Raw genomic sequence first — 57671 nt, forward strand, 5'->3', positions numbered from 1 at the left:
CAGACGCGGGCGTCGTGGGTGTTCTGCCGGGCGGCCTTCTTCGCCACCCGGGCGGCCTGCCGCTTCGCGGTCAGGTAGCCCTTCGATGCGGCCTGCCCCTTGGGCCGTCGGCGGCGGGCCATCGTGCGCTGGGCCTTGGCCGACTCGGCGGCGCACCGCTTGCGGTGGCCGAGGTGCGGCAGATCGAACGCCGGGTCGGTGGTGGTGGCGGTGGTCTTCACGCCCCAGTCGACACCGATGCCGGGCAGATCGGCGCCCGGCGTCTCGACTTGCTCGCGGCGGACCACGAACGAGGCGTACCAGTGGCCGAGGCTGTCGCGGTAGAGCCGGACGCTGGCCGGGTCGGACGGAGGCTTCTCGATGAAGGAGCCGTCCGGCTCGCCGCTCGCGTGGATCATCGAGTGGCTCGGCCGGATGCCCCGGGAACGGCTGATCGCCGTCGCCGCCGTGCTGGGCGCGATGACCGCCGTCCTGGACTGGGCGACCGGCCCGGACGTCGCGGTCTCGATCGGCTACCTCATCCCGGTCTTCCTCGCCGCGTCGACCGGCAGCCGGATCAGCGCCGTGTTCGCGGCGCTGTCGGCGGGTTCGTGGACCGGCATCGAGGTGGTGACGCACCCCCAGCGGTACGGCCTGACGTTCATCCCGTACTGGAACCTCCTCGCGCGTTTCCTCGTGCTCTGGGTGGTCGCCGCCCTGGTCAGCCACCTCGCCGACCGGCTCGCCGAGGAGTGGGGGCTGTCCCGCACCGACGCGCTGACCGGCCTGCCGAACGCCCGCGCCTTCCGGGAGGCCGCCGCCCTTGAGATCGAGAACATGCGGCTGACCCGGGAGCCGCTGGTCGCCGCATACCTGGACGTGGACGGTTTCAAGGCCGTCAACGACGCCCACGGGCACACCGCCGGCGATGACGTGCTCGCCACGGTCGGCCGCGAGCTGGCGTCCTGGCGCCGCCCGGGCGACCGGGTCGCACGGCTGGGCGGCGACGAGTTCGCCGTGCTGCTCCCGGCCACCGGACTCGACGAGGCGATGGAGCGCCTAAACCGGTTGCACGCGTCACTGCTGGCGACCACCGTGACCGGCGAGCCCCGGGTCGGCTTCAGCATCGGCGCGGTCGGCTTCACCGAGCCGCCGGCGTCATGCGAGCACCTGGTCGAACAGGCGGACCGCGTGATGTACGCCGCCAAGCGCAACGGCCGCAACACGGTCCAGGCGGAAAACGGGTCGCTGGTTGCTACCCCGGGGCGGGTGTGACCAGGCCGGACTCGTAGGCGAAGACCACCAGCTGGGCGCGGTCGCGGGCGCCCAGCTTGACCATCGCCCGGCTCACGTGGGTCTTCGCCGTGGCGGTGCTGATGACCATGCGGGCGGCGATCTCGTCATTGGACAATCCCTTCCCGGCGAGGGCGACCACCTCGCGTTCTCTGTTGGTGAGCAGGCGCAGCATCTCCGGCTCGGCGCCGCGCGGCCGGGACACGTAGTCGGCGATCAACCGCCGGGTGATCGCGGGCGAGAGCAGCGCGTCGCCGCGGGCCGCCACCCGGATCCCGTGCAGCAGGTCGGACGGCTCGGTGTCCTTGACCAAGAACCCGGCGGCACCGGCGCGCAGGGCGGCGTAGACGTGCTCGTCGAGTCCGTAATTGGTCAGGATCACCACATGCACGGCGGTCAGCGCGGGGTCGGCGACGATCCGGCGGGTGGCCTCGATGCCGTCCATCCGGGGCATCTGGATGTCGACCAGCGCGACGTCGGGTTTGTGCCGGGCGGCGACGGCGATCGTCTGCTCACCGTCCGCGGCCTCGGCGACCACCTCGAGGTCGTCCTCGGCGGAGATCAGCGCCCGGAAGCCGGCCCGGATCAGCGCCTGGTCGTCGGCGAGCAGCACGCGGATCATGACTCGGCCTCCAGTGGCAGCGTGGCGACGACGGCGAAGCCGTTCCCGGGGCGGGGGCCGGCCACGATGGTGCCGCCCAGGGCGGTGACGCGCTCGCGCATGCCGATCAGGCCGTTGCCCTCGATCAGGAACGCGCCGTTCCCGGGACCGCTGCCGTTGCCGGAGCCGTTGCCGTTGCCGCTGCCGCTGCCGGTGCTGGTGCTGGTGCTGGTGTTGGTGTTGGTGTTGGTGTTGGTGTTGGTGTTGGTGCCACTGTCGCCGGGAGCGTCCCTGCCGTCGTCGTGGCCGCAGCCATGGCCGTCGTCGGTGATGCGGGCGGTCAGGCCGTCGGGGCGGTAGTCGAGGTGGACCTCGGCGGTCGCGGGGCCGGCGTGCTTCGTGACGTTGGTCAGCGCCTCCTGGACGATGCGGTAGGCAGCCCGGTCGACGGAGACCGGGAGCGGCTGTGGCTGACCGGAAATGATCAGCTCGACCGGCAGTCCGGCCTCGCGGACACCGGCGACCAGGTCGTCGAGGCGATCCAGGCCCGGCGTGGCCGGCTCGCCCGGATCGCGGAGCACCTTCAGCGTGGCGCGGAGCTCGCGCATCGCCTCCTGGCTGGCCCGCTGGATGGCGACCAGCTCACCGGCCGGCTCGCGCTCCTGTTTGCGGGCGAGATGGACGGCGACACCCGCCTGCACATTGATGATCGAGATGCTGTGGGTCAGCGCGTCGTGCAGCTCGCGCGCGATCCGCAGCCGCTCCTGATCGGCCCGGCACCGGGCGGCCTCCTCCCGGGTGCGCTCGGCCTCCTCGGCGCGGCGCTCGGCCTCGGCCACGTCACCACGGCGACGGCGGGACAGGTCACCGGCCACGCAGGCGGCGATCATCCAGCCGATCAGGAGGAACCACTGCTGGAAGGCCTCGGAGGGGATCCGCGCTCCGGTCAGCGCCTCGCTAGCGACGCCGCCGGCCAGGATCGCCGTGACGCCGAGCGCCGCGGGCCGGGGGCGCCCGGACCGGACCACGGTGAAGAGCGCGACGAGGACCGGGAGCGCGGACGCCAGCCCGGGATAACCGCGTACGGCATAAGCGAGCAGGCAGAGAACCGCCAGAGTGAGCACCGTCGTGGGAAGCCGCCGCAGGGCGGCGACCGCGAACGCGGGAACGACGAGCAACAGCACGCCGAGCGCGTCGAGCGGAACCCGTCCCGGCGGCGACCCCACCGCATTGACCAGAGCCAACACCGCGAGGCCACCGGCCAGTGCGAGTGGGCGGAGGTCGTTCATAGGAGAACCATAGATGCTGGTCACGGCGGTGACATCAGCCCACGGTAGGTGTTTCTCCTGCTACCACGGGCGTACAGCGTCTCCTACCGTGGTATTTCAACAAGCATTTACTTGAGGGAAATATTCAAATACATAAGGTTCCATAAGAATTCTCTAAGGTTCTCTTGAGGTTCCACATTGAATCTCTCGCCCCATGGATTGCTCACCGAAGCACGCGCGCGTGCAGACCAAGCTGAAACGCAGGCACCTCCTGGCCGGCATCGTCGGCCTCGCCGGCAGCGCGGCGCTCGTCAAGATCGCCGGCAGCGGCACCTCCTTCGCCGAGGAGACCACCGCGGCCGAGGCGGCAACGCCCGCGACCGGCACCCTGCCCATCCCCGACCTGCTGACCGCGACCGACGAGGACGGTGTCTCCGTCTTCACGCTCGGCACCCAGAGCGGCACCAACACCTCGCTGATCAGCGGCAAGTCGATCACGACGGCGGGATACAACGGCACCTTCCTCGGCCCGACCATCAAGGTCACCGACGGCGAGACGGTCCGCTTCGACGTGACCAACAACCTCGACGACGAGACCACCGTCCACTGGCACGGGCTGCACATCGCACCCTCCAACGACGGCGGGCCGCAGAACACCATCGCGGCGGGCGCCACCTGGTCCCCGTCGACGACGATCAACCAGGGCGAGGCGTGCACGCTCTGGTACCACCCGCACGGGCTCGGGACCACGGCCGACCAGGTCGCGCTCGGCCTGGCCGGGATGATGATCGTGGATGACGGCTCCACCGCGAACGCGTCGCTGCCGAACTCCTACGGCGCCGACGACATCCCGATCATCATGCAGTCCACCGCGATCACCAGCGCCGCGGCGTTCGGTATCACGAACGCCAGCTTCACGGCGTCCGGCGTGACGTTGAAGTTCCTGGTCAACGGGGTGAGCGCGACCGACGAGACGCCCACGCTCTCGGTCGCCTACGGTCGCGTACGCCTGCGCCTGCTGAACGCCTCCCTCACCGACAGCATCACGCTGGCGCTGTCGGACGGGGCGACGTTCACGCAGGTGGCGTCGGACGCGGCGCTGCTGCCGTCGCCGATCTCGATCTCGAGCCTGCGGATCAGCCCCGGGGAGAGGGCCGAGATCGTCCTCGACCTGACCTCGTCGGATGCCGCCGCGACGCTGCAGGCGACGGTTCGCAACACGACCAACGGCACCCGTTACACCGTTTCCATGCTTTCCGTCTCCAGTACGGCCACCACCGCCGCGGACACGCTGCCGACGACGTTGAACACGGTGACGGCGCTGGACACCACGGGCGCCACGTCGCGCACGTTCACCCTCAGCAACAGCGGCGGGACGTTCCTGATCAACGGAGTGGCCGGCACCTCGATGGCCACGATGGAGTCGAACGCCGTGATGACCACGCTCAACGCCATCGAGCAGTGGACCATCACCAATTCGTCCACGACGATTTATCACAATTTCCACCTGCATGACGTGCCGTTTCAGGTGGTATCGGTCGGTGGGGTCGCGGCCAGCGGCGCCAACACCGGCTGGCGGGACACGATCGAGGTGCCACCCAGCACCAGCGTCGTGATCCGGATGCAGTTCACGGATTACGCGGACAACGAGTACATGTACATGCTCCACTGCCACAACGTGATCCACGAAGACGACGGCATGATGCTCGCCCTCATGGTGATGTCGTCCTAGATTCCGCTGGATCCGCCCGGGTGGGGACCCTGTCTCCCGGGGTGGTTCTCGCCTGAGGTTCTGGCGGAGATCCCGCCGTCGCGGTCCGGCTCCCGGTGATCGCGCTGGTGGGAGGTGAACGGTTTCCACTGAGGCTCTCGCAGCGGAAACTCGTTCGCCGCAAGGTAGGTCGAGGTGTGGCGCTCTGCCACACCGGCCGGGCGAGACAGGCGTACGCCGTCTCGCCCGGATCCTCGCCCAGGTCAGGCGTCGGGGTCGAAACTGATGCCGGCCGGCATCGCCTCGGTGATCAGGTTGACGAAGTTCGCGTCCTTGAGCCCGAAGTTGGCGTCGCCGAAGTCGTAGTTGCTCAGGGTGTCGCGGATGCTCGTGGACGGGTAGCCGTTCCAGCCGACCAGCGTCGGGTACTGCCAGGTGGCGTACGCGTTCTCCGGCGGCTCGTCGTTGCTGTTGCCGAGCCGGAAGCAGTGCGTGCTGGCGCCGTCCTTGTGATACACGATCTTCGGGTGGTTGCCGGTCCAGATCACGCTGCTGGACGCGTAGATGTTGAAGTCGCCGTGCGCCGAGGTCGACACGTACTTGGCGACGTCGTCCTGCACCCAGACCACGACGTGCTCCCAGTCGTGGCGGTGGCCGCCGATCGAGCTGTTCGCGAGCGCCTGGTCCTTCTCGAAGTAGAGGCCGTACGCGATCGCGCACCACCCGTTGTTGCACTTGTAGCGCGAGTACCCGTTGGTGTTGTCCAGGTCGGACGTGTCGTGACACTCGCCGCTGAGCGAGCCGGTCGGCTTGAGGCCGCCGTTGACCGTCCCGGTCGGCCCGATCGCCGGGGTCGGGTAGCAGCCGTCGGTGTCGTAGTCGTACGCCGGCTGCCACTTGGTCTCGATCGCCTCGGCGTTACCGGGCAGCTTGGTCGGGGGCGCCGCGAGGGCCGGGGCGGCGGTGGCGACGAGCATCGCGAGCGCGCTGCCCGCGACGACGGCGGTGCGCCGGGCGTTCCGGCGGAGGCCGCCGGTGGGCTCGGGGGGACTGGCCGGGGAAACCATCTGAGCCTGACTCCTTCATGGATCGATCGGGGGGTGATCGTTCCGTGGGATTCCCGCACGCCCGCCCGCCCTTTCACGGGTCCGGCGGACGGCAACCGGATCAACGCTCGGCAAACTCTCACCGGTGACGGCCGGCTGGATACCCACGGGTAACAACCGGCATCAGGATCGCCCGCGCCCACCCGGAATTCAATAGCTTGATCTCAATGCGTTCCTGTGAAGACAGAGCCGTGTGCGCGATGCCCCGTTTGTCCTGGTACGTCGCCCAGGCGGCACTCCCGGAGCCCCGCCGCCGTACTCGCGCCGGGCCATCCTCGCGACAGGCCCTGTCCACCGCAGGCCCTGCCCACCGCAGGCCCGGTCCACCGCAGGCCCGGTCCGCGTTCGCTGGACGGCCCACGTGCGCTCGGGATACGACCCACACCTGTGCTCGGGGTGCCGCTCAGCCGCGGAGGTAGGCGAGGACCGCGCGGACGCGGCGGTGGTCGTCGATGTCGGGTGGCAGGTCGAGCTTGGCCAGGAGGTTGTTGATGTGCTTGGCGACCGCGGCCTCGGTCACCGTGAGCGTCCGGGCGATCGCCGTGTTGGAGCGTCCCTCGGCCATCAGCGCGAGCACCTCGCGTTCCCGTGCGGTCAGCCGGTGCAAGGGATCGCGACGACGCGCCAGCAGCTGATTGACCACCTGCGGGTCCACGACGGTACGCCCGGATGCCACCGCGACGAGCGCGTCGACGAACTCGGTGACCTCCCCGATCCGGTCCTTGAGCAGATAGCCCACCCCGGCCGCCCGCCCGGAGTCGAGCAGCTCCGCCGCGTAGGTCTGCTCGACGTACTGACTGAGCACCAGCACCGGCAGGTCCGGGTCCTCGGCCCGCAGCGTGATCGCCGCTTGCAACCCCTCGTCACCGAATCCGGGAGGCATCCGCACATCGGTGACCACGACATCGGGACGATGGTCGCGCACGGCAGCGCACAGTTCGTCGGCGTCACCGACCGCTGCCACCACCTCGTGCCCGAACCGCCGCAGCATCCCGACGACGCCCTCACGCACGATCAGGCCGTCCTCGGCGATCACGACCCGGAGCCCGTTGCTCATGACCACTCCTCCGGCCCGGCGGACCTCGCTGCCCCCGGAGAAGACACCATGCTGGCGGAGCCCGGTTGCCCGGACACCGCTGGATCCCGGGTGTCCCCGCCGGCGTCGTGACCGCGACGGTGGGAGTGATCGTCGAGGCCGACGAGTGGATCGCCGCGCGAAAGCGGGATCTCGGCACGCACGACGGTGGGCCCACCGGCAGGGCTGGAAAGGACGACGGTGCCGTCGACCACCGCAACGCGGTCCGCCAATCCGACCAGGCCGGATCCGGCCGCCGGATCGGCGCCGCCGCGACCGTCGTCGCGAACCACCACACTCAGCGAATCCTGCTCCACCTCGCCGGTGATCCAGACCCGAGAGGCGCCGCTGTGCTTGGCGACGTTGGTCAGTGCCTCGACGATCACGAAGTAGGCCGTGACCTCCACCGCCGGCGGCAGCCGTCCGGGCAGCGAGAAGTCGAGATCCACCGGAAGCGGCGAGGCCGAGGCGGCCTCCCCTGCTGCGGCGGCGAGGCCCCGGTCGGTCAGCACCTTAGGGTGCACACCGCGAATGAGCTCGCGGAGATCGGTCAGCGCCTGTTTGGCAAGATCGTGCGCTGCCACCAGCGGGCTCTCCGCCGGGCTACCGGGCGGCAACTCCAACCGGGCGAGCCCCAGCTTCATGGTGAGCGCCACCAAGCGCTGCTGGGCACCGTCGTGCAGGTCCCGCTCGATCCGGCGGCGCTCCACCTCGAAGGCGTCGACCAGCCGTGCCCGCGAACGCGTCACCTCGATCAGCTTCGCATCGGAATCCTGGGTGCGGGGCGCCAGGATCGCCCGGGCCATCGCCGCCCTGGCACCGGCCCAGGCGGTCACCGGCCAGGCCAGCACGACAGTGAGCGGAATCCCGGCCGCGGCCATCAGGATCCGGTAGCCCAGCTGCTCGTCGTACATGTAGAACGGTGCGCCCAGGGTCGCCGCCGGGACCCAGACGACCGCTCCGACGACCAGCGAGTCCATCCAGCAGAGCAGACCGGCGGACATCATCGCGTACCCCAGCTCACGCCAGGTGGCCTGCTCGCGCAGGCGAAGACCCAGCCAGGCGCGGATCCCGGACCGGGGCACCGGCCGGTGGGGATCGGTCAGCGCGTCGAGGTCGACGAGGCGCATCCGGCGCCGCTCGATCCGGGCGACCGCGATCCCCGAGAGCGCCGTGGCCACGTAGGCCGTCAGGCCGATCACCAGAACGGACAGCACCGCGCCGACCAGGACCAGGCTGATCACCGCGATCACGGTGGCGAACCCGAGCAGCGCTCCACCGCTCAAATAGGCCAGCGAGCGCCACGGCCAGGCCGAACGCAGGAACACGGTCGGCCGGAGCGTGAGCGCATCGAGCGCGTTACGGATCGGCATGCCCGCACGCTACCGCCGTGCCGAGGTGCTGTCGGTAGTGCTGGCGTTACCTTCGATACTCACCCTCGCGTTACTGTGCCGAGCCTTCCGAACCGGTTGCCTAGTGGCCATGACGACGCGAGACGACAGAGCAGCGGTGGAGCTCAGGGCGGTCACGAGACGGTACGGTCACGGCGAGAACGCGATCACCGCCCTCGACACGGTGGACGCACGGTTCGATCCGGGCACGTTCACCGCGGTGATGGGACCTTCCGGCTCCGGGAAGTCCACCCTGCTGCACAGCGCCGCCGGGCTGGACCGTGTGACGAGCGGTGAGGTGCTGATCGACGGCACCGCGGTGGCGGGGCTGAGCGAGCGTGCGCTGACCCGGTTACGCCGCAGCCGGGTGGGCTTCGTGTTCCAGGCGTTCAACCTGATCCCCGCCCTGACCGCGGCACAGAACGTGGTGCTGCCGCTGCGGCTGGCCGGCCGCCGTCCCGCACCGGGCGAGGTCGCCGCGATGCTGGCCGAGGTCGGGCTCGCGGACCGCGCCGGGCACCGCCCCGCCGAGCTCTCCGGCGGCCAGCAACAGCGGGTGGCTATCGCCCGGGCACTGGTCACCCGGCCCGCGGTGGTCTTCGCCGACGAGCCGACGGGCGCGCTGGACGCCCGGTCCGGGGCCGAGGTGCTCCGGCTGCTGCGATCCACCGTGGACCGGCACGGGCAGACCGTCGTGATGGTCACCCACGATCCGGTGGCGGCGGCTCACGCGGACAGGGTGCTGTTCCTCGCCGACGGCCGAGTGGTCGACGACCTGACCGGCGCGGTCGGCGCCGAGAGGATCGCGGTGCACACCGCCCGCCTCGAGGAGTCGGCCCGGTGATGGCATGGGCGATGGTGCGGCACCGGTTCGCGAGCTTCGCCGGCACGTTCGTGGCGATCGCGCTGGGCGTGGCCGTGGTGGCCGGCTCCGCGACGCTGTATCTCTCCTCGCGGCCACAGCCGCCGGCCCGCTACGCGGCCTCGCCGGTGCTCGTGCAGGCGCCGTCGGTGGGCACCGACGACTACGGCAACCCCGAGCTGCGTTCCTGGAGTTCCGTGGAGGCCGCCGAGCTCGCCGACGAGTTGGCAGAGGTGCCCGGGGTCGCGGCGGCCGTACCCGACCCGGTCTTCTACGTGCAGGAACGAGACGCGAAGGACGACGGGACGGCCCGGCTCGCCGGGCACGCCTGGTCCTCGGCGATGCTCGGCGGGTATCGGCTGACCGCCGGTCGTGCTCCGCAAGGGCCGGGCGAGGTGGTCGCCGACCGGCCCGTCGGCGGGTCACTCGACGTCCTCACCGCGGTCGGGCCGGAGACCTGGACGGTCACCGGGACGACCGACGGGCCCGGCTTCTACCTGGCGGACGACGACGCTGCGACGCGGGCCTCCGGCATCCGGGCCATCGGCCTGATCACGACCGGAGAAGCGGACGCCGGCCTCACGCCGGGCCGGAACGCCGCCAACGAAGCCGGGCAGACAGCCGGCGACGAGCCGGGGCGGGTCGCCGACGCCGCTCAGGCGAGGATCGGCGCGGGCGGCACGGTCCTCGCCGGACGGGAACGCTCGGCGCTGGAGCCGGAGAGCACGACGCGAATCCGCTGGCTCGGCGCGCAGTTGCTGATCGCGCTGGTCACCCTGGGTTCCTTCGCCACCGTCTTCGTGGTGGCCTCGACCTGCGCGCTGGCCGCCGCCCAACGGCAACGGGAACTGGGCCTGCTGCGGGCCGCGGGAGCGACACCCGGTCAGGTGCGCCGGCTGATGTACGCCGAGACCGCACTGATCGCTCTCCTCGGCGGCATCGCCGGAGCGCCGTTGGGCGTCGTCACGGCGCCGTTGCCGGCCGGCCCGATGATCGATTTCGGCCTTGAGCCGCCCGGCTTCGCGGTGACCTGGCAACCCGCCGCGGCGGGCGGGGCGATCCTGCTCGGGTTGGTCGTCGCGATGGCCGGAGTCACCGTTCCCGCCCGCCGGGCCAGCCGGGTCGCACCGCTGGCCGCTTTGCAGGCCGCGACCGTCGAGTCCCGGACCATGACACCGGCACGCTGGGCGTTCGGGCTTCTCAGTGCGACCGGCGGCGCCGTGTTGCTGCTCATCGTGCCGGGGATGCCGCGCCAGAGCATGACGACCGCCGGGATGGGCGCCGCGATGATGCTGCTGACGGCGGCCACGCTGCTGGCCCCGGTGATGATCGGGCCACTGGTACGCCTCGTGACCCTGCCGTGGCGGGGCTCGGCAACCGGGATGATGGTTCGCGAAAGCACACTGATCGGAGTCCGGCGAGTGGCCTCGACGGCCGCACCGGTGCTGCTCACCGTGGGGATCACCGTACTGCTGACCGGCACGATCGCGACGGCCGAGCAGGCGGCCGGCGTCGACGGGACCGCGGAGATTCCGGCGGTCACCGTGCTGGCGCCCGACGGCACGCCCGGGCTGAGCGAGGCCGCGGTCCACGGCCAGCCCGGTGACGCACGGCTGGGAACCCGGGTGCTGATCACGTACGGCTCGGCCACCACCGGCTACGACGCGACCGGGGTCGCCGGAGCGCTCGTCACGTTGTCCCGGCAGGCGGCCCGCGACCTCGGCGCCTCCACCGGCTCGGTCCTGACGGTGGGCTGGCCCGACGGCGCGGACACACCATTCGTCGTGGACGGGGTCGACCCGGACGCGACGTTTCCCCTGGTCCTCCCCCGCGACCTGGTCCGCAGCCACGATCCGGACGCCCTGACCGAGTTGGTCACCCTGACCGGCGACGCGATGCCCGCCGACGGCGCGCGGGTGCTGACCGCCCGTGAGTACGTACAGGAGGACCTCGACGAGGAGGGCCGGTTGGTCGACCTGTTCCTCGGGGTGCTGATCGGGCTGACCGCCGGATACACCGCGATCGCCGTGTCCAACACGCTGCTGATGGCGACAGCGGCGCGACTGCCGGAGTTCCGCGCGCTGCGGCTGGCCGGGGCGGGGCGCGGTCAGGTGCTACGGGTCACGACGGCGGAGGCGTTGCTCGTGACCGCGACCGGGGCGCTGCTGGGCGGCACGGTGGGCGTCTACTCGCTGACCGGCGTGCGGGCCTCGGTCGAGGGCGAGGTCGGTCACGACGTCACGCTCATCGTGCCCTGGCAGGCCGGGCTGGCGGTCGCCGCTCTGTGTGCTGTGCTCGCGGTAACCGCCGCAGCGGCGCCGATCCTGCGGCGGAGGATCTCATGATGCCCGCCATCACGTCGTGGTCACGGCGTTCCAGGAGCGAGCGTGGCGGTGGCCTCCCACGCCTCGGTGACCACGGTGACCCGGTTCCGGCCGGACTCCTTGCTGCGGTAGAGCAGCACGTCCGCGAGGTTGACCAGGTCGTCGGGCGTGCCGGCGTACTGGGGAGCGGTGGCCACCCCGGAGGAGACGGTCACCGTGATCACCTCGGTGGCGCTCAGCACCACGCCGCTGCGCATGATCTCGGCACGCAGCCGCTCGGCGACGGTGGCGGCGTCGGCCGTACTGGTCCGGGGCAGCAGGACGGCGAACTCCTCGCCGCCGTACCGGGCGACGACGTCGCCGCTGCGGATCGAGGCGCGCAGCCGGGTGGCGACCTCGACGAGGACCCGGTCGCCGGCCGAGTGGCCGTAGGTGTCGTTGACCTTCTTGAAGTGGTCGACGTCGAGCAGGATCAGCGACAGCGGCTCGTGGGCCCGGGCGGCGCGGGCGCACTCGCTGCCGAGCGACTCGGCGAAATACCTGCGGGTGTGCAGCCCGGTCAGGCTGTCGGTGATGGCCGCGTGCCGCTGCGCCTGGACCAGCCCGGCCAGCCGGCCCACCACCAGCAGGAACAGGGCGGCACAGCAGCCGGCCACCAGCAGCACGTGCAGGTCGGCGCCGCGCAGGTACTGCACCACCAGGGTGAGCGGGGCGAGCAGCGAGGCAGCGGCGAGCAGCACCAGCCGGCCGGTGGTGGCGACCGGGCCGGCGGTGGCGGCCCGGTCGCCGAGCGGGCGCATCGACGGGTGCACGCCGGCCAGGCCGAGCAGCACCGAGGCGCCGGCCCAGGCGACCTCCATCGGCCACCAGAACGCGTAGTCGCCGTGCAGCAGGCGGACGGCGTACCAGGTGTCGCCGCCGCAGAAGCCGATCAGGTACAGCCCGATCATCCGCAGTGCGGGCAGGTCGGCGCCGCCGCCGAGCATCATCCGGGCGCCGATCACGAGCAACAGCAGGTCGCCGACCGGGAACGCCAGCGCCTCGACGACCAGGTGCAGCGGGGCGCCCCGCAGCTGCTGCCAGGTCGGGTCGATGACGAAGACCCAGCTGGCCAGCGAGACCGAGACGGCCACGATGGCGGCGTCGATCATGGCGGGCCGGTCCCATCCCGGGGTGCGCCGGCGGACCAGCATCACCATCCCGGTCGCGATCAGCGGGAACCGCAGCAGGTACGGGATGTTGATCAGCTGGAGGTCCGGGAAGCGGCCGAAGAGCTCCGGGTACAGCGCGTAGAGGAAGTCGCCGAACGCGGAGAGCAGGGCGCCGGCCGCGATCAGCGTCCACGGCAGCCACGCCTCGGGCCGGTTGATCCGGATGCCGATCGCGATCGCCACCGGCGCCGAGGCGGTGCCCAGCACGTACAACGCCTGGGTCACCACCGGCGGCGCGCCGAGCAGGACGGCGGCACCGTAGGCGAGGACGATCGCCGCGCCGGCCGCCGCGACGATCACGAAGCGGGCCGGGGTCCGGTGATCCAGGCTGATGAGCTGCACGGCACCAGCATCCGTCCACCGGGTTGCAGATCGGGTCGAAGCGGGGATCAACGACGACGGGGAGAAAAGGCAGGGAGAAAGGTCAACGCCGGCGGGGCGAGAAGCGGTGGGCCGCGGTGAGCGTCCGGGTGGACCAGCGCATCGCGTCCAGGGCCGGCTTGGCCAGGTCGGCGGAGTCCGCCTCGCCGTCCTCGTAGGCCTGGACGGACTGCAGGACCTTGCCGAGGCGGCCGGTGCCGTAGGTGACCGCGTCGTTGACGTCGGCGGAGAGCGGCAACTGCTCGGCCACCGCCGCCGGGGTCGTCGCCATCAGGCCGGCCATGCCGGTGACCAGGCCCGCCACGAAGGCGGCGCCCGGGTCGGCGTTGTAGCGCGGTGCCAGGTTCTCGCAGAGGCGGGCCTTGGTCAGCGCGGTGAGCAGCTGCTCCTCGGGGGCCTCGCCGACGTCGTCGACCACCATCAGGGTGGCCCAGCGGCGGATCTTGATCAGGCCGACCAGCATCACGGCCTGGCGGACCGAGGAGATCCGGCTGACCACGCCGGCGGCGACCGAGTTGCTGACCCGCAGGACGCGCAGGGCGAGGGCCGGGTCGCTGGCGATGATCGAGGTGATCTTCTCGAGCGGGACGTCGGGGGACATCAGGGCCGCGACCAGTTCGAGGCGGCGCAGACGGGACGGTGAGAGGCTGGGCGTGCTGAGCACCTGGGGGCGGCTCAGCGCGTAGCCCTGGCGCAACTCCATGCCGTACCGGTCGGCGATCGCCACCTGGTCGGCGGTCTCCAGGCGCTCGGCGACCAGCTTGATGTCCGGGAACCTACGGCACTCGGCGACGATCTCGTCGAGTCGGCTCAGGTCGCCGTCGAGCAGGTCGAGCTTGACGTAGGAGGCGAGGCCGAGCAGGCGTTCGTGGCCGGAGCCCCAGACGAAGTCGTCGAGCGCGATCTGGTAGCCGGCCTCGGCGAGGGCCGTGATGCCGGCGATCACCTCGTCGTCCACGTCGACGGTCTCCAGTACCTCCAGCACCACCTGCTCCGGGCCGAACGGCAGGGGCAGGCGCCCGGTGACGAACTCGCGGGTCAGGTTGATGAAGCAGGGACGGTTGCCGGCGACCTCGGCGATGCCGAACTCGGTGAACGCGTTGACCATGACGGTGCTGGTCGCGTACGTGTCCTGGCGGCCGGACGCGATGTCGTCCATCCGGCCGCGGAACAGCAGTTCGTACGCGACGACCGCGCCCTGCGCGTCGAAGATCGGCTGACGGCCGACGTGCACCGCGTCCAACACCGGGATGTCCACGCCGACGCCATCGGCAGCACTGTGTCCCACTTGATGAATTAGACGCGACTCCGCAGAGGAAGGTCGCCGAGCCGGGGAAACATTGCCGAAACGGATGCTTCCCCATCGCCCGCTCGCCATGTTGGGATGAGACCGCCGTCACAGATCAGCCTGAAGGGGATCCACCGGATGCTCAACCTCTCCGTTCTCCTGGAGGACAGCGCCCGCCACCACCCGGAGCGCGCCGCCGTGGTGCTCGGCCCGCAGCGGCTCACCTACGCGCAGGTCGACGCCGCGGCGAACCAGGTGGCGAACCTCCTGGTGGCACGGGGGATCCAGCCCGGCGACAAGGTCGCGCTCTCCTGCCCGAACCTGCCGTACTTCCCGGTCGTCTACTACGGCATCCTCAAGGCCGGCGCGGTCGTCGTACCCCTGAACGTGCTGCTCAAGGGGCGCGAGGTGGCGTACCACCTGAAGGACTCCGAGGCGAAGGCGTACTTCTGCTTCCAGGGGACGCCCGAGTTGCCGATGGGCGCCGAGGGGTTCGCGGGGTTCAACGACGCGCCGGGCTGCGAGCACTTCCTCCTGATCACCGCGGACCCGGCCGCCGCCTCGCCGATCGAGGGCGCCGAGACGATGGGGGCGGCCCTGAACGGGGCGAGCCCGGTCTTCGAGAGCATGCTGCGGGCCGAGACCGACCCGGCGGTGATCCTCTACACCAGCGGGACCACCGGCCAGGCCAAGGGCGCCGAGCTCTCCCACTCGAACCTGCTGCTCAACGCGCTCACCTGCAACCGCCTCTTCGGTACGCAGCCGGCCACCGACACCCACCTGCTGGTACTGCCGCTGTTCCACTCGTTCGGCTCGACGGTGAACATGAACGCGGGCTTCGCGACGGCGTCGACGCTGGTCCTGCTGCCCCGGTTCGACGCCGACGCGGCGGTGCGGCTGCTGCAGAGCGAGGAGGTGACCTTCTTCGCCGGGGTGCCGACGATGTACTGGGGCCTGCTCAACGCGCTCGCCAAGCAGACCGAGGGCGTCGACGTGGAACGGATCGCCCGGAACATGCGGGTCGCGGTCTCCGGCGGGTCGAGTCTTCCCGTCGAGATCATCAAGGCGGTCCAGGAGCGCCTCGGCGTCACCATCCTGGAGGGGTACGGGCTCTCCGAGACCTCGCCGGTGGCGACCTTCAGCGACCCGCACGGCGAGCCCCGGCCCGGCTCGATCGGCATCCCGATCTGGGGCGTCGAGGTGAAGCTGATCGACCCGGAGTGGCGGACCGTCACCGGGACGGACGAGATCGGCGAGATCGCGGTCCGCGGGCACAACATCATGCGCGGCTACTACAACCGGCCCGAGGCGACCGCCGAGGTGATGCGGAACGGCTGGTTCCGGACCGGGGACCTGGCGCGCCGGGACAAGGACGGCTTCTACTACATCGTCGACCGGGCCAAGGACATGATCATCCGCGGTGGCTTCAACGTGTACCCGCGGGAGATCGAGGAGGTCCTGATCACCCACCCGGCGGTGTCGCTGGCCGCGGTGATCGGGGTGCCGCACCCCAGCCACGGCGAGGAGGTCAAGGCGTTCGTCATCCTCAACCCCGGCGCCACCGCGACCGAGGAGGAGCTCGTGGCGTGGGGCCGGGAGCAGATGGCCGCCTACAAGTACCCGCGGGTCGTCAGCATCGTCGAGTCGCTCCCGATGACCGCCACCGGCAAGCTGCTCAAGCGCGAACTGAGCTGACGAATCCCTGCGGAGATTTGGACGCCCGGCGGAGACCCCGCCGGGCGTCGCCGTTCGTAGACTCGGGCCGACCGATCCGCCACCATGATCGTTTGCATCCTTGATCGTTTGCATCCATGACGCACAGTGGACGGGCAGGAAGAAACACCGGCCGAGCAGGAGGTTGGCTTGACCACGACCCTCACACCACCGGGTGGACTGGTGCACCGGGTCGGGCGGCTGCGGCGGCACTCCCCGGGACGGCTCCAGCTGATCCTCGCCGCCCTGGTCACGCTCGGCCTGCTGACCGGGCTCGTGGCGGGGCTGACCGCGAACGCCGCCTCGACCGGGACGGCCGACCTCGGTGACCGGGAACAGCCGCTGCTCGTCGAGGCCGAGACCATCTACACCTCGCTCGCGGACGCGGACACCACCGCCGCCCAGGCCTTCCTGGCCGGCGGGCTCGAGCCCGCGGACCTCACCCGGCGGTACGACGCCGACCTGGCCCGTCTCGCCACGGCACTGACCTCGGCCTCCCGCCGTACCCCGCAGGAGAGCCCCGCCGCGCAGGCGGTGGAGGCCATCGCCGCCGGTGTCGCCAAGTACTCCGCGCTGGTCGCCACCGCCCGCGCCGACAACCGCCAGGGCCTGCCGGTCGGCGCGTCCTACCTCTCCGCGGCCTCCACGCTGAACCGGGAGACGCTGCAGGTCCAGGCGCAGGCGCTGTTCCAGATCGCCCAGGACGAGGTGGACGCCGGGTACGCCGACGCCCGCAGCTCCTGGTGGCTGACCCTGCTGGTGGCGCTCTTCGCCGTGCTCGCCGCCGCGCTGATCTGGTCGCAGATCTACCTGAGCCGCACCACGCACCGGACGTTCAACGTGCCGCTGCTCGCCGCGACCGCCGCGTTCGCGCTGCTCTTCGTGGGTGCGGCCGGGGTGTTCGGCGCCCAGCGCGGCCACCTGAGCAGCGCCGACCGGAACGGCTCCACCCCGGTCTCCACCCTCGCCGAGCTGCGCATCGTGGCGCTCTCCCAGCGGGCCGACGAGGCGCTCACGCTCGCCGCCCGCGGCGGTGGCGGCGACTCGGAGGCGCACTTCGACGCGGTCACCCCGCAGGCCGACTTCGACGATCCGGCGCTCGACGACGTCCGCACCGAGATGAACAGCGCCCGGGACGGCTACGCGGCGTACCTCGCACTCCACGATCAGGTCCGTGAGCTGGACGACGGCGGTGACTACGAGGGAGCCGTGGACCTGGCCGTCGGCGCGAAGAGCGGCACAGCCTTCGCGAGCGTCACCGACGCGCTGGACCGGGCGATCACCGACCGGAAGGCCGCCTTCACCAGCCAGATCACCAGCGCCGGCACCGGGCTGGACCTGCTCACGGTGCTCGGCCCGCTGCTCGCCCTGATCGGATGCGTGCTCGCCGCCCTCGGCATCCGCGCACGCCTGGAGGAGTACCGATGAGATCCAGCCTGGGACGGGCCGCCGTCGTCCTCCTGCTCCTGACCACCGCCGCCTGCACCGCCGACGACACCACCGCCCGGCCGTCGGGCAGCACGCCGGCACAGCCCGAGACCAGCACCTCGGCCGCGCCCGCCGACACCTCGTGCAACCCGCGCGCCAGCCTCCGCCCGTCCGGTTCCCTGCCCGAACCGGGGAGGATGCCGGCCGGCAGCTACATGGCGGAGATCTACCAGCGGGGGCGCCTGGTCCTCGGCACCAGCCAGGACACCCTGCTCTTCAGCTCCCGCAACCCGTTCACCGGCGAGATCGAGGGCTTCGACGTGGACATGGGACGCCAGATCGCCGAGGCGATCTTCGGTGACCCCGACAAACTGCAGATCAAGGTCGTGGCGTACGACAAGCGGGTGGACTCGGCGAAGGACGGCACCGTGGACGTCGTCGCCGACACGATGACCGCCAACTGCACGCGCTGGAACTCCGTCGACTTCTCCTCGATCTACTACGAGTCCGGGCAGAAGATCCTGGTCAGCAAGGACTCCACGATCAAGGGCGTGGACGACCTGAGCGGGAAGAAGGTCTGCGCGGCGAAGGGGTCGACGTCGTACGACAACCTCGGCAAGCTGACCAGCAGGCCGGAGCGGGTCGCGCTGGCCAGCTTCGGCGACTGCCTGGTGGCGTTCCAGCAGAACGAGGTGGACGCCATCTCGACCGACGACACCATCCTGATCGGGATGGCGGCCCAGGACCCGTACGCGAAGGTGGTCGGCGACCGCTACACCGAGGAGCCGTACGGTATGGCGATCTCCAAGGACCATCCGGAGTTCACCCGCTTCGTGAACGCGGTGCTGCAGAAGAACCGCGAGAACGGCACGTGGAAGGCGACGTACAAGAAATGGCTGGGTCAGTTCGGCCCGGTCCCGAACCCCCCGGTGGCTCAGTACCGATGATGGTGGGCATCCTGGACAACGCCGACCGGACGCTGGCGCATCTGGAGACCGCGGCGGCGGCGATCGCGGCCAACCTGGTCGACCTGGACGACAACCCGGTACGCCGGGACCTGGACAAGGGACAGCTGGCCGGGCGCACCGCCACGGCCTGGGCGGACGCGACCGACGAGCTGGCCCGCCTCTGGGAGGGCTACCGGATGCTGACCGAGCTGATCACGAAGGCTCGCGGGGTCCGCAGCGCCAAGCGGCTCAGCGACGGCGATCGGGCCGCCTACGTACGCCTCGTCCTGGGCGACTCGATCACGCTCTCCACCCAGACGGTGCCACTCGCCCAGCGCGGCCTTCTCGGGCCGGGCCAGGTGACCACCGCGTGCACGCCGATGGAGCTGCTCGGCGCGATGGAGCAGTCGTTCCGTACCGCGGTCGACGTGGTCACCCGGGTCGCCGACATCCGGCAACGGCTGATCCCGGCCGCCGCCGACGTCGCGGCGAGCCTGGACCGGGTCCGCCGGCTCGCCGAACAGGCCCGGACCGGCCTGCCGCTGCTGGCCGAGGCCGACCTGCTGCTCGGCGAGCTGACCGGCGCGCTGGCCGACGACCCGCTCAGCGCCGAGACCCCGGAGCAGGGGCTGGACCGGGTCCGGCGGCTGATCGAGCGGGCCGACGCGGAGCGCACCTCGGTCACCGAGTTCCGCGCCTCTCTGACCCGGCGGCTGGCCCGCGCCGCCGAGCGGGCGACCGAGATCGATCAGGCCGACCGGGATCTGCGGGCGTCCGTTCGGGACGTCGCCGACCGGTTCGCGCCCGAGGTGGTCGCCCGGGGACCACGCGGCGATCTCCGGCACGAGCTGACCGCGCTCAACGCGCTGGCCGCCGCCGGACAGTGGACCTCGATCAGCCCCCGTCTCTCCGCGTGGACCCAGCAGTCGGAGGGACACCTGGCCGGGATCCGGGAGGCGACCGCCCGCAACCGCGCCCTGCTCGCCGAGCGGATGGAGTTGCGCGGGCGGCTCAGCGCGTACCAGGCGAAGGCGCTGAGCCGGGGTCTCGGCGAGAACGAGGCCCTGGCGGTCCTCGCGAACGACGCCCACGAGAGGCTGTACACCGCGCCGTGCGATCTGGACGCCGCACGCCGGGCCGTCGACGCATACCAGGAAGCGCTGAGAGGTGATCAGCAATGAGATGCCAGCGGAACTGTCCCGGCACGATCGAGGACGGCTACTGCGACACCTGCGGCCTGGCCCCGGCGGCGCGAGCCACGACGGCGCCCGCCAAATCCGATAAATCCGAAATTTCGGCGGGCCCAGCAGCGAGCACGGGTACAGCCGCGAGCACGGGTACAGCGGCGGGTACGGCGGCGGCGACCGGTGCCTGCCGGCGCGACGGCTGCACCGGCAAGCTCGAGGACGGCTACTGCGACACGTGCGGCATGGCACCGGCGGCCGGCGCGGTACCCAGGCCCCGGGCGGCGACGTCTCCCAGCTCACGCACGGGTGCGCTCTCCACCCGTACCGGAAGCTCGAAAGGAAGCCGCAGCGGCCGCACCGGATCGCGGCGCCGCTTCGGCAGCGGCCTGGTCGACATCGCGCCGATCCCCCGGGTCGACCCCGCCGCCACGGTGATGACGGTCGCCGAGGTGCCGGAGTCCAAGCGCTTCTGCGCCACGTGCAACGAACCGGTCGGCCGGGCCCGCGGTGACCGCCCCGGCCGCAGCTCCGGCTTCTGCCCACACTGCGGCGAGGCGTTCGACTTCACCCCGAAGCTGACCAAGGGCACGCTGGTCGGCGGCCAGTACGAGGTGGCCGGCCCGCTCGCGCACGGCGGTCTCGGCTGGATCTACCTGGCCACCGACCGGAACGTCTCGGACCGCTGGGTGGTGCTCAAGGGCCTGCTCAACTCCGCCGACGAGGACGCGCTGGCCGCCGCGCTCGCCGAACAGCGGTTCCTGGCCGAGGTCGAGCACCCGAACATCGTCAAGATCTACAACTTCGTCAAGCACGACGGCGCCGGCTACATCGTGATGGAGTACGTCGGCGGGAAGTCGCTCAAGGACATCCTCAAGGAGCGGCAGTCCGGCCCGGGCCCGCTCCCGGTCGCGGACGCGCTCGAGTACCTGATCGAGATCATGCCCGCCTTCGGGTACCTGCACGACCGCGGGCTGATCTTCTGCGACTTCAAGCCGGACAACGTGATCCAGTCCGGTGACCAGATGAAGCTGATCGACCTGGGCGGCGTGGTGCACGTCGACGACCAGGAGGCCGCGATCTACGGCACGATCGGGTACCAGGCGCCGGAGATGGCGACCGAGGGCCCGTCGATCGCCGCCGACCTGTACACGATCGGGCGCACGCTGGCCGTGCTCACCACCGACTTCCGCGGCTACCAGACCACCTTCAAGCACGGCCTGCCGGACCGCGAGGCGTTCGGCGTCTACCGCGAGCACGAGGCGTTCTACCGGCTGATCGCCCGGGCCACCAGCCTGCGCTCGGACGAGCGGTTCGTGGACGCGGCCGAGATGGCCGAGCAGATGACCGGCGTACTGCGCCAGGTCATCGCGGCCGGCGGCGAGGCCCGGCCGGCGCCGTCCCGGCTCTTCACCGGCGAACTGCGCACCGACCTGAAGACCGACGCGCCGCGCTGGCCGGATCTGCCCACCCCGCTGATCGACCTCGGCGACCCGGCCGCCGCCTTCCTCGCCTCGGTCACCGTGACCGATCCGGCCGAGGTGCTGGCGCTGATCAGGAGCTCCGGGACGCAGACCACCGAGACGAAGCTGCGCGAGCTGCGCGCGGAGATCGACCTCGGCGCCCGGCACGGCGTCTTCGACGACGCGGCGAAGGCCCGCGACGAGCTCGCCGCCACCGACGGCGCGGACTGGCGGGTGGCCTGGTACGACGGCCTGCTCGCGCTGGCCCGGGAGGACTGGACCACCGCCCGGCAGCGCTTCGACGCGGTCTGGGCGGTGCTCCCCGGCGAGCTCGCCCCGCAGCTCGCGCTCGGCTTCACCGAGGAGCTGGCCGGCCGCCCCGAGAAGGCGGTCCGCTACTACGACGTGGTCAGCCGGACCGATCCCGCCTACACGACGGCCGCCGCCGGTCTCGCCCGCTGCCGTCTGGCGGGTGGCGACCGGGTCGGTGCGGTGGAGGCGTACCAGCGGGTGCCGGGCACCTCGGCGGCGTACCGGATCTCGCAGGTCGGCGCGGTGCGTGCGCTGGTCCGGGCGCATCCGGCGGCGGGCGTGGACGTCACCTCGCTGGCGTCGGCGGCCGAGCTGATCGAGCGGCTCGAGGCGGAGGCGGCCCAGCTCGCCGAGCTCCGCGCCGAACTCCTGGAGCAGGCGCTCGCCTCGATGGGCGGCGGTGCGAGGATACCGGCCGTGGTGCTGGGCGGTCCGCGTACCGGCGACGCCGCGGAACGGGATGTCCGTTTCGCTCTGGAGGCGGCGTACCGGGAAATGGCTCGCGCGGCCCACGGCGCCGAGAAGATCCGCCTCGTTGATCTGGCCAACGCGTCCCGGCCCCGGACGCGGACCTAGGAAGCACCTCCCCGAGAGAAGGCACGTTGATTTTGACCGAGTGCGACGCCTGCGCCGAGGGACGCGCCGCCGGTGCGGCGTTCTGCGAGGAGTGCGGGCGCGCCCTGAGCGATCCACCCCCCGCCTCTGCCGCGGCCTCCGACGATTCCGCACCCTCTTCCGCATCACGTACGCCCGGCGAGGCCGGCGAGACGGCTGAAGAGGCGGCGAGGTCCACCAAGGGCAGCGGGCGGGACTGCCCGCACTGTGAGACGTCCGGGTCCGTGGGGGTGGACGAGTACTGCGAGCATTGCGGCATGCGCGCCGGGCGTCCCCGCGACCACATCGAGGCCGATGGTGGCCCGGTGGCCGCCGCGGTGAGCAACCGCGGGCGCCGCCACCACCGCAACGAGGACGCGATGTGGCTGGCCGTCGGCCCGGGCGCCGCCGACGTGGTGGTCTGCGACGGCGTCTCGTCGTCGTCCGACCCGGACGTCGCCTCGGACGTGGCCACCCGCGCGGCCGGCGAGATGCTGGCGCACGCGGCGCTGCCCGCCGAGCCGTCCACCGACGGGCTAGCGGACGTGGTCGGCACGGCGATCATCGCGGCCGGGGCCGCCGTGGCCGCGCTGGCCGGCAGCGGCGATCCGCGCCGGACCGCCTCCAACCCGGCGTGCACGATCATCGCGGCGGCGGTGCGCGGGCCGCACGTCGGCTACGGCTGGGTCGGGGACAGCCGGATCTACTGGATCGGCCCGGACGGGCCCGCCGAGCAGCTCACCGAGGACGACTCCTGGGCCCGCCACGTGATCGCCCTCGGGGTGGACCCCCAGGTGGCGATGAACGACCCGAAGGCCCACGCGATCACCGCCTGGCTGGGCGCGGACGCCGGCCGGATCAAGCCCCGGGTCGGCGGGCTGACCGCCACGGCCCCCGGTCACCTGGTGCTCTGCAGCGACGGGCTGTGGAACTACCTGACCGATCCGGCCGACTTCGCCGCCGCGATCCGGGCGTCGCTGCAGAGCACGGCCGACGCCCCGTCGCCGCTGCTGGAGGCGGCCCGCGAGCTGATCGCGTACGCCAACGCCGCCGGAGGCGCCGACAACATCACGGTCGCCCTCGTACCGATCCACCCGCCCACCGCCGCGGAAGCCACCGCCGCTCCGGAAGCCACCACCGCTCCGGAAGTCACCACCACTGCGGAGGCCACCACTGCGGAGGCCACCGCTCCGGCGGCCGCCGCTGCGGGGGACGAGGACGCCGGGTCCGACGTGGCCGACAGCGCGGCCACCGCGAGCGCACCAGACTCACCAGACAAGGCCGAGGCCGAGCAAGCCGCTGACGAAGCGTAAGGAGTATCCCGTGTCCTACACCGCCGAGGCTTTCCAGAACGAGTACCTGGCCCTGCGAGCGACCGAAGTCAACGCGATCGTCACCGTCACGTCGTCGGGGTCCGAGGGCGGCCGCCGGACGAGCGGCGCCACCGAGATCATCATTGTGGACGCGTCCGGATCGATGCAGGCGGAGGGCCGGATGGCCGCCGCCCGCCAGGCCGCCAAGGCCGCGGTGAACTGCATCGACGACGGCGTCAACTTCGCCATCATCGCCGGGGTGAGCACCGCGCAGCAGCTCTTCCCGGAGCCGGGGCACCTCGCGGTCGCCTCCCCGGAGACCCGTGCCGCCGCGATCACCTCGATCGACCGGCTGCAGGCCAGCGGCGGCACCGCGATGGGCGCCTGGCTGCTGCTCGCCGCGCAGCTGTTCGAGCAGCGGCCCGGCGACATCGCGCACGCCATCCTGCTCACCGACGGTGACAACGGCGAGCGGCAGGGCTACCTGGAGAGCGTCCTGCAGAACATCGGCGGCCACTTCACCGTCGACTCCCGGGGCGTCGGCACCAACTGGAAGGTCTCCGAGCTGCGGAAGATCGCCACGGCCATGCTCGGCACCGTCGACATCGTGGCCCGGCCGGAGGGGCTGACCGCGGCCTTCGAGCAGATCATCACCGCCGCGATGGGCAAGACCAGCGCGGACGTCCAGCTCAAGGTCTGGACCCCGGTGAACGCGAAGATCCGCTTCGTGAAGCAGGTGGAGCCGCAGGTCGCTGACCTGACCGGCAAGCGGGCCGAGGACGGGCCGCGCGCCGGGCGTTACCCGCTCGGCGCGTGGGGTCAGGAGAGCCGCGACTACCACGTCTGCGTGGACGTGCCACCGGGCGAGGCCGGCGACGACATGCTCGCGGCCCGGGTCTCCGTGGTCGAGGGCGACGAGGTGCACGCGCAGTGCCTGGTCCGGGCGGTCTGGACCGAGGACAGCGCGCTCTCCACCCGGATCAACCGGCAGGTGGCGCACTACACCGGGCAGGCCGAGCTGGCCTCGGCGATCCAGGAGGGCCTGGCCGCCAAGGAGGCCGGCGACGACATGACCGCGACGCTGAAGTTCGGGCGCGCGGCACAGCTGGCCCACGAGAGCGGTAACGAGGCGACGCAGGAGCTGCTCGCCAAGGTGGTCGAGATCGAGGACGCGGCGACCGGCACGGTCCGGATGCGCCGCAGGGTAGCCGCGGAGGACGAGATGGCGCTGGACACCCGTTCCACCAAGACCGTGCGGGTGGGCCGGGTTCAGTGAGCGCGTACACCTGCCCGAACGGGCACCGGTCCGCCGAGGCCGACTACTGCGACGAGTGCGGTGCGAAGATCGCCGGCGTCGCTTCTCCGGACGCCACACCCGCTGCCACCGCCGCTCCGGACGCCGCGCCCGCTGCCGCTCCCCCGGGCGCCACACCCGGTGGCGTCGCTTCTCCGGAGGCCGCGGGCCCGCCGGCCGTGTCCGTCACCGATCCGACCGCGCAGCTGACGCCTGCCGGGCAGTGCCCGCACTGCGGCGTCCCCCGCTCCGGGGAGACCCGGTTCTGCGAGGACTGCGGGTTCGACTACACCACCGGGAAGATCCCCTCGCTCCCCGTCGAGGAGGCCGCGCCCGCCGGGCAGTGGACCGCGACGATCTTCGCGAACCGGGAGTACTTCGACACCAACGACATCGAGGGCGTCGACTTCCCGGCGGACCCGCCGTCGCGGATCATCACGCTGCCCAGCCCGCAGGCCCGGATCGGCCGGAAGAGCCGGACGAAGGGGACCGCCCCGGAGATCGACCTCACCGCCGAGACCGCGGACCCGGGTGTCTCGCACAGCCACGCGCTGCTCACGCTGAACATCGACGGCGTGTGGCTCGTCTCCGACCTGGGATCCACCAACGGCACGTACCTCAACGACGAGGAGCAGCCGCTCGGGGCCGGCCAGTCGCGCGCGCTCAAGGATGGTGACCAGGTCCACGTCGGCGCCTGGACCACCATCACCATGCACGCGCCCTGACATCATTGCCGGGTGGCCGACCCCTCCCCGAACACGCCGGGCCCGGATTCGTTCGGTGCCCGGCTCCGCTCGCTGCGCCGGGCCGCCGGGCTGACGATGGAGCAGCTCGCCGAGGCGTCCGGGGTCAGCGCCCGGGCGATCAGCGACATGGAACGGGGACACAGCCGGGCCCCGCAGGCGCGGACGCTGACCGCTCTCGCCCAGGGGCTCGGCCTGGACCCGGCCCAGCTCGGCGTCCTCGAGGAGACCGCCCGGCAACAGCGCTCCCACTCCGCGGGGCGGCCCCGCCTCTGTGAGCCGCCCCGGGCCATCCACGACTTCGTGGGGCGGGCCGACGAGCTGGACCAGATGCGGCGGCACGCCCTCGCGGGGCTGGGGCCCGCTCCGGTCACCGTGGTCCACGGTCAGCCCGGCCTCGGCAAGACGGCTCTCGCCGTACGGCTGGCGGACCAGCTGAAGGACCGCTACCCGGACGGCTGCTACTACCTGGACCTGCGTGGCACCGACGCGGAGCCGGTGGCGCCGGGCGAGGCGCTGCTGCGGCTGCTGCGGGCGATGGAGGTCGGCAGCCGCCGGATCGCCGAGTCCGACGACGAGCGCTCCAGTCAGCTGCGGGCGGTCCTGAGCGAACGCCGCTGCCTGCTGGTCCTCGACAACGCGGGCAGCGAGGCCCAGGTCCGCCCGCTGCTGCCCGGCGACGGCGAGAGCCTGGCCGTGGTGACCAGCCGCCGGGTGCTGGGCGGGCTCGACGGCGTACTGCGGATCGCGCTGCAGCCCCTGGCCCCGGCCGAGTCGGCGGCGATGCTGCGGGCGATCGCCGTCCAGGCCGCCGATCCGCGGGCCGCCGCGCAGGTCGAGGCGGTCGCCCGGCTCTGCGGTCACCTGCCGCTCGCGCTGCGCATCGCCGGTAACCGGCTGGCCACCCGTCCGGCGTGGACGGTGGAGAGCCTGGTCGCCCGGCTCACCGACGCGGACCGGCGGCTCGCGAACCTCTCCACCGGCGATCTCGGGGTGGCCGCCGCGTTCGCGCTCTCGCACGCGCAGCTCTCCGTCCCGGCACGCGGGCTGTTCCGGCGGCTCGCGCACGTGCCGGGCGTGGACTTCGCCGCGCCGGTCGCCGCCGTACTGACCGAGAACGGGCCCGACGACGCCGCCGACGGCCTGGACGAACTGGTCGACCTGGGCCTGCTCCAGCAGTCCGGCCCGGAACGGTACCGCTTCCACGACCTGATCCGGCTCTTCGCGCAGGAGCGGCTGCGCATCGAGGAGCCGGCCGGCACCCGGGCCGCGACCGCCAAGCGGATGGCCGACTGGTTCCTGCACACCGCGATCGTGGCCGGCCGCTGGTTCGAACCCGGGTACGGCGCGCTGCCCGCGGGGTACGCCGGCCTGGTCGGGCTGCGGACCGCCGAGGAGGCCGACGCATGGCTGCAGGCCGAGCGGACCAGCTGGCTGGGCGCGCTCCGCTCGGCGGCCCGCGGCGGGCAGTATCAGCTGGTCGTGGACGTGGCCGAGGCGATGCACTGGTACTCCGACAAGCACATCCGGGGCGCCTACTGGTACGAGGTCTACGGGCTCTCCCGGGCCGCCGCCGCCCGGCTCCCCGACCGGCGCCAGGAGGTCACCCACATCAACTACCACGCGTGGGCCGCCACCCACTGCGCCCGGCGGCCGGGCGAGGGCGCGGAGATCGCGATGGACGCCTACCGGCTCGCCGTCGAACTGGACGACGTCAAGGAGCAGGGCTGGGCGCTGCGCTACGCGGCCGACGCCTGGCGGCACGGCGGGCAGGCGGAACGGGCGCTGGAGCCGTACCGGAAAGCGCGGGAACTCGCCGACCGGGCCGGGGACCACGACGCATTCGTGCAGATCGGCCCGGGTCTGGCGATGGTGCTCAACGAGATGGGACGGCACGAGGAGGCGCTCGCCGCGTGCCGGGACACGCTGCGCGAGCTCGACGCCCGGCCGGTCTCGCCCCGGCCGGCGGTCAGCGCCCGTGCCTGCGCGCACACCACCGCCGCGGGCATCCTCGCCGACCAGGGACGCTGGACCGAGGCGCTCACCGAAGCCGACCGTGCGCTCCCCGCGGCCAGCGAGTTCGGGTACGCCGGGTACCTCGGCGAGGTGCACCTCACGATGGGGCGCGCGCGGATGGCCCTCGGCTCGCCGGAGCAGGCACGGCCGTACCTGAAGAAGGCTGTGGAACTGCTTGACGGGACCCCCTTCCGGCGCAGCGCCGAACGGGCCCGGGCCGGACTCGCCGCGCTGCAGTCCCTCCGCTGAAGTTCTGCATATTGTTCTGCGTGGTTCCGGAGCCCGGGAATTGATGTCATGAGAGCACGGCCGCGCTGCCCGGCGCGGACACCGCGAAAGGACTCTCATGAGCTTCGTCACGACCTCGGACGGCACGAACATCTACTTCAAGGACTGGGGTACCGGTCGCCCGGTCGTGCTGAGCCACGGCTGGCCGCTGAACTCGGACAGCTGGGAGGCGCAGCAGCTCTTCCTCGCGCAGAACGGCTACCGGGTGATCGCCCACGACCGTCGCGGTCACGGCAGGTCGGACCAGACCTGGCACGGCAACGAGATGGACACGTACGCCGCCGACCTGGCCGCGGTCATCGACTACCTGGACCTCGCCGAGGTCACCCTGGTCGGCTTCTCCACCGGTGGCGGCGAGATCTCCCGCTACATCGGCAACTACGGCACCTCGCGCGTCGCGCAGGCCGTGCTCGTCTCCGCGGTGCCCCCGCTGATGCTGAAGACCGACGACAACCCGGGCGGCCTGCCGATCGAGGTCTTCGACGGCATCCGGGCCGGCTCCCTCGCCGACCGCGGCCAGCTCTACCAGGACTTCGCGAACGGCCCGTTCTTCGGCGCGAACCGTCCCGGCGCACAGGTCTCGCAGGGCATGAAGGACTCCTTCTGGCTGCAGGGCATGGCCGGCGGCCACCACAACACGTACGAGTCGATCGCCGCCTTCTCGGCCACCGACTTCCGCGGTGACCTGGCCAAGTTCGACGTCCCCACGCTGGTCATCCACGGCGACGACGACCAGGTCGTCCCCTTCGAGGTCGGCGGCCAGGCCTCCGCGGCCCTGATCAAGGGCGCCGAGCTGAAGGTCTACGCGGGCGGCCCGCACGGCATCACCGACACCCACAAGCAGCAGCTGAACGAGGACCTGCTCGCCTTCCTGAACAGCTACAACGCCTGATCTTCACTCACCCGGGGAAAGGGAGGGGGCCCGGCTACCCCGGGCCCCCTCTCCCCTGCCCGCTCACCCTTCCGGCCGGTGGTGAGGGGTGTCCCGCTCCGCGTGAGACAGCCCTCAGCACCAGCCGGAACCGTGCGGAGGCGCCGCCGTTGTACAGGGAGTGGCATACGGTGACTACCCTGTACACAGGTAGCGAAGTCCACAGGGGACGAGGAACCCGCCGCATGCAGGAGATCGCGCTCACCGTCGTCTCACTGGTTCTCGGCGCGGTGGCCGGTCTCTACCTGACGGTCCGCTACGAGGACGCCTGGAAGGCCCGACGCAACCGCCGCCGGCGGCTGCGGGCGTCCCGGTCGATCCGGCGCGATCGGCTGCACGACGAGGAAGCGGTCAGTGTGGGTGGCCGCCTGACCGGTTTTCATCTCGTCGAGGGGGATGGGCAGGCGGTGCTGGAGCCGGAGAACGTGGTGATCGATCTGCGGGCCGGCACCCGGGAGCCACCGCCCGCCGTGGTCGCGTTGCGGCAGCGGATCCGGCGCCAGCTGAACGCCGCACGGCGCTCCCCGGACGACCAGGTGACCGGCTGGAACAGCACGACACTGGTCTCGCTGGACGGCTACCGGGTCTCCCGCTCGCCGGACCGGGAGGACATCGTCCTGCACCTGGAGACGCACACCACCGACTACGCGACCTTCGCGGCCACCGCGCTCAGCCTGGACGAACCGATCCCGGTCACCGACATCCACGGGGTGGAGGGCGTCTCCACGCTCCGCCACCAGTTCTTCCCGACACGGCAGGCGATCCGGACGGCGATCCGGCACCCGGACCCGGATCTGAGCAACGGCATCGGGATCGCCCTGCTGGTCTTCACCGACGACGACCGGGTGGTCCTCTCCCGCCGTCGGCAGAGTTCGCGGGCCCGGCCCGGTGAGCGCGACGTGACCGTGGTCGAGGGCCTGCACGCACACCGGGACCTGCGGGGATCGGGACGGCTGGACGTCTACCAGGCGGCGATCCGCGGGTGCATGGAGGAGCTGGGCGTGTCGGTCCGGGCCGATGACGTACGGGTGCTGGGCTTCGGTGTCGACATGCAGTTCTACCAGTGGAACTTCCTCGGGCTGGTACGGCTGCGGGGCACCGCGGCGGAGCTCTTCGAGGCGCACGCCATCAGCGCCCGGGACCGCTGGGAGGGCCGGCTGGAGTCCTTCCCGGCCGATCCGGAGCTGGTCTTCAGCCGGCTCGGGCAGGACGGCGCGTGGGATACCGCGCTGGTCACGGCGTTTCTCGCCTTCAGTCACGTACACGGGGCGGCGGCGACGCGGCGGGCCGCGGAACGGGCCCTGGGCCGGCCGGCGTGATCAGTCGCCGAGCTCGGGGAACGCCCGCTCCAGGCCCGCGATGTCGTAGACGTGCCGGATCCCGCTGACCCGGTCATCGTCGAGCGTGAGGTACTCGACGACACGGGTTCGTGCCCCACCGTCCCCTGTGGAACATTCGTAGATCAGCATTGAGCGGCCCGGCGCGTCGACCCGGCTGACGACGGTGACCGTGGCGACCGCGGCCAGCCGCCGCTGGAGCGGCAGGAACCGGCCGGGGAGGCCGACATTGCTCTCGGCCCGGACGTCCGGCGCCAGGACCGCGCCGAGGGCCGCGTGGTCGTTCGTGGTCCAGGCGGCCACGTAGCGATCGACAAGTGAACCGGGGGACGGCTGACTCATCCCGCCATCCTGCCAGCGGACCGGGCGGGAATGAACCTGGCTGGTGGTCAGGGGTGTCTCCGGCAGGCCGAGACACCCCTGGTCACCAGCCAAAACCGGGCGGCGCCTCCCCTGGGGGAAGCGCCGCCGTGGTCGCGTACGGGCGTACGGTCAGGAGAAGGTGAACTCGCCGCCGTAGTCGCGGGTGTGGTCGCGGTAGACGGTGTGGTAGTGGATCTGGTTCTGGATGACGACGCCGTTCTGGCAGACGAACTCGACCCAGACCGACGGGCCGTCGACGCGGACGTAGTCGGCGTGGTTGGTCATCGTGACGTGGCCGGACCAGCCGATGTAGGTCTTGTCGAGCTCGTCCTCGTAGGTGGTCATCAGCGACGCGGACGTGGTGTCGTCGGCGTTCACCACCCAGGGCTTGATCGCGGCGAGGACCAGGTCCTTCTGGTCGTCGGTGAGGCTGCTGACCGCGATGCCCTCCTTCTTGGACGGGAACTCGCCGTCGGAGCCCGGGCCGAGCAGGATGTCGCTGTACGTCTCGGAGATCTTCGCCTTGGTCTGCTCGGCGCTGCTCAGCCCGGCCAGCATCGCCACCATCGCGGTCTTCATGTCCTCGAGAGGGGCGTGCGACGTGCCCTCGGAATCGGTCCAGCTGGTGGGCTCGACGCCGACGTGGAACGGGGTGGTGCCCTCGACCTCGCCGTCCTTGTACGTGATGTTCACCGCGAGGTGGTGCCCGCCGAAGTGCAGCTGCCACGTGCCCGTGGTCGACGGGGTGCCGAGGAAGGCCAGGTAGTAGTTGCCCTCGGCATAGCCGCCGAGCCCGCCGCCCGCGTCGGTGCCGCCGGAGCCGCTGGGCATCGCGCCGCCGCCCGGGCCGCCGGACATCCCGGCGGGCGGTCCGCCGGAGCCGCCGGGACCACCCGACATCCCGCCGCCCGGACCACCGGACATCCCGCCACCGGGGCCACCGCTCGAACCCGAGCTGGACTGGACGGTGCCGAGGTACTTGTCGGCCGCGAAGATCTGCAGGACCCGCTCGTAGCCCGTACCGGAGCCGGTGCCGAGAGCGGTCATCAGCACGCTCTTGCCCGCGGCGACCTGGGTGTCGGTCAGGTCGCCGAACATCACGCCGGGACGGCAGGTCGAGCCGCACGGCAGGTTCGACCAGGCGACCGCCTCGGCCTGGGTGAAGTCGAGCTGGGCCAGGGTCTTCTCGTCGGTGTCCAGGGTCGCGAGGAACGCGGTGGCGGCCTCGACCACGCCGGCCACGCTCTTGTCGTACGACTTCACCGTCGCCGCACTGGTCGACGTCGTCGTGGTACTGCTGTCGTCGTCCGAGCCACAGGCCGCGATGGTGCCGGAGAGCAGGACAGCGGTGGTCGCGATGCCCAGCAGGACGGCCGTACGGCGGCGTCTGATGATGTCCTTCACGAACATCACGGTATAACCGAAGTTTCCGATAAAGTGCCTATTTCGCCAGAAGAGCGACGGCCTCCGACGCGAGGCCGGCGCTCGCGGCGTAGACGGATCCGCCGGGCGCGGGCCTGGTGTTCCCCGCGAAGCCGCGATAACACCCGCCGGCCTCGTTGACGATCAGCGACGTCGCCGCGAAGTCCCAGATCGCCCCGCCGGTCTGCACCGCCAGGTCCAGGTCGCCGCGCGCCACGTGCAGCGCCGGCTGCACCTCCCACGGCCGCTCGTCCGCGATCTCGATGACCGGCACCGCCCGCTCCCGCCCCCAGTCCAGCGGCACCACCCCGAGCAGGCTGCCCGCGACACCGGCGGCGGGGGCGGAGGAGACCCGGATCCGCCGCGGAGTGACGATCCGCCCCTCTTCCAGTACGCCCTCCCAGGCCCCTTCGCCGCGCGACGCCCACCAGACCCGCCCGACCGCCGGGACGGCCGCCACCGCGGTGGTGACCTCGCCCTCCACCTCCAGCGCGACCAGCACCAGCCACCGGCCGTCGCCCCGGACGAAGAGCGCGGTGCCGTCGATCGGGTCGAGGATCCAGCGACGGCCCCCTCTGCCCGCCGTCTCGCCGTGCTCCTCGCCGAGGATCGCGTCGTCCGGGCGAGCGGCTTCCAGCACCCCCCGGATCACCGATTCGACGGCCCGGTCGGCGGCGGTCACCACCGAGCCGTCCGCCTTGAGCTCGTGGGACAGGTCGGCGAGGGCGGCGAAGTGCCGCATCGCCTCGGCGGCGCCGGTCAGTGCGGCCCGCCGGGCGATCTGTAGGTCGGTCTCCACGGGATCCATCCTGCCGGGTCCTTGTCGGGTGACGCGGCAACCTCGTGCGAAGATTGGAGTAACAATGCGTACTTCGATAAACGGCATCACCGACGGCGTCGTCTTCACCACGCCGCCGTCGCTGCCGCGCGGACGTCATGTGCTGACCCGCGAACAGGTGGTCGCCGCCCAGCGGGAGAAGATGCTGATCGCCGCGACCGAGCTGCTGGCCGGCGAGGGCCACCGCGGCTTCGGGGTGCGCGAGATCTGCAGCCGGGCGGCGGTGTCCCGGGCCGCGTTCTACGAGTGCTTCGCCGACAAGGACGCCTGCGTCAACGCGGCGTACGACCGGTTCATCGCGGTCTTCCTGGAGCGCCTCGCGGAGAACCAGGACGCGACGACGTGGGCCGACTGCGTCGGTGGGTTCGTCACGGCGTACATGAGAACGCTCGGCAGTGATCTCGTCGCGGCGCGCGCCTTTCAAGTGGAGATGGACGCTCTCGGACAGCCCGCGCGGCAACGGCGCCGCGAAGCGATCGGGCGACTGGCCGGCTTCGTGCGCGATCTGCGCGAACGGCGCTTCCCCGGCAGCGCGCCCAGCGTGCCGATGAGCGCGTATATCGGGGCGATCTACGCGCTGCGGCAGATCGCCTCCGACGCTCTGGACGCCGCGGAGAGGCCGGATCTCCTGGCCCTCGTGCCGGAGATATCCGCCTGGCTCACCCGGATGGTGGAGGAACCGCGATGAACCCTGAGGAAGAGAACGCCCTGCTCGCACGGTTGCGGGAGGACGAACCGGCGTCGTTCGGCGCGATGTTCCTGCACCGGGCGGCGCGCCGGCCGCAGGACGAGGCGTACCGCAGGCCGCTGCCGGACGGGACCTGGCAGGGGCAGACGTGGGCCGCGACCGCCGACGCCGTCACCGAGATCGCGGCCGGGCTGATCGCTCTCGGACTCCAGCCGGAGGACCGGGTGGCGATCGCGGCGGCCACCCGGGTCGAGTGGATCGAGGCGGACTTCGGCGTGATGTGCGCGGGCGGGGCGACCACCACCGTCTACCCGAGCTCGTCGCCGGCCGAGGTGGCCCACATCCTGACCGATTCCGGCAGCCGGATCGCGATCGTCGAGAACGCCGCCCAGCTGGCCAAGGTGCTGCCCACGCCGGTCGAGCACATCGTTCTGATCGACGGTGCGCCGGACGATCCGCGGGCTCTCACCCTCGCGTCGCTGCGCTCGCTCGGCCGGGAGCGTCTCACCGCGAGTCCGGATCTGGTCACTGAGACCGTTTCCCGGGTACGCCCGGAACACCTGGCCACCCTCGTCTACACCTCCGGAACGACCGGACTGCCCAAGGGCGTGCGTATCCCCCACTCCGCCTGGGTCTACCAGGGACTGGCGATCCAGGCGATGGGCATCGTGCACCCGGGCGACCTCGGCTACCTGTGGCTGCCGCTCTCCCACGCGTTCGGGAAGGCGCTGCTCAGCTGCCAGTTGTCGGTCGGCTTTCCGTTCGCGGTGGACGGCGACGTGAGCCGGATCGTGGAGCGCCTCGGCGTGGTACGCCCGACCATCATGCCGGCCGTGCCACGGATCTTCGAGAAGGTGTACGCCGCGGTCGGAGCGACCTCGGGCCTCCAGGGCCGCCTGCTGCGCTGGGCCGTCGGGGTGGCCTCGACGACCCGCCGCGATCTCCGTTTCCGGCTGGCGGACCGGCTCGTCCTCAGTAGGGTGCGGGCCCGCTTCGGCGGCCGGATGCGGTACTTCATCTCGGGCGCCGCCCGGCTCGACCCGGAGATCGCCCGGTGGTTCGACGCGATCGGGCTGCCGATCGCGGAGGGGTACGGCCTGACCGAGTCCTGCGCTACGACCGTTTTCAATCGCCCGGACCGCCCGGAGTACGGGACCGTCGGGATGCCGCTGCCCGGCACCCTGATGCGGATCGCCGAGGACGGGGAGATCCTGCTGAAGGGTCCCGGCCTGATGGCCGGCTACCACGGGCTGCCCTCGGACGAGGTGCTGACCGACGGCTGGCTGCGCACCGGGGACATCGGGGAGATCACCGCGCGCGGTTCGCTGCGGGTCACCGACCGCAAGAAGGACCTGATCAAGACGTCGAACGGGAAGTACGTCGCGCCGCAGTCGATCGAGGCCCGGCTGAAGGCGCTGTGCCCCTTGATCGGCCAGGTGGTCGTGCACGGCGAGAACCGCAAGTACGTGACCGCCCTGATCGACCTGGACCCGGACGCGGTGCTCGCCGCCACCTCCGCCGCCGCGGCCGATTTCTCCGACACTTCGCGTTCTGCGGCGATCGAGTCTGAAATATCGGCGGCGATCGACCGGCTCAACCGCGAGGTCAACTCCTGGGAGACGATCAAGAAGTTCCTGATCCTCGACCACCACCTGACCGTGGAGAACGGCGACCTCACCCCGTCGATGAAGCTCCGCCGCCGCGCCGTGGAAGCCCGCTACCGGACACAACTGGACTCCCTCTACGCGTAGCCTCAACGCTGTGCATCGCAGCCGGCTGTACGGTCTCTTCCTGGACACCCCGGCGCCCGCCGCCACCGGCTTCTGGATCGGCGCCCTCGGCACCCGGCCGGAGACCCCGGCCGGCGACCCGCTGCTGATCCGGCTCGCCGGCGCCCGCCCCGGCCTGGATATCGAGATCAACACCGTCGACGACGCTCCGAACTGGCACATCGGCATCGAGACCGACGACGTCGAGGCCGAGTCCGCCCGCCTGATCCGCCTGGGCGCGGTGGCGGAGGCCGACCACGACGCGTACCGCCTGCTGCGCGCCCCGGGCGGCCACCTGATCACGGTCCTCCCGGTGCAGAGCACCCAGCGCTTCTTCGCCACGTCGTCGAAGGTCTGGCCCTAGCACTACGTCACGGCGTCGCCGAGGGTCCGGCCTCGGACGCCGTCGCCGCTGGTCCGGCCTCGGACGCCGCAGAGGCGCAGCGCGCTCGCGAGGAAGGCCGCGTGCGCCTCGTCGGCGCCGAGGCGTCCCGCGGCGACCTCGGTGGCCGCGGTGCCGACGAGCCCGACGACGGCGGCGGTCAGCCAGCCGGCCGGCAGTGCCACGTCGAAGTCGCCGGTCTGCCGGCCCCGCCGGACGATCCGCTCGAACAGCGCGGCACCCTCCGTGTGGGTGGCCTCGTTCCCGGGCGGCGTCCGGGCGAGCGCGGTCGCGAGCAGGTACGGGTACCGCCGGATCAGCTCCCAGCCGATGTCGAGGTACCGGCAGAGCGCGTCGGCCGGCGGCAGCGCGTCGAGGTTCGCGGCCTCCAGCGCGGCCACCGCCTCGGCCCCGGCGGCCTCGATCAGCGCGGAGATCAGCGCGTCCCGCGAGGCGAAGTGGGCGTAGACGGTCTGCCGGGTGACACCGGCCGCGGCGGCGAGCTGCTCCATGCTCGCGTCGGGCCGTTCCGCGAGCAGCGTGCGAGCCGCGCCGAGGATCGCGTCGATGCTGCGCCGGGCGTCGGAACGACGGCGGCGGGGCGGTGTGCCGGTCTCGAGGGCATCGCTCATCACGGGGCATGGTAGCCGCCCGACACATCCTTGACAGCCTGTAAGAGTTGAGGAACTCTGACAACCTGTCAACGTTGGACCAGCGGAAGGACTCCCCTCATGAGCGACCGCCCCCACTACGGCATCGACGCCCCGCCCCTCCCGTTCGTGCTCGGCGCGGCGGGCGCCGCCTGCGCCCTGGCCGCCCTCCGGCTGCCCGCCGCCCGCACACCCCTCGCGCTCGCCGGCGCGGTGCTGCTCGCCGGCGCCGGCGTCTACTTCCACACCACGCTGCGCGGCAAGTTCCGCGTCTGGGACGAGATCCTCGACGGGACCGGCCTCCGCGGCGACGAGCGGCTGCTGGACATGGGCTGCGGGCGCGGCGCGGTCCTGATCGCGGCCGCCCGCCGGCTCCCGCGGGGACGGGCGGTCGGCGTGGACCTCTGGTCGTTCGACCAGAGCGGGAACCGGCCGGACGCCACCCTGGCCAACGCGGCCGCGGCCGGCGTCGCCGACCGGGTCGAGGTGCAGACCGGCGACATGACCGCGCTGCCCTTCCCTGACGCCTCGTTCGACGTGGTGACCAGCGCGATGGCCATCCACAACATCCCGTCGGCCGAGGGACGGCGCCACGCGCTCGACGAGGCGGTCCGGGTGCTCCGCCCCGGCGGGCGGCTGGTCATCGCCGACCCGGCGCCGTTCACCCGCCGGTACGCCGCGCACCTCGGGCAGGGCACGCCGCGCGGCCTCGGCCCCCGCTACTGGTACAGCGGCCCGTGGGTCGCGGCCAGCCTGCTGCGCGCCGTCAAGAGCTGACGAAGACCAGCAGGCCGTTCGCCGGGATCGTCACCACGAGGTCGGCGAGCGCCCGGCCGCCGTTGCCGGCCACCAGCGGGTTGGGGAAGTGGTCGTAGAAGTCGGTGTTGAAGACCTCGCGCCACTCCCCCGCCACCGGGATCCGGTAGTCGTGGAGCGTCGTCTCGCTGAAGGTGAGCACGATCAGCACGTCGTCGCGGCGGTAGGCCACCACCCGGTTCGCCTCGTCGACGTGCAGGATGTCCAGCGCGCCACCACGCAGTCCGGGCAGCGAGCGCCGCAGGGCGATCATCTCGCGGGTGAAGCGCAGGAAGTCCGCCATGTGCCGGTCCGCGCCGAACGCGCCGTCCCACCAGATCAGCCGGTCCGTGCGGCCGGGGCTGTCCGACCAGAGCTTGTCCTCGAGGAACTCCTGGCCCATGAAGATCATCGGGACGCCCGGCGCGGTCAGCAGGAGGCCCATCGCCACCCGGGAACGGCTTCGGGCGTACCAGGAGCGGGGGTGGGAACTGTCGGCGAGTGTCGCGATCCGCGGATGACGATGGTCGTCCATGTCCAGCACGAGGTCGTGGTTCTCCAGGCAGTGGTACTCGCGCGCCGACGACCGCAGTCCCGCGACCAGGCGGCCGACTCCGGCGCCGCGATCGCCCACCACCGACCGCACCGCGTCGCGCAGCCGGTCCGAGTAGAAGAGGTCGAAACCCATCCCCCGCGGCGGCTCCTGGACGGCGAGCCAGGGCAGTTCACCCCAGTACTCCGCGATCTGCACCGCTTCCGGCTTCGCGCTCCGGAGCGTACGCGTCAACTCCTGGCAGAACGTCCAGCCGCCCTTGGCATCGATGACGCTCACCTCGTCGAACCGCAGCCCGTCCGCGTGGTACTCGTTCAGGAACATCAGCGCGTTGGCGGTGAGGAAGTCGCGCACCGGCCGGCGGCCGAAGGCGAACACCCGCCCACCGGCCCATCCGTCCGCGGTGAAGTACGCGTTGTTCAGCGGCCCCGGGTCCGCCGGCAGATCGATGTAGTCGAGGCTCTGCGGATCCAGCCCGCCGCCCGCGTGGTTGTAGACCACGTCGATCACCACGGCGATGCCGTACAGGTGACAGACGTCGATGAAGGCCTTCAGCTGATTCGCCTGCCCGGCCAGCTCCTCGTGTTTGAGCGGGCTCGCGCCCCTCGCCTCCAGAAGATCATTGACCGCTTTCCGGTACGACGTCAGCCCATGCGGATCGACGCAGTAATCCATCTCCGGTGAGAAGAGGTCCGTCCCGTTGTACCCGAGGCTCCACTCCCCCTGGAACTCGACCACCGGCAGCGGCTGGACGGCGGTCACCCCGAGCTCGGCCAGGTACGGCACCCGCTGCACCGCGTCCAGCAGCTTCGCCGTCCGGTGCGGCCGACGGTCCACACCGCCCTGACCGGTCGCCGAGAAGACGCCCACATGGAACTGGTAGACGATCAGGTCCTCGAACGCCGGCGCCCGCCACCCCTGGTCGTGCCACGGGTAGACGTCGTCGTCCACCACGATCGCGTCGCACTCCGGGTACCCGTAGAGCTCCAGCTCCCGGGCCTCCGGGTCACGCTTGTAGCCCTCACCGCCGGCCCCGGTCACATAGAACCGGTACTTCGTGCCGGCCGTGACACCCGGGAAGAACCCGGTCCAGTACCCGTCGCTCTCCGGGTCACGCGTCATCGCCGCGGAGGGCTCCGCCTCGTCGAACGAGACCAGCACCCGACGGGCGGCCGGCGCCCAGAACCGGAGAGCGACCCCGCCGTCCACCAGAGTCGCGCTCATGCGGGGAAGCCTAGCCGTGTTTCGGAGCCCGGCCGAGTGCCGCAGCCCCCGGCCGGGTTCCGAAACACGGGCTACGCACCGTCCAGGTGGAACAGGTCGGCGGCCCGGGTGGCGCGGAGCAACCAGCGCAAATGGGGCTGCGCGTTGCGGAGATGGCACGTCGCGTCCCGGGCGTCCGCCACCCGGCGCGCCGCCACCAGCATCCGGAGGCCCGCCGCGTCGCAGAAGTCCACCTGGGCCAGGTCGATGTGGATCTGCCGGACCGGCACGCCGAGCCCGAGCAGGTCGTACACCCGGGTCAGGTCGTAGAGCTGGGTCTGCAGCGCGGTCACCGACATGGCGTCCAGGCTGCCGTGCAACGTGATCAGCAACTGATCGCCCTCGCGTGCCCCGGCGATCCGGGTCCCCGTGAACGCCGGCGGATCGGGACTCATGTCAGCACCTCCGGCGGAGTCCGCATGATCGCCCACACCAGTTTGCCCCCGCGCGCCGGCAGCGCACCCCACGCGGAGGCCGCCGCCCCCACGATCCGCAGTCCCAGTCCCCGGTCGGTCAGCGACGGGCCGAGCAGACCGGGAACCGGATCCCGTACCCGCGGCGGCCGTGGATCCCCGTCGAAGACCGCCAGGTGCAGGGCCGCCCCGGTCCCGTTGCCGCGTCGCGATATCACCATCTCGATGTCGGTACCCGCGTGCTCGGCCGCGTTCACCACCAGCTCGGACGCGACCAGCCGGGCCCGCTGGCACAGGTGCGGCAGGTCCCAGGCCGCGCACGCGTCGTTGACCAGCGAACGGGCCAGCAGCGCGGCGCCGGGATCGGGCGGCAGGGCCAGGTTCATCCCGTCGATCAGCGGGTGCCGGTGTTCCAGGGCGCTACGGGCCTGCGGCACGGTCGCGTACATGACCAGCCAGTCCCGCGCGCCCATCCGCCGCAACCGCCGGGCCAGCGGGGACGCCGCGGTCAGGCAGACGGTGATCGCCACCGGCGGCTGCATCGCGGCGCCCTGCGCGCAGAGGGTCAGCCAGAGGGTCGCGCTGACCGCCCGCGGGTCGCTCAGGTCGAGCAGATCCACGATCATCCCGGTCGGGTGCTCCGCGAGACACTTCTCCATGATGGTCCGCGCCTGCCAGGAGAGCTGGCGGTCCCATGTCCCCCACACGCTGACCTCGATGATCGCGGTGTCCGGATCGATGACGGCCATCACCGTTTCTCTGACTGCGTCGCCGGACCACCCGATCAGATGCGGCGAGCCCGTGCTCATGTCCTCTTCTCCGGCCTACGCACTCAGCACGATCGATCCTGCCGCCCGCCATTCTTGATTCACCCCAATCCGCCCGTCAACGCACATTCACCATCCGCCCCTTCCCCCGCGACCATCCTCCTCACCGCTCTCGCGCAGCGAAAACGCCGGAACCGGCAGGGGCCGGGTGCCTGCCGGTTCCGGGACGGACCCGGGTGGGGACGAAGGTGGTCAGACGCCGCCCTGGTAGGCGAGGACGCCCCGGTTGACCAGGTTGATGGCCTTGCGGGCGATCTCCTTCATCTCCGGGGTGGAGGCGGACGCGTCCTTGATCTGGCCGAGCAGGTCGAGGACCTGGCGCGCCCAGCGGACGAAGTCGCCGGCCGGCATGTCGGCGTCGTACTGGTGGCCGCTGGCGAGGACCTTGGCGAGCGGTTCGCCGCGGGCCCAGCGGTACATCGGCCAGACGAAGCCGGGGTCGGGCTCGCGGGTCAGGGTCAGGCCGTGCTCGCTCTCGTCCTTGGCGATCTCGGCCCAGAGCTTGGCGCAGGCGTCGACGGCCTCGGAGATCGGGCCCTTCGGCACCGAGGCGCGGTCCTCGCTCTCCCGGCGGGACTCGTAGAGCACCATCGAGACGGCGGCGGCCAGCTCCTCGGGGGCGAGACCGTCCCAGACGCCCCGGCGGACGCACTCGGCGACCAGCAGGTCGGCCTCGGACCAGATCCGGCCGAGCATCCGGCCCGCGTCGGTGACCTCGCCCTCGGCGGTGAGGTAGCCGCGGGCGGTGAGCACGCCGCAGACCTCGTCGAAGGTACGCGCCAGCGAACCCGTCCGGCCGGAGACCTTGGCGCGCAGCGCGTCGGTGTCGCGCAGCAGGCGGTGGCTCCGCTCGGCGAAGCGCGCGTGGTCCTCGCGCTCCGGGCAGGCGTGGCACGGGTGCTGCCGCAGCTGGACCTTGAGGAGCGCGACCTCGGCGTCCTCGCCCGGGTTACCCCGGCTGCGGCCGTTGCGCCGGCGGTCCGGGTGCCGGTCGAGACCGGTCGAGCTGACCTCGGCGGCCAGGTCGCGGCGGGCGCCGGGCGAGCGGTGGTTGAAGTTCTTCGGTACGCGGACCCGGGTGAGCACCTCGACCTCGCCGGTGAAGTCGGCGGGGCTGACCCGGCCGGCCCACCTGTCCTGGGTCAGCACCAGCGGCCGCGGCTCGCCGAACCCGCTGGTCGCGGGCTCCAGCACCACCGCGAGCCCGGCCCGGCGGCCCTGCTGGACCCGGATCACGTCGCCGATCCGGAGCTTCTCCAGCGCGGCGACCGCGGCCGACCGGCGCTGGGCGACACCCTGGCGGGCGAGCGACTTCTCCCGGTCGGCGATCGCCACCCGGATGCCGAAGTACTCCGTGAAGTCGCCGTGGTGGCAGGACGCGTCGTCGTCGTACGTCTGCATGGTCTCGACGTTGCGCTGGACCTGACGCGCCAGCCCGACCACCGAGCGGTCCGCCTGGAACTGCGCGAACGACGACTCGAGCAGCTCGCGGGACTTCTCCGCGCCGACCGAGCCGACCAGGTTGACCGCCATGTTGTAGGACGGGCGGAACGAGGAGCGCAGCGGGTACGTCCGGGTGGACGCCAGACCGGCCACGTGCCGCGGGTCGACGTCGGGACTCCAGAGCACCACCGCGTGGCCCTCGATGTCGATCCCGCGCCGCCCGGCCCGGCCGGTGAGCTGGGTGTACTCCCCCGGGGTCAGGTCGACGTGCGCCTCGCCGTTGAACTTGACCAGCCGCTCCAGCACCACGCAGCGGGCTGGCATGTTGATGCCCAGCGCGAGCGTCTCGGTGGCGAAGACCGCCTTGACCAGGCCCTGGACGAAGCACTCCTCGACCGCCTCCTTGAAGGCGGGGAGCATGCCGGCGTGGTGGGCCGCGATGCCCCGCTCCAGGCCGTCGAGCCACTCCCAGTAGCCCAGCACCGACAGGTCCTCGGCCGGGATCGCGGCGACCTTGGCCTGGGCGATCCGCCGGATCTCGGCGCGCTCCTCCGGGCCGGTGAGCCGCAGCCCGGCACCGAGGCACTGCTGGACCGCGGCGTCGCAGCCGGCCCGGCTGAAGATGAAGTAGATGGCCGGCAGCAGGCCCGCGCGCTCCAGCCGGTCGACCACCTCGGCCCGGGGTGGCGGCTGCCAGCGGCGACCGCGCCCGCCGCGGCCGTTCCACCCGCCGGCGCGCTCGCCGAGGTCGAGGCGGCGCTCCATCTCCCGGGTGTAGCGCAGCAACTCGGGGTGGACGTCGTGCTTCTCGGCCGCGTCGGCGTCGTGGAACAGGTCGAACATCCGGCGCCCGACCAGCATGTGCTGCCAGAGCGGGACCGGCCGGTGCTCGCTGACCACCACCTCGGTCTCGCCGCGGACGGTGACCAGCCAGTCGGCGAACTCCTCGTAGTTGGAGACGGTCGCCGAGAGCGAGACCAGGGTGACCGAGGCCGGCAGGTGGATGATCACCTCTTCCCAGACCGCGCCGCGGAACCGGTCGGCGAGGTAGTGCACCTCGTCCATCACCACGTACGCCAGGTTCTTCAGCGCGGCGGAGCCGGAGTAGAGCATGTTGCGCAGCACCTCGGTGGTCATCACCACCACCGGGGCGTCGCCGTTGATCGCGTTGTCGCCGGTGAGCAGGCCGACCTTGTCCGCACCGTACCGCTCGACCAGGTCGTGGTACTTCTGGTTGGAGAGGGCCTTGATCGGCGTGGTGTAGAAGCACTTGCGGCCGCCCGAGCGCAGCGCCAGGTGCACCGCGAACTCGCCGACCACGGTCTTGCCGGCGCCGGTCGGCGCGCAGACCAGCACGCCGTTGCCCCGCTCCAGCACCTCGCACGACGCCCGCTGGAAGTCGTCCAGGTCGAAGCCGACGTCGAGCATGAAATCGTCGAGCGCCGGGAACTCGGCGACTCGCGCCGCCCGCCGCTGGGAAGCCGCATACCGTTCGGCGGGACTCGTCATGAGCACAAGGCTAGTTCGTGGATATGACAGTTTGCGACACGGTGGTGGCCGTCGGGAGCGTCACACGGGCTCGGTATGGTGCTCGACGTGCCGCATGCCACCGAACCTCCCCCGTCCGCGCGGCCCGTGGAAGCCGTCCTCTTCGACTTCCACGGCACTCTCGCCCAGGTCGAGGATCCGGTCGCCTGGGTCGTGGCGGCCGCCGCGACCTGCGGCGCCGCGCTCGACAGGGGACGGGCCACCATCCTGGCCGACCGTCTGGTCACCGCCGGGCGCGCGGGCGGCCCGCTGCCGCACCGGGTGCCGCCGCAGCTCTCCGAGCACTGGTCCGACCGGGATCTCTACGCGCACAGCCACCGGGCCGCGTACACCGGGCTGGCCGCGACGGTGAACACCGACATCGAGGGGCTCGCCGACGCTCTCTACGACCGGCTGCTCACCGCGGAGGGCTGGCTGCCCTACTCGGACACCGAGTCCACGCTGCGCAAACTCCACGAGAACGGCATCAAGGTCGCGGTGGTCAGCAACATCGGCTTCGACATCCGCCCACACTTCGCGACGTGGGGGCTGGACGCGCACGTGGACGCGTTCGCGCTCAGCTACGAGGTGGGCCGGGTCAAGCCCGATCCGGCGATCTTCTGGCGGGCCTGCGCGATGATCGGCGCGGACCCGGAGCGCACGCTGATGGTGGGTGACTCGGCCGCCGACGCGGGCGCGGTCAAGGCCGGCTGCACCGCTCTGGTCGTTCCGGCCGCGGACCCCGGGCGCGTCAACGGCCTGGGTGCGGCGCTCGCTCTCACCGGTTGTCTCTAACCCGGGGTACGCACTGAGCGCCGGCCGAGGAATCAGCCGGCGCTCAGGTGGGTGGTGGACAGTGGTGCGGGACGTGTCCCGTACGCCTCACAGGTAACGGTCGATCACAGTGCCCCGGCGGGCAGACTTCACGGCCGGCTCGGTCGCCGCCGCGGCGCTGCCCTGCTCGGCACTGGTCGCCGCGTCCGCGATCGCCTTGAACGCCTGGCGGGCGTTACCGAGGACCGAGGTCGCCATGGAGGCCATCGAGCTCGCGTTGCTCACGCTGTTCATCGCCATGCCCTCATCATCGGACCGATCGCAGCTTTCCTGACCCCCCGCTCAGCCCAGCAACCGAATCGCACCCGGAACGCACGTCACGTCCAGCGGCAGGGGCCCGAGGCGCTCGCCGTCCGCGTAGCCGACGATGCCCTCCGCGCGTACCGTGATCCGCTTCGCCCGCCGCACGGTCACCCGCCGGTCGGTGACGTGCGTGCCGTGCCGCAGGCGGGGCTTGAGCCGCGCCAGCCCCACCCGGCCCAGCGGCGCCGCCCAGATCACGTCGAGCAGGCCGTCGGTGAGGTCGGCCCCGGGCAGGATCCGCATCCCGCCGCCGTAGCTGCGCCCGTTCCCGATCGCCACGATCTCGGCCCGCACGGTGTGCTCGGTCCCGTCGATGACGAGGTGGTACTCCCGCGCCCGCAGCCGGGCCAGTTCCAGCGCGATGGCCAGGTCGTAGCGCCGTGGCCCGCGCGGCCGGCTCATCCGGTTGGCCCGCTCGTTGACCAGGGCGTCGAAGCCGGCCGCCAGCACCGCGCAGAACCATCGTTGCCCGCCCGCCGTCCCGGTGACCCGATCCCCGCCCGCCGTACCGGTCGCCCGATCCCCACCCGCCGCGCTGGTCACCCGGGCCGCGTCGACCCGGTGGTCCCGCCCGGCGGTCAGGGCCGCGGTGATCGCCTCCGCGGCCTTCAGCGCCTCTCCGGGTACGCCCACCGCGTCCGCGAAGTCGTTCCCGGTGCCCGCCGCGACCACGCCGAACCCGACCGGCCGCCCCGCCACGGCCTGCAGCGCCCGGTGCACGGTGCCGTCCCCGCCGACCGCCACCAGGGCCGTCGCGCCCTCCTCGACCGCCCGGTGACAGGCCCACTCGGCCTCGGCCCCGGTGCCGGCCGTCAGCAGCCGCACCGGTAGTCCCGCGCCGCCCAGCGTGTCGAGCACCCCGGGAAGCAGACCGCGGTGCCGGCCGCGCCCCGCGTGGGGGTTGGCCAGCACCGCGATGAAGTCCTCGCTCACGAGATCTCTACGTCACGCCGTCTTCGTCAGGTCACGTCATGTCGTCGAAGCGGCGCTCGATCGGCCGGGGCTTCTCGACCGGTTCCGGTGCCTCGACCGCCGTCGGCGCGGTGATCGGGTCGGAGGTGCCGACCGGGACCCGCTCCTCGTCGAGGACCGAGATCTGGTCGTCGTCCAGCCCGGCGTAGATCTCCTTGCCGCGGCCCTTGCGCCGGTCGTTGATGAACGACACCAGCACGGCCAGGAAGTAGAGGCCGGTGATACAGGCCGCGAGCAGCGTCATGCCGAACGGGCCGGGGTCGGGCGTGGCGATCGCGGCGAACGCGAACGACAGGAAGACCACCGCACGCCACCAGCTGAGCAGCCGCTTGGCCGTCACCACGCCGGTGAAGTTCAGCATCAGCAGCAGCAGCGGGAACTCGAACGCGCAGCCGAAGAGCAGCAGCATGTTCATCACGAAGCCGACGTACGCCGTGACCTCGAGCTTCGTCGGCTCGCCGATCACACCGGCGTCCATGATGAAGGAGAGGCTGTGGCCGATCACGAAGTACGACAGCGTGGCGCCGGCGGTGAAGAGCGGCAGGGCGAGGGCGACGAAGATGTACGCCCACTTGCGCTCGTGCCGGTGCAGACCCGGCGCGACGAACGCCCAGAGCTGGTAGAGCCAGACCGGCGCGCCGATGATCAGGCCCACCCAGAGCGCGATCTTCAGGCGCAGCATCAGCTGATCGGCGACGCCGAGCGTGATGAACTCGCAGCTGCCGGTGTTCGCGTTGATCGACGTCGGCAGTGCGCAGTAGGGAGCCTTCAGGATGTCGAAGGCCCACTTGGAGATGATGAAGCCGACGATGAGGCCGACCACGATGCCCAGCGAGGCGACGAAGAGCCGGTTACGCAGCTCTCGGACGTGCTCGATGAGCGTCATCGAGCCGTCGGACGCCTGCTCGAACTTGCTCGGCTTCTTCTCCCGGCGCAGGCTCAGTGCCATCGCCTACGGCTCAGCGGTCGTTGGTGCGCTGCACCGGGTCCACGTACGGCTGGGCCGGCGGCTGCTGCGGGCCGGCGTAGCCCTGCTGCGGCTGCTGGTAGCCGGCCGGGGGCTGCTGGTAGCCCTGCGGCTGCTGCTGGGTGAACTCGCCCTGCAGCGGCTGGTGCGAGAACTGCGGCTGGGCCTTCTCCGCGACGTTGTTGTCGTCGTCGACGAGGCCCTTCGTCTCGGCCTTGATGATCCGCAGCGAGCGCCCGAGGGAGCGCGCGGCGTCCGGCAGCCGCTTCGCGCCGAAGAGCAGCACGAGGACGACGACGAGGACGATGATGTGCCATGGCTTGAGGGCGCCCATGGGGAGACTCCAGTCGGTCGGATCAGGATGCGGGGTCCATCGTACGTGTCAATTCCGGCGATAGCGCAGGCCGGATCCTGCGAGATTCTCATGTATCCGCTTAAGTCCCGGACAACGGGTGGGTAACCACCCGTATTCACAGCTGAATCTCAGCTCCCGGCCTTGATGCGGTCCATCTGATCCTGCATCTCCCCGGCCCGCGTCTGCAGCCCGGCCAGGGTCTGCTCCAGCGTCGCGGCGGAGGCCTGCAGGCGCATCGCCTCCTCCTGCCGCCGCTGCAGCCTCCCCGCGGCACGGCGCAGCCCGGACAGACGGCCCAGCAGCCGCACGGCGGCCGTGACCAGGACGATCAGCGCGATCGCCGCGACGGCGATCCAGACCCACATCAGCACCGGGCCACCCTATCGGCCGCCGGCCCGGTCCGCTCCGAGCGCATGCGGCGCGGCGTACTGGTCGAGGGCGGTGGTGGCCTGCTCCCGGATCCGTTCGACCAGTTCGGGCGGGCCCAGCACGGTCACGTCCGGCCCCATCCCGACCAGGAAGCGCTGCGCCCAGCCGAGGTCGGTCATCCGCATGGTGACCAGCCACTCGGCGCCCTCACGCTCGACCTGCTCGACCGGGTAGTACTCGGTGATCCACCGGCCGCCCCGGCCCACCCGGAGGGTGACCAGCGGCAGCTCCGGGCCGGGCCGGAAGACACCCGCGCTGACGTCCTGCGGCACCGCCTCGACCGGCGGCCGGGAGGGCTCGTCCAGCTCGGTGAAGGCGTCGATCCGGTCGATCCGGAACATCCGGGTGCCCTCGGCCCGGCGGCACCACGCCTCCAGGTACGCGAACGTGCCGACGGTGAGCATCCGCATCGGGTCGACCACCCGCTCGGTGAGCTCGTCCCGCGCCGCCGTGTAGTACGTCAGGCGCAGCGCGTGGCCGGAGTCGACCGCGGACCGGACCCGGTTCAGCTTCTCCTGGTTCGCCGGGAGACGAACCGCCACCGGCGCCGCGGCCAGGTCACCGGCCGCGCTCTCGATCTTGGCGAGGGCTCGCTCGACGGAGTCCCGGCCGCCGATGCCGGGCGTCTCGGCGAGCATCCGCAGCGCCACGACCAGCGCGAGCGCCTCGTCCGGGTTCAGCCGCAGCGGCTTGTCGATCCCGGCGTCGTGGCTGATCGTCACCCGGTCGCCGTCGAACGCCATGTCGATCAGATCACCCGGGCCGTACCCGGGCAGGCCGCAGACCCAGAGCAGCTCCAGGTCCTCGCGCAGCTGCTTGGGGGTCACCCCCAGGTCCTCGGCGGCCTCGGTGATCTCGATGCCGGGACGGGCGATCAGGTACGGCACCAGGTTGAGCAGCCGCCCGAGCCGGTCCGCCGAGGTCCGGGGCGAGGCTCCGCGCTGCTGCGGGGGCGTCATCGCGCCACCGCCGGGGTGCCCTCGTGCCGGGCGACGAGCTCCTTCAGCTGCTGGATCACGGCGTCGCGCAGCTCCGGTGGGCCGTCCGCGCGGGCGTCGGCGCCGTAGCCCGCGATGCGCAGCGCCAGCCACCCGGGGTCGCCGTACCGGATGGTCAGCCGGTCGCCGTCGGGACCGGGGACGCACTCGGAGGCCAGGCGGCGCAGACCGGCGGCGCGGCCCGGACGGACGGTGACGGTGGCCCGGCCGTTGCGCTGGATCGGCCCGGTCGACGTGGCGACGTGGCTGATCAGGTCGACGCCCTCGGGCGGGGTGAACGCGTCCGGGCGGCCGGTCGCCTTGACCACGCCTGCGACGATCCGGGACAGCCGGAAGCAGCGGGTGGCGTCCCGGTCCCGGTCGTGGCCGACCACGTACCACCGGCCGCGCCAGCAGACCACGCCCCACGGCTCCAGCCGCCGGGTGGTGGCCTCGTCGCCCTCCGGGACCCGGTACTGGAAGCTGACCGTACGGCGCTCCCGGGCCGCGGCGGTGAGCGGGCCGAACGCCGGGTCGACGGTGACCACCGGCTCGACGCCGAGGGTGGCCTGCGGATCCACCTCCACACCGGCGGCCCGTAGCTTGGCCAGCCCGGAGGAGGCGGCCGCGGCCAGCCCGGCGTGCTGCCAGAGCCGGGCCGCGATGCCCACGGCGGCGGCCTCGTCCGGGGCCAGCAGGATGTCCGGGAGGGCGTACTCCCGCTGGGCGATGCGGTAACCCGGCTCCTGGTCGAAGATGCTCGCGGTCCCGGTCTCCAGCGGCACGCCCAGCTCGCGGAGCTCGGCCTTGTCCCGCTCGAACTTGCGCTGGAAGGCCTCGTGGTCCTTCGGGTCCTCGGGGTCGTGCTCGTAACCGGGCACGGTCAGGGCGATCTGCGCGGCGGTCAGGAACCGGCGCGTCGACAGGAGGCAGATCACCAGGTTCACCAGGCGCTCGGTACGAGTGCGCGACACGGGGCAAACGCTAGCAGCCCGCGTGTCGCGACGGTTATTCGTCACCGCTCGCGGGAACGATGGCTGCCGTGACCTCGCCCGAATCTCCCCCACCCGCCGCGCCGCCCGCCCCGGAGAACGAGAGCGTCGGCACCGTCGTCCTCGCCGGCCTGGCGAACCTGCTGATCGCGGCCGCGAAGCTGGTGGCCGGCCTCTTCTCCGGCTCGGCCGCGATGCTCTCCGAGGCGGCGCACTCCCTCGCGGACACGGTCACCGAGGTCTTCCTGTACGTGGCGCTACGCCGGGGTGGCCGTCCGGCCGACGAAGAACACCCGTTCGGGTACGGCAAGGAGAGCTGGGTCTGGGCGTTCATCGCCGCCCTCTTCACCTTCGTCGGCGGCGCCGGGTTCTCGATCTACCACGGCGTGACGACCATCGTGCACGGGGCGCAGAGCGGGGCGTTCCTGGCGTCGTACGCCGTCCTCGCGGTGTCGTTCGTGGCCGAGGGCGCGTCGTTCCTGAAGGCCCGCCGCCAGGTGCGCACCGCCTCCGAGCGCTGGAACACCACGGCACGCCGGTTCCTGCGCCTCACCCCGGACACCACCGTCAAGGCGGTCTTCTTCGAGGACTCCGCCGCGCTGATCGGCCTGGTGGTGGCCGCCCTCGGCCTCGGGCTCACCCAGCTCACCGGGAACGAGGTCTGGGACGGCGCCGCCTCGGTGGTGATCGGCGCGCTGCTGCTCGTGGTGGCGTACGTGCTGGCCCGCAGCAACGTGTCGCTGCTGGTCGGCCGGGCCGTCCCGCGCCGGATGCACCAGCAGATCGCCGAGGACCTGCGCTCGATCCCGGTCGTCACCGCGGTACCGACCCTGTTCACCATGCAGATCGGCCCCGGCGACATCCTGGTCGCCGCCAAGGTCGACTTCGACGACGACGTACCCGGCAAGGAGATCGAGGACGCCTCCGACGAGGCCGAACGCCGGTTGCGGGCCCGCTATCCCGAGATCCGGTACGTCTTCCTCGACCCGACCCGCGGCACGGCCGGACGCGACCACATCCACGGTGGCGCCGACCTCTGACCCACCCCGTCGGCACCCCGGCGACCGGCTTGTAGGGTCCCCGCATGGTGCGTTGGCGATCCGGGACGGTCCTCACGGTACGGCGGACCTGGCGCGGGGCCGTCGAACTGGACGTCGAGACCGGCGACGGGCCGCTGCGGGCCCTCGCCTACCCCGAGCTGGTCGGCTCCCCCGAGCCGGGCGACCGGGTGCTGCTCAACGTCGGCGCGCTGGTGATGGGCCTCGGCACCGGCGGCTACGCGCTGGTGGTCGCCCTCCCCGACCGGCTGCCCCCGGACCCGGTCGACGACGGCACCACGCGCGACGGCGGCCACCTGGTCAAGGCCCGGTACACCCCGCTCCAGGCGATCCTGCTCGGCGTCGACGAGGAGGCCTCCCCGCACCGCGCGGTGATGGCCGCCGCCGACTCGATCGAGGGGATGCCGGTCGTCCTCGCCGACCTGCACTCCGCGCTGCCCGCCGTCGTCGCCGGCATCCGGGCCGACCGTCCCACCGCCGCCATCGCGTACGTCATGACCGACGGCGGCGCCCTCCCCGCCTGGTTCTCCCGGACGCTGGACGGCCTCCGCGACCACCTGGCCGGCACGATCACCACCGGTCAGGCGTTCGGCGGCGACCTCGAGGCGAGCACGGTGCACACCGGGCTGCTCGCCGCCCGCCACGTGCTGCGCGCCGACGTGACGGTCGTGTCCCAGGGCCCCGGTAACCTCGGCACCGGCACCACGTGGGGTTTCTCCGGCGTGGCCCTCGGCGAGGCCGCCAACGCCGTCGCGGCCCTCGGCGGCCGGCCCGTGGGCTCCCTGCGCATCTCCGACGGCGACGGGCGCGACCGTCACCGGGGCGTCTCCCATCACAGCCTGACGGCGTACGGAAGAGTGGCTCTGACCCGTCTTGACCTGGTCCTTCCCGAGGGCCTGGCACCGGAACTGGCCGCCGAGGCCGAGGCCGCCGTGGCGCCGCTGACCGCACGGCATCGCCTGGTCCGCGTGCCCGCCGACGGCCTGGACGAGGCCCTGCGTGCCAGCCCCGTCCCGCTGTCGACGATGGGCCGCAAGCTGGACCAGGATCACGGCTACTTCCTCGCCGCCGCGGCCGCCGGTCGCCACGCCGCCGGGCTCCTCGCCGCGCCATCGGCCTGACGCCCGGCCCACCCGGCCCTCCGCCCGGCCCCTGCCCGGCCCACCCGGCCCTCCGCCCGGCCCCTGCCCGGCCCACCCGGCCCTCCGCCCGGCCCCTGCCCGGCCCACCCGGTCTCCGCCTGGCCTGCCCGGCCCAGCTCGCTGCCTGACCTCAGCCCAGCTTGCGGACCAGGGTGACGCCGTCACGGACCGGGAGCATCACCGACTCGACGCGGGAGTCCGCCACGATCAGGTCGTTGACCGTGGCGATCGCCTGGTCGGCCGGGTCCTCCGGGTGCAGGACCCGGCCGTCGCGGAGCACGTTGTCCAGGACCAGCAGGCCGCCCGGGCGCAGGCGGGTCACCAGTTCGGCGTAGTAGTCCGGGTAGCTCGCCTTGTCCGCGTCGATGAACGCGAAGTCGATCGCCGGTTCGGCGGGCAGCGCGCGCAGCGTCTCGACGGCCGGGGCGAGGCGGAGGTCGATGCGGTCCTCGAGGCCGGCCTTCGCCCAGTACTGCCGGGCGACCGTGGTCCACTCCGGGGAGACGTCGCAGGCCAGCAGCCGACCGCCGGGCCGGAGCCCGCGGGCGATGCAGATCGACGAGTAGCCGGTGAAGACGCCGACCTCGACCGCGTTCGTCACACCGGTGAGCCGGACCAGCATCGTCAGCAGCGCCCCTTCGTCGTGGGCGATCTGCATGCCGGCGGCGCCCCCGAACGAGGCGTGGGTCTCGGCCGCCAGGTCGCGGAGCAGGTCGTCGGCGGGGGTGCAGTGGGCGAGCAGGTAACCACCGATGCCGGGCGCGAGAATTCCAGTCATACCGGCAGCTTCCACCAGATTCGATCCCGCCGCAGCCCCGTGGTGCCCCTTCTCACCCTCCCCGGCAGCGCCCCTTCCCCCTCCCGCGCACCACCCGGCGAACCCGGCGCGGGAGAAGCGCCGGGTGCAGACGAACGGCACCGAGAAGCGCCGGATCCACACGAACGGCACCGAGAAGCGCCGGATCCACACGAACGGCACGGGACGGGCGGCACGCGTACACGATCAGCCGGGAGAAGGGGCGCGAGATGGCGCCGGGTCGCGATGCCGACCGGAAAGGATCAGGCCGGCGAGGCAGGGATCAGCCGAGGGCGACCGGAAAGGATCAGCGGGGACGGCAACCGGCGAACCGTGGGAGTGGAGAGCGATCGGATCAGGAGGTGACGATCAGGTAGATCCAGCCGGCGAGGAAGAGGCCGAGGATCGACGCCATCAGCCAGGTGGGGATCTTGTGGTTGCCCGACTTGGCGTTGCGGACGTCCTGGCGGATCCGCTCCCGGCGGCGGTCGACGCGCCCACGGCGGACGTCGGCCTCGGTGCGCTCGATGGGCTCCGGCTGACCGGGAACTGGCGATGTCATAACCCGGCCAGCGTAGCCGACGTGGCTGAGCCACCCCGACGCTGAGCCGCCCCGACGCCAGCGGCGCCGGAGCGACTCGACGAACGATCACATGCTGGCGATCAGGCGCTCCACCCGCTCGTCGTACGCCCGGAACGGGTCCTTGCAGAGGACCGTGCGCTGGGCCTGGTCGTTGAGCTTGAGGTGCACCCAGTCGACGGTGAAGTCGCGCCGCTTCTCCTGGGCGTGCTTGATGAACTCGCCGCGCAGGCGGGCCCGCGTGGTCTGCGGCGGCGTCTCCTTGGCCTCGAAGATCTGCAGGTCGTTGGCGATCCGGTCGACCTGATTGCGCTTCTCCATCAGCGCGTAGAGACCGCGGCCCCGGCGCACGTCGTGGTACGCCAGGTCGAGCTGGGCGACCCGGGGGTGCGACATCGGGATGTCGTGCTTCGCCTGGTAACGCTCGATCAGCTTGTACTTCGACACCCAGTCGATCTCGCGCGCAACCGGGTCGAGGTTCTCGCTCTCGATCGCGTCGAGGACCCGGCCCCAGAGCTCGACGACGCGCTTGGCGACCGGGTCGCCGCCGCGGCGCTCGACGAACTCGATCGCCTTCGAGAGGTACTCCCGCTGGATCTCCAGCGCGGAGACCTCCTTGTTGTTCGCCAGGCGGATCTTGCGGCGGCCGGTGATGTCGTGGCTGACCTCGCGGATGGCCCGGATCGGGTTCTCCAGCGACAGGTCGCGCATCACCACGCCCGCCTCGATCATCCGCAGCACGATGTCCGCGCTGCCGACCTTGAGCAGGGTGGTGACCTCGTTCATGTTGGAGTCGCCGACGATCACGTGGAGGCGGCGGTAGCGCTCCGCGTCGGCGTGCGGCTCGTCGCGGGTGTTGATGATCGGCCGCGAACGGGTGGTGGCGCTGGAGACGCCCTCCCAGATGTGCTCGGCGCGCTGGGAGAGGCAGAACACGGCGCCCCGCGGCGTCTGCAGCACCTTGCCGGCGCCGCAGATCAGCTGTCGGGTGACCAGGAACGGGATGAGCACGTCGGCGAGACGGCCGAACTCCCCGTGCCGGCTGACCAGGTAGTTCTCGTGGCAGCCGTACGAGTTGCCGGCGGAGTCGGTGTTGTTCTTGAAGAGGTAGATCTCCCCCGCGATGCCCTCGTCGTGCAGACGCTTCTCCGCGTCGACGAGCAGGCCTTCGAGGATCCGCTCACCGGCGCGGTCATGGGCGACCAGATCGGTGACGGAGTCGCATTCGGGGGTCGCATACTCAGGGTGGGAACCGACGTCCAGGTAGAGGCGTGCGCCGTTGCGGAGGAACACATTGCTGCTGCGACCCCACGACACCACTCGGCGGAACAGGTAGCGGGCCACCTCGTCCGGCGACAGCCGCCGCTGCCCCCGATAGGTGCACGTGACTCCGTACTCGGTCTCGAGGCCGAAAATTCGCCGTTCCATGTCAGAACACTAGCCGTAATCGACCCGTCTGCGTCAGTCTCCACAGGGGCTTTCTGCCGCGACCTTTCTGCGTCGCTTCCGCTCCTTTTTCCTGTACGCGCACAGCAGAGCGACCCGGCGACCCCACTCCTTCGCCGGCCCGCTCTCGCCGCCCGGGGCGTCCCGCTCTGCCGCCGCGGACGCCCCGACGGCCCGTGCTCACCGGGGCGGGCACGACGATCCGCGCCCGCCCCGGTCACACCTCAGGACTCGTCCGAGCCCGTCTCGCCCGCGGTCTCCGCCGTCTCGGACGCCGCCGAGATCGTCGGCTTGGCCTCGCCCGGCGACGGCGGCGCCGCGTCGGTCTCACCCAGGTCCGCCTCGGCCACCGCCTGGTGTCCGAGCAGGCTGGTCAGCGCCGCGTCCGCGATCCGGCGGAAGGCCCGGCCCGGACGGCGCCGGTCCAGGACCGCGACCTCCAGCTGCTTCGCCTCGAGGGTGCGGGTCTGACCGTTCTCGCCGCCCACGCTGCCCAGCGCCTCGGCCGCCAGGGCCAGCGCGGTGGGCAGGTCGGCGGCGGTGTCGTGCCGCTCCTTGAGGACGGTGGCGATCGCCTCGGACTGGCCGCCCATCGCCATGAAGCCCGGCTCGTCGAGCGCCGAGCCGTCGTACATGATCCGGTACAGCTCGTCCTGCTCCGGCGTCGCGCCGACCTGCGCGACGCAGATCTCCACCTCGTACGGCTTCTGCGTCTCGGAGAAGATCGAACCGAGCGTCTGGGTGTACGCGTTCGCCAGCGCCCGCCCGGTGACGTCCCGCCGGTCGTACGTGAGCCCGATCATGTCGGCCATCCGCACGCCGGCCCGGCGCAGGTTCTCGAACTCGTTGTACCGGCCGACCGCCGCGAACGCGATCTTGTCGTAGATCTCGCTGATCTTCCGGAGGGTGGTGATGTTCTCGGCGACCAGCAGGATGCCGCCCTCGTACGTGAGCACCACGGCCGACCGGCCGCGGGCGATACCCTTGCGGGCGTACTCCGAGCGGTCCCGCTGGACCTGCTCCGGAGATGCGTAGAACTGCATGGCCACGGTGGTATCTCCTAACCTCTCGACCGCTAGCGGATCAACCGCCCGGGTTCTCCATGCGTCCCTGGACGACCCGTTCGGCCACCGTGGTGATCTCTTCGTCGCTCAGCCGGGTGGTGCCGTTCGCCGTCGCGGTCATCACCACCGGGTAGATCTTGCGGGTCAGGTCCGGCCCGCCGGTCGCGGTGTCGTCGTCCGCCGCGTCGTAGAGCGCCTCGACCGCCAGGACGATCGCGTCCTCGGTGCTCACGCCGGCCCGGTACTTCTTCTTCAGCGCCGACTTGGCGAAGAGCGACCCGGAGCCGATCGCCTCGTAGCCGGTCTCCTCGTAGAGGCCGCCGGCCACGTCGAAGCTGAAGATGCGCCCGGCCCGCGACGCGTCCACCGGGGACAGGTCGAAGCCCGCGAAGAGCGGGACCACGGCCAGGCCCTGCATGGCGGCGCCGAGGTTGCCACGGACCATCGCGGCCAGCCGGTTCGCCTTGCCGTCGAGCGAGAGCATGGCGCCCTCGGTCTTCTCGTAGTGCTCCAGCTCCACCTGGAAGAGCCGGATCAGCTCGATGCCGATGCCCGCGGTCCCGGCGATGCCGATCAGCGAGTACGCGTCGGCCGGGTGCACCTTCCTGATGTCCCGGCTGGCGATCAGGTTGCCCATGGTCGCGCGCCGGTCGCCGGCCATCACCACACCCTCGGCCGTCGCGATCGCAATGATCGTGGTGCCGTGCGGCGCCACATCGCCGCCGGAGAGCCCCGGCGGGAGCGGCCGTCGCCCGGGCAGAAGCTCGGGGGCAGCCACAGTCAGGAACTGCGTGAAGGAGGACGTCCCCGTGTTGATGAAGAAATCCGGTAGACGCCCGGATGGATCAAAGCCCGTCGCCACGTGGTTCCTTTCAGGTACGTAATCGCATTGGCGAGGAGAACCGGGTCGTCCCGGAACTGCCCGAGCCCGCCGTTGCAGTTGAAGCACAATATCCCGCGCACCCACCCGGTGCGATGATCGTGATCTACGTGTTGCGGGTCGGCCGCCCCACAGATCGCACAGACCCCACCCTGCTCCGCCAACAGCTCATCGAACTCAGCCTGACCGATGCCGTAGCGGTGCCGCAGGTGATACTCCCTCGTGCTGCCGTGATGTCGAACCTTGGAGGCGACACCCTTCGCCGTGTGGCACGGCAGGCAATACGAGTGATAGCCATCGCGTTTGGCTTTGGTCCGGGTGAACTCCGCCAATGGCTTGATCTCTTCGCATGACGGACACCACTTCGACCCATCCGGGACCGGGACCGGTGACTGCCGACGCTCCTTGATCCCACGCTTCCGGCGGCTCGTCTCCGAACGTTGCGCGGCGCACTGCCGGCAATAGAAAGCCAAGCCGTCAGAGCGCCGGACGTTGCGGTGGAATTCAGTCACCGGCAACGTCCGGCCGCATTGAGGGCAGTCTTTGAACTCCGCATGCCCTAAATCGGACAATGCGGGTCACTCCCCCCCTTTTTGGACGTATCCCCTCACGAACTCTTCGGCGTTCTCCTCGAGGACGGAGTCGATCTCGTCGAGGAGGTCGTCGACGTCCTCGGTGATCTCGGCGTGCCGTTCGGCTACCTCAGGGTTGGCCTCGACGGTGACGTCCTCGACCTCAGAATCGGTGTGGCCCTTGCTGCTCTGCGACTGACCACCGGTGTCTCGGGTTGCCATGGATGTCCCCCTTCTCAGCCACCCGAAGTACTGCAACATCGGGTTGGGAAAAACCTACCTCGCCGGTGTGACGAAACGCCCCCTCGGTTCGGGTGTTTCCTTACCGGCTTGTGATCACCTCGAGCAGGTCCTTCGCGCTCTCACAGGTATCGAAGAGGGCTCCGACGTGCTTCTTCGTGCCGCGCTCGGGTTCCATCATCGGTACCCGGACGAGGGACTCGCGCCCGACGTCGAAGATCACCGAGTCCCAGCTGGCGGCGACCACTTCGGAGGCGTACTGCGCGAGGCACCGGCCACGGAAGTACGCGCGGGTGTCCTCCGGCGGCTCGTACATGGCGCGCTGGGTCTCCTCCGGGTCGAGGAGCGTCTTCATCGAGCCCCGCGCGACCAGGCGGTGGTACAGGCCCTTCTCCGGACGTACGTCGGAATATTGAAGATCGACGAGCTGAAGCTTCGGCGAGGACCAGCCCAGGTTCTCCCGATCGCGGTAGCCCTCCAGCAGGCGCAGCTTGGCCACCCAGTCGAGGGTGTCCGAGCAGAGCATCGGGTCGCGGCCGAGCTTGTCGAGCGCGTCCTCCCAGCGGTCGAGCACGTCGGTGGTCTGGTCGTCGATGTCGGCGCCGTAGCGCTCGTCGACGAAGGCCCGGGCCCGCTCGTAGTACGCCCACTGCAGGTCCAGCGCGGTGAGGCGGCGGCCGTCGCGCAGCCGCATCAGGTGGGTGAGCGTGGGGTCGTGACTGACCGCCTTGAGCTCGCTGACCGGGTCGGCGATGCCCAGCTCGCCGGTGAACACCTTCTCCTCGATCATGTTGAGCACCAGCGCGGTGGTGCCCACCTTGAGGTAGGTGGCGATCTCCGAGAGGTTGGCGTCGCCGATGATCACGTGCAGCCGGCGGTACTTGTCGGCGTCGGCGTGCGGCTCGTCGCGGGTGTTGATGATCGGCCGCTTCAGCGTGGTCTCCAGGCCCACCTCGACCTCGAAGAAGTCGGCGCGGGAGGAGATCTGGAAGCCGGAGCCGGAGCCGTCCTGGCCGAGCCCGACCCGCCCGACACCGGTGAAGATCTGCCGGGTCACGAAGAAGGGCGTGAGGTGGGC

53 protein-coding genes (1 of these 53 running past the window's edge) are annotated in these 57671 nt (G+C 71.6%); 22 read left to right on the forward strand and 31 right to left on the reverse strand.

Features of this window, described 5'->3' with window-relative positions:
• Positions 1-398, reverse strand: a 398-nt coding sequence (locus tag AB0M08_RS23330; protein ID WP_364496816.1) for a hypothetical protein, incomplete at its 3' end; no start/stop codon positions are given.
• Here AB0M08_RS23330 and AB0M08_RS23335 point away from each other — a divergent pair.
• On the forward strand, positions 361-1254 hold the full coding sequence (locus tag AB0M08_RS23335; protein ID WP_364496819.1) for a diguanylate cyclase: 894 nt from the start codon (positions 361-363) through the stop codon (positions 1252-1254). The two genes, AB0M08_RS23330 and AB0M08_RS23335, sit on opposite strands and share 38 nt — an antisense overlap.
• Here the strand turns inward: AB0M08_RS23335 and AB0M08_RS23340 are convergent.
• Positions 1235-1894 (reverse strand): response regulator transcription factor, encoded by a 660-nt coding sequence (locus tag AB0M08_RS23340; RefSeq protein WP_364496822.1) that lies wholly within the window; start codon positions 1892-1894, stop codon positions 1235-1237. The genes AB0M08_RS23335 and AB0M08_RS23340 overlap by 20 nt on opposite strands.
• Positions 1891-3162: a histidine kinase gene (locus AB0M08_RS23345; protein WP_364496825.1), complete on the reverse strand. Its 1272-nt coding sequence runs from the start codon at positions 3160-3162 to the stop codon at positions 1891-1893. The genes AB0M08_RS23340 and AB0M08_RS23345 overlap by 4 nt, the downstream gene beginning before the upstream one ends.
• 220 nt (positions 3163-3382) lie before the next feature.
• Between AB0M08_RS23345 and AB0M08_RS23350 the strand changes: the two genes are divergently transcribed.
• A complete protein-coding gene (locus AB0M08_RS23350) occupies positions 3383-4873 on the forward strand; it encodes a multicopper oxidase domain-containing protein (RefSeq protein ID WP_364496828.1) in 1491 nt (496 codons plus the stop codon).
• Positions 4874-5115: 242 nt separating this feature from the next.
• On the opposite strand, the gene AB0M08_RS23355 is transcribed toward AB0M08_RS23350, so the two are convergent.
• From AB0M08_RS23355 to AB0M08_RS23365, 3 genes are all read right to left on the reverse strand, one after another.
• Positions 5116-5919, reverse strand: a complete 804-nt coding sequence (locus AB0M08_RS23355; RefSeq protein WP_364496831.1) for an NPP1 family protein — start codon at positions 5917-5919, stop codon at positions 5116-5118.
• A gap of 442 nt (positions 5920-6361) precedes the next feature.
• Positions 6362-7015, reverse strand: coding sequence for a response regulator transcription factor (locus AB0M08_RS23360; protein ID WP_364496833.1), 654 nt, complete (start codon positions 7013-7015; stop codon positions 6362-6364).
• Positions 7012-8406 carry a sensor domain-containing protein gene (locus AB0M08_RS23365; protein WP_364496835.1) on the reverse strand — a complete coding sequence of 465 codons (1395 nt, stop codon included), beginning with the start codon at positions 8404-8406 and terminating at the stop codon, positions 7012-7014. The genes AB0M08_RS23360 and AB0M08_RS23365 overlap by 4 nt, the downstream gene beginning before the upstream one ends.
• Before the next feature lie 109 nt (positions 8407-8515).
• Between AB0M08_RS23365 and AB0M08_RS23370 the strand changes: the two genes are divergently transcribed.
• Both AB0M08_RS23370 and AB0M08_RS23375 read left to right on the forward strand, forming a co-directional pair.
• Positions 8516-9268 carry an ABC transporter ATP-binding protein gene (locus AB0M08_RS23370; RefSeq protein ID WP_364496838.1) on the forward strand — a complete coding sequence of 251 codons (753 nt, stop codon included), beginning with the start codon at positions 8516-8518 and terminating at the stop codon, positions 9266-9268.
• A complete protein-coding gene (locus AB0M08_RS23375) occupies positions 9268-11631 on the forward strand; it encodes an ABC transporter permease (RefSeq protein WP_364496841.1) in 2364 nt (787 codons plus the stop codon). Before AB0M08_RS23370 ends, AB0M08_RS23375 begins: the two co-directional genes overlap by 1 nt.
• 20 nt (positions 11632-11651) lie before the next feature.
• Here the strand turns inward: AB0M08_RS23375 and AB0M08_RS23380 are convergent, their stop codons facing one another.
• Entirely contained in the window at positions 11652-13163 is a 1512-nt protein-coding gene (locus AB0M08_RS23380) for a GGDEF domain-containing protein (protein ID WP_364496844.1), read from the reverse strand.
• Between the two features lie 82 nt (positions 13164-13245).
• Positions 13246-14490: an HDOD domain-containing protein gene (locus AB0M08_RS23385; RefSeq protein WP_364496846.1), complete on the reverse strand. Its 1245-nt coding sequence runs from the start codon at positions 14488-14490 to the stop codon at positions 13246-13248.
• Between the two features lie 96 nt (positions 14491-14586).
• Between AB0M08_RS23385 and AB0M08_RS23390 the strand changes: the two genes are divergently transcribed.
• The 11 genes from AB0M08_RS23390 to AB0M08_RS23440 all read left to right on the forward strand — a co-directional run bounded on the left by AB0M08_RS23390 (position 14587) and on the right by AB0M08_RS23440 (position 30035).
• Positions 14587-16185 carry a long-chain fatty acid--CoA ligase gene (locus tag AB0M08_RS23390; protein WP_364496849.1) on the forward strand — a complete coding sequence of 533 codons (1599 nt, stop codon included), beginning with the start codon at positions 14587-14589 and terminating at the stop codon, positions 16183-16185.
• Between the two features lie 168 nt (positions 16186-16353).
• The gene (locus AB0M08_RS23395) at positions 16354-17631 is read left to right on the forward strand and encodes a hypothetical protein (protein WP_364496850.1); all 1278 of its coding nucleotides are present in this window, start codon (positions 16354-16356) and stop codon (positions 17629-17631) included.
• A complete protein-coding gene (locus AB0M08_RS23400) occupies positions 17628-18578 on the forward strand; it encodes a transporter substrate-binding domain-containing protein (RefSeq protein WP_364496853.1) in 951 nt (316 codons plus the stop codon). The genes AB0M08_RS23395 and AB0M08_RS23400 overlap by 4 nt, the downstream gene beginning before the upstream one ends.
• The gene (locus AB0M08_RS23405) at positions 18575-19759 is read left to right on the forward strand and encodes a hypothetical protein (protein ID WP_364496856.1); all 1185 of its coding nucleotides are present in this window, start codon (positions 18575-18577) and stop codon (positions 19757-19759) included. The genes AB0M08_RS23400 and AB0M08_RS23405 overlap by 4 nt, the downstream gene beginning before the upstream one ends.
• Positions 19756-22113, forward strand: a complete 2358-nt coding sequence (locus AB0M08_RS23410; protein ID WP_364496858.1) for a tetratricopeptide repeat protein — start codon at positions 19756-19758, stop codon at positions 22111-22113. Before AB0M08_RS23405 ends, AB0M08_RS23410 begins: the two co-directional genes overlap by 4 nt.
• 26 nt (positions 22114-22139) lie before the next feature.
• Complete coding sequence (locus tag AB0M08_RS23415; protein ID WP_364496861.1) at positions 22140-23444, forward strand: PP2C family serine/threonine-protein phosphatase; 1305 nt, start codon at positions 22140-22142, stop codon at positions 23442-23444.
• 10 nt (positions 23445-23454) lie between these two features.
• Positions 23455-24720, forward strand: a complete 1266-nt coding sequence (locus AB0M08_RS23420; protein ID WP_364496864.1) for a VWA domain-containing protein — start codon at positions 23455-23457, stop codon at positions 24718-24720.
• Positions 24717-25463 (forward strand): FHA domain-containing protein, encoded by a 747-nt coding sequence (locus AB0M08_RS23425; protein ID WP_364496867.1) that lies wholly within the window; start codon positions 24717-24719, stop codon positions 25461-25463. The genes AB0M08_RS23420 and AB0M08_RS23425 overlap by 4 nt, the downstream gene beginning before the upstream one ends.
• Before the next feature lie 12 nt (positions 25464-25475).
• Positions 25476-27746: a helix-turn-helix domain-containing protein gene (locus tag AB0M08_RS23430; RefSeq protein ID WP_364496870.1), complete on the forward strand. Its 2271-nt coding sequence runs from the start codon at positions 25476-25478 to the stop codon at positions 27744-27746.
• A gap of 97 nt (positions 27747-27843) precedes the next feature.
• A complete protein-coding gene (locus tag AB0M08_RS23435) occupies positions 27844-28677 on the forward strand; it encodes an alpha/beta hydrolase (protein ID WP_364496873.1) in 834 nt (277 codons plus the stop codon).
• Between the two features lie 224 nt (positions 28678-28901).
• Complete coding sequence (locus AB0M08_RS23440; protein ID WP_364496876.1) at positions 28902-30035, forward strand: hypothetical protein; 1134 nt, start codon at positions 28902-28904, stop codon at positions 30033-30035.
• On the opposite strand, the gene AB0M08_RS23445 is transcribed toward AB0M08_RS23440, so the two are convergent.
• The 3 genes from AB0M08_RS23445 to AB0M08_RS23455 all read right to left on the reverse strand — a co-directional run bounded on the left by AB0M08_RS23445 (position 30036) and on the right by AB0M08_RS23455 (position 32646).
• Entirely contained in the window at positions 30036-30395 is a 360-nt protein-coding gene (locus AB0M08_RS23445; protein WP_364496877.1) for a nuclear transport factor 2 family protein, read from the reverse strand.
• A gap of 150 nt (positions 30396-30545) precedes the next feature.
• Positions 30546-31820, reverse strand: coding sequence for a DUF3500 domain-containing protein (locus AB0M08_RS23450; RefSeq protein WP_364496880.1), 1275 nt, complete (start codon positions 31818-31820; stop codon positions 30546-30548).
• Positions 31821-31857: 37 nt separating this feature from the next.
• On the reverse strand, positions 31858-32646 hold the full coding sequence (locus AB0M08_RS23455; protein ID WP_364496883.1) for an inositol monophosphatase family protein: 789 nt from the start codon (positions 32644-32646) through the stop codon (positions 31858-31860).
• Positions 32647-32701: 55 nt separating this feature from the next.
• Here AB0M08_RS23455 and AB0M08_RS23460 point away from each other — a divergent pair, with 55 nt between their 5' ends.
• Genes AB0M08_RS23460 through AB0M08_RS23470 form a run of 3 tightly spaced genes read left to right on the forward strand, consistent with a single transcriptional unit; the run spans position 32702 to position 35497 of the window.
• The gene (locus tag AB0M08_RS23460) at positions 32702-33364 is read left to right on the forward strand and encodes a TetR/AcrR family transcriptional regulator (protein ID WP_364496886.1); all 663 of its coding nucleotides are present in this window, start codon (positions 32702-32704) and stop codon (positions 33362-33364) included.
• Complete coding sequence (locus AB0M08_RS23465; RefSeq protein WP_364496889.1) at positions 33361-35115, forward strand: long-chain fatty acid--CoA ligase; 1755 nt, start codon at positions 33361-33363, stop codon at positions 35113-35115. Before AB0M08_RS23460 ends, AB0M08_RS23465 begins: the two co-directional genes overlap by 4 nt.
• Before the next feature lie 10 nt (positions 35116-35125).
• Entirely contained in the window at positions 35126-35497 is a 372-nt protein-coding gene (locus AB0M08_RS23470; protein WP_364496892.1) for a VOC family protein, read from the forward strand.
• A 2-nt stretch (positions 35498-35499) separates the two neighbouring features.
• On the opposite strand, the gene AB0M08_RS23475 is transcribed toward AB0M08_RS23470, so the two are convergent.
• Positions 35500-36147 (reverse strand): TetR/AcrR family transcriptional regulator, encoded by a 648-nt coding sequence (locus AB0M08_RS23475; protein WP_364496895.1) that lies wholly within the window; start codon positions 36145-36147, stop codon positions 35500-35502.
• Positions 36148-36246: 99 nt separating this feature from the next.
• Between AB0M08_RS23475 and AB0M08_RS23480 the strand changes: the two genes are divergently transcribed.
• On the forward strand, positions 36247-36942 hold the full coding sequence (locus AB0M08_RS23480; RefSeq protein ID WP_364496898.1) for a class I SAM-dependent methyltransferase: 696 nt from the start codon (positions 36247-36249) through the stop codon (positions 36940-36942).
• Here AB0M08_RS23480 and AB0M08_RS23485 read toward each other — a convergent pair.
• The 4 genes from AB0M08_RS23485 to AB0M08_RS23500 all read right to left on the reverse strand — a co-directional run bounded on the left by AB0M08_RS23485 (position 36932) and on the right by AB0M08_RS23500 (position 42968).
• Positions 36932-38737 carry an alpha-amylase family glycosyl hydrolase gene (locus AB0M08_RS23485; protein WP_364496901.1) on the reverse strand — a complete coding sequence of 602 codons (1806 nt, stop codon included), beginning with the start codon at positions 38735-38737 and terminating at the stop codon, positions 36932-36934. The genes AB0M08_RS23480 and AB0M08_RS23485 overlap by 11 nt on opposite strands.
• A gap of 71 nt (positions 38738-38808) precedes the next feature.
• Positions 38809-39171, reverse strand: coding sequence for an STAS domain-containing protein (locus AB0M08_RS23490; protein ID WP_364496904.1), 363 nt, complete (start codon positions 39169-39171; stop codon positions 38809-38811).
• The gene (locus AB0M08_RS23495) at positions 39168-39998 is read right to left on the reverse strand and encodes an ATP-binding protein (protein WP_364496907.1); all 831 of its coding nucleotides are present in this window, start codon (positions 39996-39998) and stop codon (positions 39168-39170) included. The genes AB0M08_RS23490 and AB0M08_RS23495 overlap by 4 nt, the downstream gene beginning before the upstream one ends.
• Before the next feature lie 210 nt (positions 39999-40208).
• Positions 40209-42968 (reverse strand): DEAD/DEAH box helicase, encoded by a 2760-nt coding sequence (locus AB0M08_RS23500; RefSeq protein WP_364496910.1) that lies wholly within the window; start codon positions 42966-42968, stop codon positions 40209-40211.
• 75 nt (positions 42969-43043) lie between these two features.
• Here AB0M08_RS23500 and AB0M08_RS23505 point away from each other — a divergent pair, with 75 nt between their 5' ends.
• Positions 43044-43781 (forward strand): HAD-IA family hydrolase, encoded by a 738-nt coding sequence (locus tag AB0M08_RS23505; RefSeq protein ID WP_364496912.1) that lies wholly within the window; start codon positions 43044-43046, stop codon positions 43779-43781.
• An 87-nt stretch (positions 43782-43868) separates the two neighbouring features.
• On the opposite strand, the gene AB0M08_RS23510 is transcribed toward AB0M08_RS23505, so the two are convergent.
• From AB0M08_RS23510 to AB0M08_RS23540, 7 genes are all read right to left on the reverse strand, one after another.
• The gene (locus AB0M08_RS23510) at positions 43869-44060 is read right to left on the reverse strand and encodes a hypothetical protein (RefSeq protein ID WP_364496915.1); all 192 of its coding nucleotides are present in this window, start codon (positions 44058-44060) and stop codon (positions 43869-43871) included.
• A gap of 42 nt (positions 44061-44102) precedes the next feature.
• Complete coding sequence (locus AB0M08_RS23515) at positions 44103-45056, reverse strand: diacylglycerol kinase family protein (protein WP_364496918.1); 954 nt, start codon at positions 45054-45056, stop codon at positions 44103-44105.
• A gap of 31 nt (positions 45057-45087) precedes the next feature.
• Positions 45088-46044 carry a twin-arginine translocase subunit TatC gene (gene tatC, locus AB0M08_RS23520; protein ID WP_364496921.1) on the reverse strand — a complete coding sequence of 319 codons (957 nt, stop codon included), beginning with the start codon at positions 46042-46044 and terminating at the stop codon, positions 45088-45090.
• Between the two features lie 10 nt (positions 46045-46054).
• Positions 46055-46396: a Sec-independent protein translocase subunit TatA gene (gene tatA, locus AB0M08_RS23525; protein WP_364496922.1), complete on the reverse strand. Its 342-nt coding sequence runs from the start codon at positions 46394-46396 to the stop codon at positions 46055-46057.
• A gap of 149 nt (positions 46397-46545) precedes the next feature.
• Positions 46546-46782 carry a hypothetical protein gene (locus AB0M08_RS23530; protein ID WP_364497099.1) on the reverse strand — a complete coding sequence of 79 codons (237 nt, stop codon included), beginning with the start codon at positions 46780-46782 and terminating at the stop codon, positions 46546-46548.
• 15 nt (positions 46783-46797) lie between these two features.
• A complete protein-coding gene (locus AB0M08_RS23535; RefSeq protein ID WP_364496924.1) occupies positions 46798-47805 on the reverse strand; it encodes a YafY family protein in 1008 nt (335 codons plus the stop codon).
• Positions 47802-48797, reverse strand: coding sequence for a WYL domain-containing protein (locus tag AB0M08_RS23540; RefSeq protein ID WP_364496926.1), 996 nt, complete (start codon positions 48795-48797; stop codon positions 47802-47804). The genes AB0M08_RS23535 and AB0M08_RS23540 overlap by 4 nt, the downstream gene beginning before the upstream one ends.
• 68 nt (positions 48798-48865) lie before the next feature.
• Here AB0M08_RS23540 and AB0M08_RS23545 point away from each other — a divergent pair, with 68 nt between their 5' ends.
• The gene (locus tag AB0M08_RS23545) at positions 48866-49855 is read left to right on the forward strand and encodes a cation diffusion facilitator family transporter (protein WP_364496928.1); all 990 of its coding nucleotides are present in this window, start codon (positions 48866-48868) and stop codon (positions 49853-49855) included.
• Between the two features lie 44 nt (positions 49856-49899).
• Entirely contained in the window at positions 49900-50994 is a 1095-nt protein-coding gene (locus tag AB0M08_RS23550; RefSeq protein WP_364496929.1) for a DUF3866 family protein, read from the forward strand.
• A gap of 151 nt (positions 50995-51145) precedes the next feature.
• Here the strand turns inward: AB0M08_RS23550 and AB0M08_RS23555 are convergent, their stop codons facing one another.
• From AB0M08_RS23555 to dop, 8 genes are all read right to left on the reverse strand, one after another.
• Entirely contained in the window at positions 51146-51793 is a 648-nt protein-coding gene (locus AB0M08_RS23555; protein ID WP_364496931.1) for a class I SAM-dependent methyltransferase, read from the reverse strand.
• A 373-nt stretch (positions 51794-52166) separates the two neighbouring features.
• Entirely contained in the window at positions 52167-52373 is a 207-nt protein-coding gene (locus AB0M08_RS23560; RefSeq protein WP_364496933.1) for a hypothetical protein, read from the reverse strand.
• An 87-nt stretch (positions 52374-52460) separates the two neighbouring features.
• Complete coding sequence (gene pafA / locus AB0M08_RS23565) at positions 52461-53819, reverse strand: Pup--protein ligase (protein ID WP_364496935.1); 1359 nt, start codon at positions 53817-53819, stop codon at positions 52461-52463.
• A 242-nt stretch (positions 53820-54061) separates the two neighbouring features.
• Positions 54062-54886: a proteasome subunit alpha gene (prcA, locus tag AB0M08_RS23570; RefSeq protein WP_364496937.1), complete on the reverse strand. Its 825-nt coding sequence runs from the start codon at positions 54884-54886 to the stop codon at positions 54062-54064.
• A gap of 34 nt (positions 54887-54920) precedes the next feature.
• Entirely contained in the window at positions 54921-55763 is an 843-nt protein-coding gene (prcB, locus tag AB0M08_RS23575) for a proteasome subunit beta (RefSeq protein ID WP_364496938.1), read from the reverse strand.
• Entirely contained in the window at positions 55682-56293 is a 612-nt protein-coding gene (locus AB0M08_RS23580; protein WP_364496939.1) for an endonuclease VII domain-containing protein, read from the reverse strand. The genes prcB and AB0M08_RS23580 overlap by 82 nt, the downstream gene beginning before the upstream one ends.
• Positions 56294-56359: 66 nt before the next feature.
• On the reverse strand, positions 56360-56575 hold the full coding sequence (locus AB0M08_RS23585) for a ubiquitin-like protein Pup (RefSeq protein WP_364497102.1): 216 nt from the start codon (positions 56573-56575) through the stop codon (positions 56360-56362).
• A 100-nt stretch (positions 56576-56675) separates the two neighbouring features.
• Positions 56676-57671 carry the 3' portion of a depupylase/deamidase Dop gene (gene dop, locus AB0M08_RS23590; RefSeq protein WP_364496941.1) on the reverse strand. The gene runs 522 nt beyond the window's last position, so only the last 996 of its 1518 coding nucleotides appear in the window; the start codon falls outside the window, past its right edge — the gene reads right to left on this strand; it ends in the stop codon at positions 56676-56678.

The sequence above is a fragment of the Actinoplanes sp. NPDC051851 genome (assembly GCF_040681165.1).
Lineage (GTDB): Bacteria > Actinomycetota > Actinomycetes > Mycobacteriales > Micromonosporaceae > Actinoplanes.

Coding starts and splice junctions, on each gene's coding strand:
- AB0M08_RS23335 (WP_364496819.1), top strand. CDS start 361: ATGAAGGAGCCGTCCGGCTCGCCGCTCGCGTGGATCATCGAGTGGCTC.
- AB0M08_RS23340 (WP_364496822.1), bottom strand. CDS start 1,894: ATGATCCGCGTGCTGCTCGCCGACGACCAGGCGCTGATCCGGGCCGGC.
- AB0M08_RS23345 (WP_364496825.1), bottom strand. CDS start 3,162: ATGAACGACCTCCGCCCACTCGCACTGGCCGGTGGCCTCGCGGTGTTG.
- AB0M08_RS23355 (WP_364496831.1), bottom strand. CDS start 5,919: ATGGTTTCCCCGGCCAGTCCCCCCGAGCCCACCGGCGGCCTCCGCCGG.
- AB0M08_RS23360 (WP_364496833.1), bottom strand. CDS start 7,015: ATGAGCAACGGGCTCCGGGTCGTGATCGCCGAGGACGGCCTGATCGTG.
- AB0M08_RS23365 (WP_364496835.1), bottom strand. CDS start 8,406: ATGCCGATCCGTAACGCGCTCGATGCGCTCACGCTCCGGCCGACCGTG.
- AB0M08_RS23370 (WP_364496838.1), top strand. CDS start 8,516: ATGACGACGCGAGACGACAGAGCAGCGGTGGAGCTCAGGGCGGTCACG.
- AB0M08_RS23375 (WP_364496841.1), top strand. CDS start 9,268: ATGGCATGGGCGATGGTGCGGCACCGGTTCGCGAGCTTCGCCGGCACG.
- AB0M08_RS23390 (WP_364496849.1), top strand. CDS start 14,587: ATGAGACCGCCGTCACAGATCAGCCTGAAGGGGATCCACCGGATGCTC.
- AB0M08_RS23400 (WP_364496853.1), top strand. CDS start 17,628: ATGAGATCCAGCCTGGGACGGGCCGCCGTCGTCCTCCTGCTCCTGACC.
- AB0M08_RS23405 (WP_364496856.1), top strand. CDS start 18,575: ATGATGGTGGGCATCCTGGACAACGCCGACCGGACGCTGGCGCATCTG.
- AB0M08_RS23410 (WP_364496858.1), top strand. CDS start 19,756: ATGAGATGCCAGCGGAACTGTCCCGGCACGATCGAGGACGGCTACTGC.
- AB0M08_RS23435 (WP_364496873.1), top strand. CDS start 27,844: ATGAGCTTCGTCACGACCTCGGACGGCACGAACATCTACTTCAAGGAC.
- AB0M08_RS23440 (WP_364496876.1), top strand. CDS start 28,902: ATGCAGGAGATCGCGCTCACCGTCGTCTCACTGGTTCTCGGCGCGGTG.
- AB0M08_RS23445 (WP_364496877.1), bottom strand. CDS start 30,395: ATGAGTCAGCCGTCCCCCGGTTCACTTGTCGATCGCTACGTGGCCGCC.
- AB0M08_RS23455 (WP_364496883.1), bottom strand. CDS start 32,646: ATGGATCCCGTGGAGACCGACCTACAGATCGCCCGGCGGGCCGCACTG.
- AB0M08_RS23460 (WP_364496886.1), top strand. CDS start 32,702: ATGCGTACTTCGATAAACGGCATCACCGACGGCGTCGTCTTCACCACG.
- AB0M08_RS23465 (WP_364496889.1), top strand. CDS start 33,361: ATGAACCCTGAGGAAGAGAACGCCCTGCTCGCACGGTTGCGGGAGGAC.
- AB0M08_RS23475 (WP_364496895.1), bottom strand. CDS start 36,147: ATGAGCGATGCCCTCGAGACCGGCACACCGCCCCGCCGCCGTCGTTCC.
- AB0M08_RS23480 (WP_364496898.1), top strand. CDS start 36,247: ATGAGCGACCGCCCCCACTACGGCATCGACGCCCCGCCCCTCCCGTTC.
- AB0M08_RS23485 (WP_364496901.1), bottom strand. CDS start 38,737: ATGAGCGCGACTCTGGTGGACGGCGGGGTCGCTCTCCGGTTCTGGGCG.
- AB0M08_RS23490 (WP_364496904.1), bottom strand. CDS start 39,171: ATGAGTCCCGATCCGCCGGCGTTCACGGGGACCCGGATCGCCGGGGCA.
- AB0M08_RS23495 (WP_364496907.1), bottom strand. CDS start 39,998: ATGAGCACGGGCTCGCCGCATCTGATCGGGTGGTCCGGCGACGCAGTC.
- AB0M08_RS23500 (WP_364496910.1), bottom strand. CDS start 42,968: ATGACGAGTCCCGCCGAACGGTATGCGGCTTCCCAGCGGCGGGCGGCG.
- AB0M08_RS23505 (WP_364496912.1), top strand. CDS start 43,044: ATGGTGCTCGACGTGCCGCATGCCACCGAACCTCCCCCGTCCGCGCGG.
- AB0M08_RS23510 (WP_364496915.1), bottom strand. CDS start 44,060: ATGGCGATGAACAGCGTGAGCAACGCGAGCTCGATGGCCTCCATGGCG.
- tatC (WP_364496921.1), bottom strand. CDS start 46,044: ATGGCACTGAGCCTGCGCCGGGAGAAGAAGCCGAGCAAGTTCGAGCAG.
- tatA (WP_364496922.1), bottom strand. CDS start 46,396: ATGGGCGCCCTCAAGCCATGGCACATCATCGTCCTCGTCGTCGTCCTC.
- AB0M08_RS23530 (WP_364497099.1), bottom strand. CDS start 46,782: ATGTGGGTCTGGATCGCCGTCGCGGCGATCGCGCTGATCGTCCTGGTC.
- AB0M08_RS23535 (WP_364496924.1), bottom strand. CDS start 47,805: ATGACGCCCCCGCAGCAGCGCGGAGCCTCGCCCCGGACCTCGGCGGAC.
- AB0M08_RS23550 (WP_364496929.1), top strand. CDS start 49,900: ATGGTGCGTTGGCGATCCGGGACGGTCCTCACGGTACGGCGGACCTGG.
- AB0M08_RS23555 (WP_364496931.1), bottom strand. CDS start 51,793: ATGACTGGAATTCTCGCGCCCGGCATCGGTGGTTACCTGCTCGCCCAC.
- AB0M08_RS23560 (WP_364496933.1), bottom strand. CDS start 52,373: ATGACATCGCCAGTTCCCGGTCAGCCGGAGCCCATCGAGCGCACCGAG.
- pafA (WP_364496935.1), bottom strand. CDS start 53,819: ATGGAACGGCGAATTTTCGGCCTCGAGACCGAGTACGGAGTCACGTGC.
- AB0M08_RS23585 (WP_364497102.1), bottom strand. CDS start 56,575: ATGGCAACCCGAGACACCGGTGGTCAGTCGCAGAGCAGCAAGGGCCAC.